The sequence below is a fragment of the Levilinea saccharolytica genome, assembly GCF_001306035.1.
Taxonomy (GTDB): Bacteria; Chloroflexota; Anaerolineae; order Anaerolineales; family Anaerolineaceae; genus Levilinea; species Levilinea saccharolytica.
The window spans coordinates 114,492-155,784 of sequence record NZ_LGCM01000035.1; the positions used below are offsets into that span (position 1 = coordinate 114,492).

General features: G+C 61.0%; 35 protein-coding genes (1 of these 35 running past the window's edge). 24 read left to right on the forward strand and 11 right to left on the reverse strand.

Going from position 1 to position 41,293, the window contains the following annotated elements; translation table 11 throughout:
• The 7 genes from ADN01_RS09760 to mnhG form a co-directional block, all read left to right on the forward strand.
• Positions 1-231 carry the 3' end of a site-2 protease family protein gene (locus tag ADN01_RS09760; protein WP_062419703.1) on the forward strand. 894 nt of this gene lie to the left of the window's left edge, so only the last 231 of its 1,125 coding nucleotides appear in the window; its start codon lies off the left edge, out of view; its stop codon occupies positions 229-231.
• Positions 232-383: 152 nt separating this feature from the next.
• Positions 384-3,269, forward strand: a complete 2,886-nt coding sequence (gene mbhE, locus ADN01_RS09765) for a hydrogen gas-evolving membrane-bound hydrogenase subunit E (RefSeq protein ID WP_062419704.1) — start codon at positions 384-386, stop codon at positions 3,267-3,269.
• A 3-nt stretch (positions 3,270-3,272) separates the two neighbouring features.
• On the forward strand, positions 3,273-3,605 hold the full coding sequence (locus ADN01_RS09770; protein ID WP_062419705.1) for a sodium:proton antiporter: 333 nt from the start codon (positions 3,273-3,275) through the stop codon (positions 3,603-3,605).
• A 5-nt stretch (positions 3,606-3,610) separates the two neighbouring features.
• Positions 3,611-5,098: a complex I subunit 5 family protein gene (locus tag ADN01_RS09775; RefSeq protein ID WP_062419706.1), complete on the forward strand. Its 1,488-nt coding sequence runs from the start codon at positions 3,611-3,613 to the stop codon at positions 5,096-5,098.
• Entirely contained in the window at positions 5,099-5,605 is a 507-nt protein-coding gene (locus ADN01_RS09780; protein ID WP_062419707.1) for a Na+/H+ antiporter subunit E, read from the forward strand.
• Entirely contained in the window at positions 5,602-5,880 is a 279-nt protein-coding gene (locus tag ADN01_RS09785; protein ID WP_062419708.1) for a monovalent cation/H+ antiporter complex subunit F, read from the forward strand. The genes ADN01_RS09780 and ADN01_RS09785 overlap by 4 nt, the downstream gene beginning before the upstream one ends.
• 15 nt (positions 5,881-5,895) lie before the next feature.
• Positions 5,896-6,249: a monovalent cation/H(+) antiporter subunit G gene (gene mnhG, locus ADN01_RS09790; protein ID WP_062419709.1), complete on the forward strand. Its 354-nt coding sequence runs from the start codon at positions 5,896-5,898 to the stop codon at positions 6,247-6,249.
• 147 nt (positions 6,250-6,396) lie between these two features.
• Here mnhG and ADN01_RS09795 read toward each other — a convergent pair whose 3' ends face one another.
• The 3 genes from ADN01_RS09795 to ADN01_RS09805 all read right to left on the reverse strand — a co-directional run bounded on the left by ADN01_RS09795 (position 6,397) and on the right by ADN01_RS09805 (position 11,082).
• Entirely contained in the window at positions 6,397-7,728 is a 1,332-nt protein-coding gene (locus ADN01_RS09795; protein ID WP_062419710.1) for a ferredoxin reductase family protein, read from the reverse strand.
• A 14-nt stretch (positions 7,729-7,742) separates the two neighbouring features.
• Complete coding sequence (locus ADN01_RS09800) at positions 7,743-10,457, reverse strand: cation-transporting P-type ATPase (protein WP_062419711.1); 2,715 nt, start codon at positions 10,455-10,457, stop codon at positions 7,743-7,745.
• A gap of 130 nt (positions 10,458-10,587) precedes the next feature.
• Positions 10,588-11,082, reverse strand: a complete 495-nt coding sequence (locus ADN01_RS09805; protein WP_062419712.1) for an Lrp/AsnC family transcriptional regulator — start codon at positions 11,080-11,082, stop codon at positions 10,588-10,590.
• Between the two features lie 383 nt (positions 11,083-11,465).
• On the opposite strand from ADN01_RS09805, the gene ADN01_RS09810 reads away from it, so the two are divergent.
• The 4 genes from ADN01_RS09810 (at position 11,466) to ADN01_RS09825 (ending at position 18,481) form a co-directional block, all read left to right on the forward strand.
• Positions 11,466-12,470: a carbohydrate ABC transporter permease gene (locus ADN01_RS09810; RefSeq protein WP_062418077.1), complete on the forward strand. Its 1,005-nt coding sequence runs from the start codon at positions 11,466-11,468 to the stop codon at positions 12,468-12,470.
• Positions 12,467-13,357 carry a sugar ABC transporter permease gene (locus ADN01_RS09815; protein WP_082142746.1) on the forward strand — a complete coding sequence of 297 codons (891 nt, stop codon included), beginning with the start codon at positions 12,467-12,469 and terminating at the stop codon, positions 13,355-13,357. The genes ADN01_RS09810 and ADN01_RS09815 overlap by 4 nt, the downstream gene beginning before the upstream one ends.
• A gap of 164 nt (positions 13,358-13,521) precedes the next feature.
• A complete protein-coding gene (locus ADN01_RS09820) occupies positions 13,522-16,614 on the forward strand; it encodes a glucodextranase DOMON-like domain-containing protein (RefSeq protein ID WP_062418078.1) in 3,093 nt (1,030 codons plus the stop codon).
• A 142-nt stretch (positions 16,615-16,756) separates the two neighbouring features.
• Positions 16,757-18,481: a nucleoside kinase gene (locus ADN01_RS09825; protein WP_062418085.1), complete on the forward strand. Its 1,725-nt coding sequence runs from the start codon at positions 16,757-16,759 to the stop codon at positions 18,479-18,481.
• 76 nt (positions 18,482-18,557) lie between these two features.
• Here ADN01_RS09825 and ADN01_RS09830 read toward each other — a convergent pair whose 3' ends face one another.
• The 3 genes from ADN01_RS09830 to ADN01_RS09840 form a co-directional block, all read right to left on the reverse strand.
• The gene (locus ADN01_RS09830; RefSeq protein WP_062418079.1) at positions 18,558-19,778 is read right to left on the reverse strand and encodes an aminotransferase-like domain-containing protein; all 1,221 of its coding nucleotides are present in this window, start codon (positions 19,776-19,778) and stop codon (positions 18,558-18,560) included.
• Between the two features lie 153 nt (positions 19,779-19,931).
• Positions 19,932-23,054 (reverse strand): glycine cleavage system aminomethyltransferase GcvT, encoded by a 3,123-nt coding sequence (gcvT, locus tag ADN01_RS09835; protein ID WP_062418080.1) that lies wholly within the window; start codon positions 23,052-23,054, stop codon positions 19,932-19,934.
• Between the two features lie 82 nt (positions 23,055-23,136).
• The gene (locus tag ADN01_RS09840) at positions 23,137-23,973 is read right to left on the reverse strand and encodes an alpha/beta hydrolase (RefSeq protein ID WP_062418081.1); all 837 of its coding nucleotides are present in this window, start codon (positions 23,971-23,973) and stop codon (positions 23,137-23,139) included.
• 200 nt (positions 23,974-24,173) lie between these two features.
• Between ADN01_RS09840 and ADN01_RS09845 the strand changes: the two genes are divergently transcribed.
• The 6 genes from ADN01_RS09845 (at position 24,174) to ADN01_RS09870 (ending at position 30,309) form a co-directional block, all read left to right on the forward strand.
• A complete protein-coding gene (locus ADN01_RS09845) occupies positions 24,174-24,833 on the forward strand; it encodes a class I SAM-dependent methyltransferase (protein WP_062418082.1) in 660 nt (219 codons plus the stop codon).
• Positions 24,834-24,912: 79 nt separating this feature from the next.
• On the forward strand, positions 24,913-26,022 hold the full coding sequence (locus ADN01_RS09850; protein WP_062418083.1) for an aminopeptidase: 1,110 nt from the start codon (positions 24,913-24,915) through the stop codon (positions 26,020-26,022).
• A 124-nt stretch (positions 26,023-26,146) separates the two neighbouring features.
• Entirely contained in the window at positions 26,147-28,561 is a 2,415-nt protein-coding gene (locus ADN01_RS09855; RefSeq protein WP_075071104.1) for a S8 family serine peptidase, read from the forward strand.
• Positions 28,562-28,652: 91 nt separating this feature from the next.
• Entirely contained in the window at positions 28,653-29,204 is a 552-nt protein-coding gene (locus tag ADN01_RS09860; RefSeq protein WP_062418086.1) for an RNA polymerase sigma factor, read from the forward strand.
• Between the two features lie 7 nt (positions 29,205-29,211).
• A complete protein-coding gene (locus tag ADN01_RS09865; RefSeq protein ID WP_082142749.1) occupies positions 29,212-30,066 on the forward strand; it encodes a DegV family protein in 855 nt (284 codons plus the stop codon).
• 3 nt (positions 30,067-30,069) lie between these two features.
• Entirely contained in the window at positions 30,070-30,309 is a 240-nt protein-coding gene (locus tag ADN01_RS09870; protein WP_062418088.1) for a hypothetical protein, read from the forward strand.
• A gap of 82 nt (positions 30,310-30,391) precedes the next feature.
• Here the strand turns inward: ADN01_RS09870 and ADN01_RS09875 are convergent, their stop codons facing one another.
• Together ADN01_RS09875 and ADN01_RS09880 are read right to left on the reverse strand one after the other, a co-directional pair.
• On the reverse strand, positions 30,392-30,649 hold the full coding sequence (locus tag ADN01_RS09875) for a glutaredoxin family protein (protein WP_062418089.1): 258 nt from the start codon (positions 30,647-30,649) through the stop codon (positions 30,392-30,394).
• The gene (locus tag ADN01_RS09880; RefSeq protein WP_062418090.1) at positions 30,642-31,010 is read right to left on the reverse strand and encodes a hypothetical protein; all 369 of its coding nucleotides are present in this window, start codon (positions 31,008-31,010) and stop codon (positions 30,642-30,644) included. Before ADN01_RS09880 ends, ADN01_RS09875 begins: the two co-directional genes overlap by 8 nt.
• A gap of 116 nt (positions 31,011-31,126) precedes the next feature.
• Here ADN01_RS09880 and ADN01_RS09885 point away from each other — a divergent pair, with 116 nt between their 5' ends.
• The 4 genes from ADN01_RS09885 to ADN01_RS09900 are packed head-to-tail and all read left to right on the forward strand — an operon-like array spanning position 31,127 to position 36,281.
• The gene (locus ADN01_RS09885) at positions 31,127-31,618 is read left to right on the forward strand and encodes a MarR family winged helix-turn-helix transcriptional regulator (RefSeq protein WP_062418091.1); all 492 of its coding nucleotides are present in this window, start codon (positions 31,127-31,129) and stop codon (positions 31,616-31,618) included.
• Positions 31,615-33,378: an ABC transporter ATP-binding protein gene (locus tag ADN01_RS09890; protein WP_062418092.1), complete on the forward strand. Its 1,764-nt coding sequence runs from the start codon at positions 31,615-31,617 to the stop codon at positions 33,376-33,378. Before ADN01_RS09885 ends, ADN01_RS09890 begins: the two co-directional genes overlap by 4 nt.
• Positions 33,375-35,198, forward strand: a complete 1,824-nt coding sequence (locus tag ADN01_RS09895) for an ABC transporter ATP-binding protein (protein ID WP_113918856.1) — start codon at positions 33,375-33,377, stop codon at positions 35,196-35,198. Before ADN01_RS09890 ends, ADN01_RS09895 begins: the two co-directional genes overlap by 4 nt.
• A 21-nt stretch (positions 35,199-35,219) precedes the next feature.
• A complete protein-coding gene (locus ADN01_RS09900; protein ID WP_062418093.1) occupies positions 35,220-36,281 on the forward strand; it encodes a CysS/YqeB C-terminal domain-containing protein in 1,062 nt (353 codons plus the stop codon).
• A gap of 54 nt (positions 36,282-36,335) precedes the next feature.
• Here ADN01_RS09900 and ADN01_RS09905 read toward each other — a convergent pair whose 3' ends face one another.
• Positions 36,336-36,767, reverse strand: a complete 432-nt coding sequence (locus ADN01_RS09905) for a DUF4870 domain-containing protein (protein ID WP_062418094.1) — start codon at positions 36,765-36,767, stop codon at positions 36,336-36,338.
• A gap of 143 nt (positions 36,768-36,910) precedes the next feature.
• Here ADN01_RS09905 and fmt point away from each other — a divergent pair, with 143 nt between their 5' ends.
• The 3 genes from fmt to ADN01_RS09920 are packed head-to-tail and all read left to right on the forward strand — an operon-like array spanning position 36,911 to position 40,307.
• A complete protein-coding gene (gene fmt / locus ADN01_RS09910) occupies positions 36,911-37,831 on the forward strand; it encodes a methionyl-tRNA formyltransferase (protein WP_062418095.1) in 921 nt (306 codons plus the stop codon).
• Positions 37,832-37,843: 12 nt separating this feature from the next.
• A complete protein-coding gene (locus ADN01_RS09915) occupies positions 37,844-38,899 on the forward strand; it encodes a ketopantoate reductase family protein (RefSeq protein WP_062418096.1) in 1,056 nt (351 codons plus the stop codon).
• 7 nt (positions 38,900-38,906) lie between these two features.
• A complete protein-coding gene (locus ADN01_RS09920; protein WP_062418097.1) occupies positions 38,907-40,307 on the forward strand; it encodes a glycoside hydrolase family 13 protein in 1,401 nt (466 codons plus the stop codon).
• Here ADN01_RS09920 and ADN01_RS09925 read toward each other — a convergent pair.
• Both ADN01_RS09925 and ADN01_RS09930 read right to left on the reverse strand, forming a co-directional pair.
• Entirely contained in the window at positions 40,304-40,711 is a 408-nt protein-coding gene (locus ADN01_RS09925; RefSeq protein WP_062418098.1) for a CBS domain-containing protein, read from the reverse strand. The two genes, ADN01_RS09920 and ADN01_RS09925, sit on opposite strands and share 4 nt — an antisense overlap.
• A gap of 9 nt (positions 40,712-40,720) precedes the next feature.
• Positions 40,721-41,083 carry a 4a-hydroxytetrahydrobiopterin dehydratase gene (locus ADN01_RS09930; protein ID WP_062418099.1) on the reverse strand — a complete coding sequence of 121 codons (363 nt, stop codon included), beginning with the start codon at positions 41,081-41,083 and terminating at the stop codon, positions 40,721-40,723.
• Positions 41,084-41,293 lie beyond the last annotated feature (210 nt).

Here is a 41,293-nt window from a genome sequence, read left to right on the forward strand (position 1 = left end):
GTACGCGTGCCGCGAGGCGCCTGGCCGGTCGTCACGGTGGGGCAGCTCATGTCGCCGCGAGAAAATCTGCTGGTGCTTTCGCCCCAGGCCGAACTGCTCAGCGCGCTGCAAAAAATGGATGAAAGCAGCCTGTCGCAGGCTCCGGTGATCGCCGAAAATCAGATATTGGGCTGGCTGTCGCGCGAACGCATCCAAAACTATCTGCGGCTGCGCACCGAACTGGGCATATGACCCTATAATAGAAGCAGCACATCACACCGCATTGGAATCAGCTGGGGTGGGTGCATACCACCCCAGCTGATTTTGAAATGGAGGATCGGTTTGAATCGGGCGGTCTGACCATCATCGCAACGCCGCCGTGATCTTTTAGGGAGGATTGGAATATGAATTTTTTGGCGTGGGTCTTCTTCGCGCCCCTCTTCTGTTTGCTCGCTGCCCTCGGGGTAAGCCTGTGGGCTCGTTCTGCGCGATCTTCTGTGCGCCTGGGTCTGCTGGTTTCCCTGGCGCCGCTGGCTGCTTTCCTCAGCGTGGCCGCTGTGCTGCCGCGCGTCACCGCCGGGAACCCGCTGCGCCTGAACCTGCCCTGGATGCCTTCGCTGGGGCTGGAAGCCGCCTTCTTCTTAGACGGCCTGGGGGCCTTATTCGCCCTGCTGATCAGCGGCATCGGCGTGCTGGTGGTGCTGTACGCCGGATATTACTTTGCAGACCACCCCGAAGACGCGCCGCGCTTTTTCAGCCTGCTGATGCTCTTCACAGCCGCCATGCTGGGTCTGGTGCTGGCCGGGGACGTGATCACCCTGTTCATCTTCTGGGAAGGCACCAGTGTGGTGTCCTTCCTGCTGGTGGGCTTTAAGCATAAGGATGAGGCCGCCCGCCGCGGGGCCTTGCGCGCCTTTTGGATCACCGGCGGGGGCGGTTTGGCGCTGCTGTTTGGCCTGCTGCTCTTAGCGGAAATGGCGGGCAGCACGCGTCTGAGCGTGATTCTGGCCTCTGGCCCCGTTCTGCGCGCCCACGCACACTACCCGCTGGCCCTGGTGCTCATCGCCCTGGGAGCCTTCACCAAAAGCGCCCAATTCCCCTTCCACTTCTGGCTGCCGGGGGCCATGAGCGCGCCCACCCCCGCCAGCGCCTTCCTCCACTCCGCCACCATGGTCAAAGCCGGTCTGTATCTGGTCGCCCGGCTGAACCCCGCTCTGGGCGGCACCGATCTGTGGTTCTGGCTGTTCAGCCTGACGGGTATGGTCACCCTGCTGGTGGGGGCCTGGTTGGGCCTGCGCCAGCGCGATCTGAAAGCCTTGCTGGCCTACTCCACCATCAGCCAACTCGGGGTACTGATGATGCTGCTGGGGCAGGATACCTCCATCGCCTTCAAAGGCTTCGTCATCGGCGTCACCGCCCACGCCCTGTATAAGAGCGCCCTGTTCCTCACCGCCGGGGCCGTGGATCTGGCCGCCGGGACCCGCGACCTGACCAAGCTGGGCGGCCTGTGGAAGACCCACCGCGGGCTGGGCCTGGCGGCTGGGGTCGCCGGGCTGAGCATGGCCGGTCTGCCGCCCCTGTTCGGTTTCCTGGCCAAAGAGACCCTGCTGGCCGCCGTCACCCACCCCAATATCCCGCCCGTCACCAGCCTGGTCTTCACCGCCAGCACCGTCATCGCCGGGGCCTTGATGCTGGCCCAGGCCGGGCGTTTTGTCGTTGACACCTTCTTCGGCGAACGGCCTGCCGCCCAACCCCCGGCGCGGCCTTTGGCACGGGCTGTGGCGGTGCTGTGCGCCGTGCCCGCCGGGCTTTCGCTGCTGCTCACCAGCCTGCCGGAGCCGGAGCCTATCGCCGCCTTTTTGGCCTCCGCGGCCAGCGCGGCCTACGGCGGGCCGGTGAAGGTCTCTTTGGCCCTGTGGACGGGCATCAACCCGCCCCTGGTGCTCAGCGTCATCGCCGTCAGCCTGGGGCTGTTCCTGTTTTACCGCCGCGCCCGTGTCATCGCGGATCAGGAATTTTTCTCCGCCTGGGCCGGCCGCCCCAACCTGGAAACCCCGGCCCGCGCCGCCTTGCGCCTGCTGGACCGCGCCGCCGCGGTTTCTCTGCGCACGCAGAGCGGCAAGCTGCGCCGTTACCTGGCGGTGATATTGGCCGCCTCCAGCCTGTTGGTGGCCTACGCCTTGCTGCGCCAGCCCATCGCATTTCAGTCCCTGGCCGTGCCCACCCCCGACCTGGCGGGCGGGCTGGGGGTGCTGCGCCTGTTTGCCTTGCTGTTGGTCGTGGGCGCCTCCGCCGCCAGCGTCTTTTTGCAGCGCGATCTGATGGCCGTCCTGGCGTTGGGTGCCTCTGGCCTCAGCGTGGCGGTCTTGTTCGCGCTGGAACCCGCGCCGGATGTGGCCCTGGTGCAGATTGTGGTGGATTTGCTGGTCACCACCATCCTCATCCTGGCCCTGCGCCGCATCCCCCGCCCCCTGCGCGAACAGGCCAACGACCGCCGCACCGCCTCTGGCTCTGTGCGCGACGCACTGCTGGCGGCCGCGGGCGGCCTGTGGATGGCCGCGGTCACCCTGATCAGCCTGACTTCACGCCCGCGCGTTTCAATCGTGACTCCTTTCTACGAGGCCAACGCCAAACCCCTCACCGGCGCGCGCGACGTGGTGGGGGCCATTGTGCTGGATTTCCGCGGGTTTGACACGCTGATTGAAATCACCGTGTTCGCCGTGGCCAGCCTGGGGGTTTACACCCTGCTGCGGCGAGGGCTGGGTCTGTACCGCGCTGCACATGAAATGCCCGCGGACGAAAAACCCCACCGCTCCTTCTTGATGGGCATCGGCGGGCAGCGGCCGTCGGCCCTGGTGCGGCTGCTGACCGATGCCATCCTGCCGCTCTCCATGGTCATCGCTGTGGTACACATGATGTACGGCCACGACCAGCCGGGCGACGGCTTCACCGCGGGGGTGATGGTGGCTCTGGCCACCGGCCTGTGGCACATCGTTTACGGCAACCGTGAGGCGCGCCGCCGCCTGCCCTGGCTGCACCCTACCCCCCTGGTGGCCGCGGGCTTGCTCACCGTACTGGTTTCCGCGTCCCTGGGTGCCTGGATCAGCGGGTCGTTTTTGAGCGCGGTGGATTTTGGCAAACTGTGGGGGCTGAGCCTGCCGCCCGGTTTTGCCCTCAGCACCGCTTTCTTTTTCGAAGTCGGCATCTTCCTGGTGGTCTTGGGCAGCGCAGCGCGCATGTTGGACACGCTGGCCTTTGGTGAAGAGGCCGCCCCCCGGCAAGGAGGTTAACCTATGGAACTGCTCACTGCGCTTGCCATCGGCCTGCTGTTCGCGTTTGGGCTGTATCAGTTTTTGCGCCGCAACCTGATTCGCTCCGCCGTCGGGCTGATCATCCTTTCCAACGCCATCAACCTGTTTCTCCTCTCCACCGGCGCCTACCGGGGGTTAGTCCCCGCCTATGTAGGCGACCCGCTGCAGCACAGCGACGCCCTGCCGCAGGCCCTGGTGCTCACCGCCGTGGTCATCAGCATGGGCGGTTTCGCCTTCATCACTGCCATGCTTTCGGGCATCGTCCACCGCTACCGCTCCGGCGACAGCGACGACGTCAGCCAGTTGAAAGGATAAGGCCCATGAACCAACCGCAATGGGTACTGTTACCCGTCATCATCCCCCTGGCTGGGGCTGCCGTGGGCTTGCTGCTGCGCCACCAGCGCCGCGTTCAGGCCTACGGTTCGCTGGGCGTCATCCTCACCGCCCTGGCCGCCAGCCTGTTCCTGCTGGGGCGCGTGTACACCTATGGGCCGCAGGTGGCCCAATTGGGCGGGTGGGCCGCCCCCTACGGCATCAGCCTGACGGCGGATCTAACCGCCGCGCTGTTTGTGGTCATGGCTCAGGCGGTGCTGTCCACCGGTTTCATCTACGCCCTGGGCTGCAACGACCGCTGTTCGCGTTTCCCCACCTTCTACCCCCTCTTCCTGACCCTCTCCACCGGCCTGACCGGCGTGTTCCTCACCGGCGACCTGTTTAACCTGTTCGTGTTTGCGGAGCTGCTGGTCATCTCCGGGGCAGCCCTCACCGCCATCTCGGATGACCCCCTGGGGCTGGAAGCGGCCTACAAGTATTTCCTCATCAGCCTGCTGGCCTCCCTGTTCCTGCTGGTGGCGGCGGGCAGCCTGTATGTCTCGTACGGCACCCTCAACCTGGCCGACCTTTCCGCGCGCATCGCCGCCGACCCCACCCGCCCGCTGACGGGCGTGGCCGCCGCCTGTTTGGTGGTGTTTTTCCTGGTGAAAAGCGCCGTAGCCCCCTTCCACTTCTGGCAGCCCGATTTTCACACCGTCTCCCCCACCGCCGTCAGCGCCATGCTGTCTTCCGTGGTGGTCAAGGTGGGCGTGTACGGCCTGCTGCGCATGACCACCCTGTGGTTTGTGCCCTTCGCCGCGGAACTGCGCGCTTTCCTCATCGTTGCCGGTCTGGTCGGCGTGATCTTCGGCGGGCTGACCGCGGTGGGCGCGCAGCATGCCAAGCGCATGCTGGCCTATTCCACCCTGGGGCAGATTGGTTTCATCCTGGTGGGCATCGGCTGGGGCACGCCCCTGGCGCTGACGGCCGCCCTGGTTTACATCATCAACCACAGTCTCATCAAATCTGCCCTGCTGATGATCGCTGGGGCCACAGCTAGCCGCGCGCCGGTCAAATCCGCCGCCTTCAGCGCCCTGCGCGGGGTGGGCAAATTCACCCCCCTGGGCGGCGCGCTGTTCCTGCTGGGCGGGCTGGCCCTGGCGGGCATCCCCCCCACCAACGGCTTTATCAGCAAACTGACCCTGCTGCGCAGCGGCCTGGCCCTGGGGGACGGTTGGACGCTGGCCGGGTTAGCCGCGGGCAGCCTGTTCTCGCTGGTGTACGTGGGCCGCGCCTACCGCAACATCTGGTGGCTGCCCGCCCAGGGTGAGATCAAGCCCAAAGCGGGGGGCGACCGCCTGTTGGCCCCGGCCGTCCTGGTGACCCTCTCACTGGTGCTCGGCATCTGGGCTGAACCGTTCGTCAACCTGTGCCTGCAGGCGGTGGCATGGATGCTCAACCCTGCCGCCTACATTGCTCTGGTTTTAGGAGGTTAAATGGGCAGCGTTTTGACCTTTTTCCTGCTGGCCGGCGTCTATCTGGCCCTCAGCGGCAGTCTGGTCACCAGCAACCTGATCGCCGCCGCCCTCATCGCACTGGGGATCATGCTGCTGCTGCGCATGGGCCAGCGCCCCGAGCGCATTCAAACCCTGCCCCGGGTGCTGTGGACCCTGCTGCGCTATCTGGGAATGCTCCTGGCGGATATGGTCAGCAGCGGCGTTCAGGTGGCGCGCATCGTGCTGGACCCCAAACTTCCCATCCAGCCCGCCATCTTAAAGATCCCCTGCGAGGAACAGTCCGATTTGATCTCCGCCCTCAGCGCCCATGCCATCACCCTCACCCCTGGGGAACTGGTGGTGGCCATTGACGAGCAGGGCGGCATGTACACCCACTGCCTGGATATGAGCCTGTCGGTGGCTCAGCGCGTTGAACTGCTGCGGCACCACCGCGCCATGCTCAAAACCATCCTCGGTGAAACCAATGAAACCAGGGAGGCGCCGTGATCGAAACCTGGGTGGAATGGACTCTGATCTTCTCGCTGGCCGTGCACATTGTCCTCACCGGCGTGTGTGTGTGGCGCGTGTGGCGCGGTCAAAATGTGATTGACCGCCTGATCGGCGCCGATCTGGTGGGGACTCTGGCGCTGGCGGTGCTGGTGCTGATTGCCCTGATCGAGCGCACCAGCATCTATTTTGACGTGGCCCTGGGGCTGGCCGCCCTGGGCTTCATGGCTTCGATCGTGCTGGCCAAATATCTAGCCGATCAGCGCGTTTTATAAGGTAAGGTGACAGCGATGGAAACCCTTTTCGGTCTGATTGTGATCCTTGCGGTGCTGATTGGCACAGCCTTCTCTGTCATCGGCGTGATCGGCTTCATCCGCCTGCCGGATGTCTATACCCGCCTGCACGCCACCGGCAAAGTCAGCGTGTTTGGGGTGGTGCTGCTGCTCCTGGCGGGGCTGTTCTGGACGCCGGTCTCCCCCGGCAAAGACATTGTCCTCATCGGGCTGCTCCTGTTGGCCGCGCCGGTGGCCTCACATGCCATTGCCTCGGCGGCTTACCGCCTAGGCATCCCCCCGCAGCAGCTCATGCGCAACGATCTGGCCGAGGTGGTGGAAAAAGAAAACGACCCCACCCCCCAGGGGTGAGGTCGTTTGGTCGGCCCGTAAACCAGCCCGCGCTTCAGGGCGCGCTTTGCACCAGGGCAAAAATCAGCGCCGCGATCACAATCACTACCCCCATGCCCACCGCTAACCAGGTCGTAAAACGCTGCCGCATCTCGCCCTCCTTTTAGGTTAAACCATGTCAAAGCGTTCGGAGTGGAAATCGCCCATCGGGACCTTGATCTGCACCAGGGCTTTTTCCACCGCGTCCATCATCGGTTTGGGCCCGCAGATGAACATCTCGTACATATTTTGGGCGCGCTCCGGGGGCAGATGGCGGGTCAATTTTTCCGCGTTGATGTAGCCTGTTTCGCCCTGCCAGTCCGCGGGGGGATCTTCTAAAAAGTGGATCACGCGCAGATCCAGACGCTGTTTTAAGGCCTCCAACTCCTCGCGAAAGGTCACGCTTTCCCAGTCGCGGTTGGCATACAGCAGCCACAGGGGCCGCCGGTCGCCGCGGTCAGCCAGGGTGGACAGCATGCTCATCATGGGGGTGATGCCAATCCCTCCGGCGATGAACACAAACCCGCGCGCATGGGGGTGGCGGTCCACGCTGAAGGATCCAAAGGCTCCATCCAGGTACACGCGCTGGCCGGGTTTCATGTCCTTCACCGTACTCGTAAAATCACCCAGGGCCTTGATGGTCATACTCAGGCGCTGGGGGTCTTCGGCGCTGGAAGAGATGGAGAAGGGGTGTTCTGCATCCGCAAAGGGCGAGCTGCCCGCCGTGATCCAGGCAAACTGCCCGGGCTGAAAACGAAAACCGCGGTGGCCGTCGGGGCGCATGACCAGGGTCCAGGCGCTGCCGCGTTCAGGCCGCACGGCTTCAATCACATACGGCCGCCGCAGCAGAAGGAGCGGCTTAATCACGCGCACCCACACCAGCAGCCCCACCCAGAACAGGCCGTACCCCACCCACAAGACCTGTTTGGCGGGGGTGTTGATGTAATAGCCCACCAAAACAGCGTGAACCAGCCCCAGCCCCACGGCCGCCGCCGCCAAAAAACCGTGCCAGATGCGCCATTGGGTGTATTCAATCTTCCACTGCTTGCGGAAAATGCTGATCAGCACCAGGGCGATCAGCGCCGCTGTGGCCGTCACCGCCGCGCGCGCCCGCCAGGGGGCGCTGAACACGTTCAACAGACCCAGGGTCTGCGGGTCAAACACAAACAGCAGCAGCGGGTGGGCCAAAATCAAGACAAAGGCCACCAGCGAAATTTGGCGGTGAAAGAAATAGACGATGTCGCTGCCGTAAGGCGCTTTTAAGAAGCGGAAGCGCGCCGTCAGGGCAAATTGCAAGGCCATCATCGCCAAACCGGCAAAACCCAACGCCACCGAGAAATCTCGGTAGAACGCCCGGCCGGGGGGGCGCTGCCCCACCAGCAAGATCAGCAAAGGCGCCAGGGTGAGCGCCAGATAGACCACCACCCAAAAAACTCCTTGCAGAATGCGTCGAGTTCTCATGTTCCTCCCCAATCTCAGCGCCCGCGCCGCCGCAGGGCTTTTTCCAATTCCACCCCGCCGTAAGCCAGCAGACTGACAGCTAAAATCTCGGCCCAGGCCAAAGCCGAAATCGGCGCAGTATCAAACAGGTGGTTCATCACCGGCAGATAGGTGAAGGCCGCCTGCAAAACCACCATCGCCCCCACGCCGATCCACACCCAGCGGTTGCTGAACACGCCGATGGCGAACATGGACTGGGTCAGCGAGCGGCAGTTGAACAGATAGAAGATCATGATCCAGGCCACAGCGTTAATGGCCACCGTGCGCGCCTCGGCCAGCGGGGCCTCACGCAGTATCTGCCATTCATACAGCCCAAACGCGCCCGCCATCACCAGCAGCCCCACAATGACCACCCGACCCAGCAGCACCGGGTTGAGGATGGAAGCGCGCGGGTCGCGCGGTTTGCGCAGCAGGATATCCGGCTCTTTGGGTTCCAGGGCCAGCACCAACCCCAGCACCCCGCCGATGGTCATGTTGATCCACAGCACCTGAATGGGCAGCACCGGCAGCGGCACGTTGAGGAAGGTGGCCAGCAGAATGATCAGCCCTAATCCCAAATTGGTGGGCAGCACCCAGGCGATGATCTTGGTCAAGTTGTCAAAGATGCCGCGTCCTTCCTCCACCGCGGCCTGAATGGTGGCGAAATTGTCATCCGTCAACACCATCTCAGCCGCCTCTTTGGCCACCTCGGTGCCGGTGATGCCCATGGCCACGCCGATATCCGCCTGCTTGAGGGCTGGGGCGTCGTTGACCCCGTCGCCGGTCATGGCCACCACGTTGCCGCGCGCCTGCAAAGCCTCCACCAAGCGCAGCTTCTGTTCCGGCGAAACCCGCGCGAACACATCCGTGCGCACTGCCGCCTCGATCAATTCCTCGTCGCTCAGCCGCGCCAACTGTTCCCCGGTCAGCACCTCAGCCTGCGGGCTGGGGATCATGCCGATCTGGTGGGCGATAGCGCGCGCGGTCAGGGCGTGGTCGCCGGTGATCATCTTCACGCGGATACCGGCCTGCTGACATTTGCGCACGGCCTCGGCCGTCTCCAGGCGCGGCGGGTCCATCATGCCCTGCAAGCCCAGGAAAGTCAGCCCCTGGGCGTCGCCTTCCCGCACCTGAGTCTGCTCAGCGGGCAGGTCGCGGCGGGCAAAGGCCAAAACGCGCAGCCCGCGGGCAGCCATTTCATCCACCGCGGTGTGAATGGCGTCCGCATCCAGGGGCGCGGGTTGTCCGGCCGCGTCCATCGCCTGCACACAGCGCTGCAAAACGGCCTCCACCCCGCCTTTGACGTACAGGCGCTGTCCCTCTGGGAAGGTGTGCAGCGTGCCCATGTATTGATTCTGCGAATCAAAGGGGATCACATCCACGCGCGGGTGGGCTGCCGCCAAGGCCGCCAGGTCTAACCCCGCCTTGCGCGCCGAAACCAGCAAAGCCGCCTCGGTGGGGTCGCCGTTGGCGTTCCAACGGCCGTCTTCCAGCACCAGCCCGGCGTCGTTGCACAGCGCCCCCGCGGTCAGCACCTCGCGCAGGGCGGCGTCATCGGCTAAAGACACCGCCTGATCCTGAACCTGAACTTTTCCCTGCGGGTCGTAACCCAATCCACTGAAGGTATAGCAGGCTCGCCCGCCGCCGCAGCGTTCCAGCGCGCCCAATGCCTGCTGCACGGTCATCTGGTTTTGGGTCAGCGTTCCAGTTTTGTCGGAGCAGATCACCGTGACGCTCCCCAGCGATTCCACCGCGGGCAGCTTGCGGATGATGGCCTGCCGCCGCGCCATGCGCGCCACCCCAATCGCCAGGGTGATGGTCAGCGCCGCGGGCAGCCCTTCGGGGATGGCCCCCACCGCCAGGGTGATGGCCGCCAGCATGGCCTCCACCGGCGGATGGCGGTACAGCCCCACGCTGATCAAGAAGGTCAGCGCTGCCAGGGCCAGGATGGCATACAGCAGCAGCTTGCTGAAGGCGGCGATGTTGCGGGTGAGCGGGGTTTCCAGGCTGGAAGCCTCGGAGATCAGGCGGGAGATGCGGCCAATTTCAGTGTTGTCTCCGGTGGCCACCACCACACCCAGACCCTGCCCGGCGGTGACGAAGGTGGCCGCGTAAGCCATGTTGCGCCGTTCCGCCAACATCAGCTCCTCGGGTAAATCATCCTCATGGTGTTTCAGCACCGGAACGGATTCACCCGTCAGCGCAGCTTCGGCCAGCTGCAAATCGCGCACGCGCAGCAGGCGCAGATCCGCAGGGATTTTATCGCCTGCCGCCAGCAGCACCATATCCCCCGGCACCAATTCTTCGGCGGGAATGCGGCGCTGTTCCCCCGCCCGCAGCACAATGGCTTCGGTGGACATGGCCTGCGTCAGGGCTTCAATCGCCCGTTCCGCGCGGGCTTCCTGCAGGTAACCGATCAGGGCGTTGATCAGCACCACCCCAAAAATGACCGCCCCGTCCACCACGCTTTTCAGCACCGCTGTCACCAACGCCGCGGCGATGAGGATGTACAGCAAGGGGTTGTTAAACTGCGCCAAAAAGCGCATCAGCGCGCTCTTACGCTGACGCGGGGTCAGCCGATTCGATCCAAAATGCTTGCTGCGCCGTTCCGCCTCAAAGCGGTCCAACCCGCGCTCTACGTTGCTGTCTAAAAGCCGTACCACTTCCGCAGCCGGAAGATGATGCCAATGTTTGCCCAGCAATGTTTGCATACCTGCCTCCCAATGGGATTTCTCGCCTGATGAAGTATACAAACCTCTCACAAAGCTTACAAATAAAAACCGGCCAGGGGTTATACAGGTTCGGCCGGTTCGTGGGTTTTAATGAAAAAGGGAGGGCTGCTTAGGAAATCGGCTCCGAGCGGCAGTTGGATTGAGGGATTTGCCAGTCATACACATTCTTAATCACCAGCGGCACAATCATGGTGGTGGTGCGCAGCACCCCGGTCACTTTGCCGATGGTTTCGGTGACGAAAAAGTGCAGCTCTTCGTTGGAACGCGCCACCACCTGAATGGATACGTCGGTTTCGCCCATCGAACAGGCCACATACGTCACCTGCTCATAGGTACTCAGGTGGCGCGCCACGGTCAGCACCTGCCCCGGCTCCACCACAATGAACACGTCCGCCGTCACCGTGTACCCCAGCGCGCGCGGGCTGGAAATGGCCGAAATGCGGATGAAACCCTGGCGCACCAGGCGTTCCTTGCGGTAGCGCACGGCGCGTTCGGTCAGCGTACCCAGGCGCGCGGCAATCTCGGCGCAGGACAGTTCGCCGTTTTCAACCAGCAAATCGGCGATTCGCTTATCAATCTCATCAATTTGCGGTGAACGCTGCATCGTCTAAGTTCCTTTCCGAATTTCCATGTTGATACCAGTATAGCACGATGAGCCAGACGCGTATATGCCAAAAGTGAGGGATTTTTGAATGTGTGCTCCCATTTTCTTGCCAGGGCAGGGGCGGGGGATGTACAAGTTGGTTTACAAATATTGTACAAAAACATTATACAAAGCCGCGCGTTGGTTTGACTTTGCCCCTCGCCCCGCGCATAATAGCCCTATACATGAACATTTTACAGGTAAACGTAAACAAACACTATTAGAGGAACCAAGAGGAGAAACAAGATCATGAAAAGCACCCGCAAGACCCTGATCGGAACGTTGATTGTATTGAGCCTGGTATTGGCAGCCTGCGCTCCCGAACAAACAAGGAGGAACACTCGATGATACCGAATGAAGTTCTCGTCAAGAGCCTGACCGAAGTTGGGACCACGGTGCTGTACGTCCTGATCGGAACGGCGATTCTGGAGGCGGTGCTGTACCTGGTGCTGATGCGCTGGTTAAAGTACCGCTATGCGCTGCCGTTTATGCTGCTGGCCCCGGCAATTGTGGGGTTGGCGACGCTGACCATCTACCCCTTGCTGTGGGAGCTGCGCCTGTCCTTCACCAATATGAGCCTGCGGGCCTTCAAAGACCCCCAGTTCATTGGGCTGACCAACTACGTGCGCGTGTTCACCGAACCCGTGCTGAAGCAGACGTACTTCTTCCCCTTACTGGGACGCACGGTCTTGTGGACCTTGATTAACGTCATGTTCCACGTGATCGGTGGTATGGTGCTGGCTCTCTTGCTGAACCGGCCCATGCGCGGAAAAGGCATTTACCGCATGTTCCTGATCATCCCCTGGGCCGTCCCGCAGGTGATCGCGGTTTTGGCCTGGCGCGGCGAATTTCACTATGAATTTGGCTTCATCAACATTATCCTGCGCCAACTGGGAATGACTCCGGTGCAGTGGCTCAGCGACCCCACCGCTAACTTCCTGGCGATGTGTATCACCAATATCTGGCTGGGCATTCCCTTCATGATGGTGATTTTGCTGGGCGGACTGCAAAGCATCGCGGGGGATTACTACGAGGCGGCGGAAATTGACGGCGCCAACGGCTGGCAGAAATTCTGGATGGTGACGGTTCCTCTGATGCGGCCGGTGACCACGCCGGTGATCATTTTGGGCACGGTGTGGACGTTTAACAACTTCAATATTCCCTTCTTCATCAACCAGAATGAATTGGAAAGCTCGGATATTCTGGTGACGGGGTTGTTCCGAGCAGCGTTCCAATATAACCGTTACGGCTTTTCGGCGGCCTTTGCTTTTGTAATATTCGGCATCCTGCTGGCATACAGCATTTTCTACCTTAAGACCACGGGTGGGCTGAAAGGAGCGACAGAATGACCCAGGCTACTGCTGTTTCGAAGAAACGCAAACGCTCGTTCTTTTACAGCGGGCGCGAGGACAGCCCCTTTAAACGGCTGATGATCCATGCGGCGCTGTGGTTTGCCTGCTTAATCGCCATTTACCCCATCCTGCGCATCATCAGCGTGTCGCTGCGGCCTGGCAATACCCTGCTGTCCACCGATCTGGCGTTGATCCCAGATGGGGCCACACTGGAATCGTACCGGATCATGCTGTTTGATAAGCCCTTCCTCTCCTGGCTGTGGAACAGTCTGATGATCACGGTGGCGACGGCGGTTATCGGCGTGATCCTGGCGGCGACCTCGGCTTATGCTTTCTCGCGCCACAAGTTCCCCGGCCGCGCGGTGGGGTTGGTGTTCCTGCTGACCACGCAGATCATTCCGGCGGCGATGATGATCGTGCCGATTTACATCCTGGCCATCCAGCTGGAACTGGTGGGCACCTACCGGGGGTTGGTGATCGCCTACGCGGTGACGGCGGTGCCTTTCAGCATCTGGATTCTGAAAGGCTACTACGACACCATTCCGATTGATTTGGAAGAAGCGGCGCGAATTGACGGCTGTTCGGAATTGGAAGCTTTCTGGCGAATTCTGCTGCCGCTTTCCACCCCGGCTCTGGCGATTGTGTTCCTCTTCAACTTCACCACGGCCTGGAACGATTACCTGTTGGCGCGGGTGATGCTGGGATCGCAGGAGAATTTGCTCACCTGGCCGTTGGGCTTGCAGCGTTTGCAGGGGCAATTCCTGACCCAGTGGGGGCAGTTCTCGGCCTCTTCAGTGATGGTGGCCATCCCGGTGATGCTGCTGTTCCTGTACACGTCCAAATGGCTGATCTCCGGTCTGACCCTGGGCAGCGTGAAGGGGTAGGCGAGCGGCTGTTGGATGGATGCGCTGTGAAAACCAAGTGTACCTGTTAACCTGTGCGGAGCCGCCTGTGAAAAGGCGGCTCTGCTTGCCTGCTGACGGCTATTCGGCGGTTTTGGGCTGCGAAGAACGGCGGTGAAGCAGGCTTCTGAAGAGAAGGAGTGTGGATGATGAAGAATCTATTTCGCTTATTTGCGGTGACGGTGCTGTTCAGCATGCTGCTTTCGGCTTGCGGCGGCGGGGCGGCTGTGCCCAGCCCGGCCCCCAGCCCAGCGCCAACCGAGGCGGCGGCCCCCACGGAGGCGGCTAAGCCCGACGAGGATGTACTGTATTTGAATCTGGTTTGGCACCAGCACCAGCCGCTGTATTACAAAGACACAGATGGGGTCTACACCCGCCCGTGGGTGCGGGCGCACGCCACCAAAGACTATTACGACATGACGGCGATGGTGGAGGCTTACCCCAACGTGCATGTCACCGTCAACCTGACGCCGGTGCTCCTGCGCCAGTTGGACGACTTTATCCAGAACGGGGCCAAAGATTACTACTGGGTGCTGGCCGAAAAGCCGGCGGCGGAACTGAGCGCGGAAGAGAAGGATTTCATCGTGCGGCGCTTTTTTGACGCCAATTGGGATCAGATGATCGCGCGCTTCCCGCGTTATCAGGAACTGCTGCAAAAGCGCGGCGGCACGGACGAGGCGGATTACGCCGCGGCGGTGGAAAACTTCAGCGAGCAGGATTTCCGCGACTTGCAGATCTGGTTTAACCTGGCGTGGTTTGACCCGGATTTCCTGGCCGAAGAGCCGCTGAAAGGCCTGGTGGAAAAGGGGCGGGATTTCAGCGAGGCGGATAAAGAGATTCTCTTTGCCCAGGTGCGCAAGGTGATGGCGGAGATTATCCCCCTGCACCGGCGGCTGCAGGACAGCGGGCAGATTGAAGTGATCACCACACCCTACGCCCACCCGATTTTGCCCCTGATTTACGACACCAATCTCGCGCTGGTGGGCAACCCGGCGGCCGAGATGCCGGCGCGCTTCTCGTGGCCGAATGACGCCATCGCCCACTTGCAGCGCAGTGTGGAAATTTATGAAAGCAATTTTGGCCGGGCGCCGCGCGGTTTGTGGCCGGGCGAAGGCTCGGTGGCGCAGGAAGTGGTTCCGCTGATCGCACGGGCGGGTTATCAGTGGATGGGCACGGGTGAACCGGTGCTGGCGCAGTCCTTGGGGCTGGGCAGCTTTACGCGCGATTCGAAGGAGACGGTGGTGGAGGCCGATACCCTTTACCGGCCCTACTACGTCAGCGGCCCGAAGGGCGAGCGCGCGGCGGTCTTCTTCCGCGACGGCAACCTTTCGGATAAGCTGGGGTTCGAATATTCCAAGCTGGACGGCGAAGCCGCAGCGGACAACTTTATGGAGCGGCTGGAAAATATCCGCGCGCGCTTGAAGGAACAGGGCGAGCCGGGGCCGCACGTGGTGAGCGTGATTTTGGACGGCGAGAACGCCTGGGAATACTACCCCAATGACGGCAAGGCTTTCCTGCACGGCATGTACCAGCGGCTGAACGAGAGCCAGACCATCCGCACGATTACCCCGTCGGAATACCTGGCGCTGTACCCGGAGCAGCGGGAAATTGAGAAACTTTTCCCCGGGGCGTGGTTCAGCCCCAATTACGACACCTGGATTGGAGAGAGCGAAGAGAAAGCTGCCTGGGATTACCTGGTGAAGACGCGCGAATTCCTGGCGAAATATGACGTGCAAAAGCGGCGCACCACCACGCCTGAAAAATTGGCGCGGGCGCTGGACTTTATGTATCTGGCGGAAGGCTCTGACTGGTTCTGGTGGTACGGCTCGGATCAGAATTCGGGCGTGGATGAATACTTTGATATGGGCTATCGGGCGCTGCTGGCCGAGGTGTACCGCTCGCTGGAAGAGCCTGTGCCCGCTTATGTGAATGTGCCCATTCTGCCGGCGCGCCCCGAAGAACCCGCCGCGGCCCTGAACGGAATCTCCACGCCGACGGTGGACGGGCAGGCCGCCGAAGGGGAATGGGCGCAAGCGGCGCAGTACCGCGCGGCAGGAAAAGAGCTGGATCTGACCCTGGATGCGAAAAATCTGTATCTACGCCTGGGGATGGAGGAAAAGTGGCCCGCGGACGGCAAGCTGGGCATTTATGTGAATGTGCCGCGGACGGCGGTGACGCAGCCTTTTGCGCGCGGTACGGAGACGACCGAGACGCCCTTTGTGTTGGGCATCAGCGCTTCACATCTGGTGGAATGGGATGGAAAGCAGGCGCAGATCTTCACCGCGAGTGAAACGGGGTGGGAACCGGCCGCAGCCAGCCCGGCGGTGTTTAAGTCCGGCGCGGACGGCATTGAAGCCGCGATTGAACTGGCTGCCCTGGGCGAGCTGCAGGCTGGGGATGATTTGCGCGTGGTGGCGCTGGTTTCGCCCGCGCAGGAGACGATGCCGCACAGCGGGCCAGCGCAGGTGGTCATCCCTGATTTGGGGAACGCCACCCTGGTGCTGGAGGTCAGCGACCCGGCGGGGGATGACCACGGCCCAGGCAGCTACACCTACCCCACCGACGGGGTGTTTGGCGCAGGGGCTTTTGATCTGAAGACCTTCAGCGTGGCGGTGGACGGCAGCACGATGGTGTTCAAGTTCACCTTCAACGGCCCCATCCCCAACCCGTGGGGTTCGCCCAATAACCTGGCGATCCAGACGCTGGATGTGTATGTGGATACCGATCCCGGCCAAGGTACGGGCGCGCGGCTGTTGATGCCGGGGCGCAACGCGGCCCTGGCGGCTGGCAGCGGTTGGGATATTGCCTTGTGGGCCGAGGGCTGGTACCCAGCGGTGGTGGCCGGAGACGCTTTGGGCGGAGAGCCCACGAAGCTGAATGTGGAGATGAAGATCATCGCTGACCCGGCCAACCAGACTGTGACCTTGCGGGTTCCTAAGGAAGTGTTTGGCGAAGGCGATCCGGCAGCCTGGGGGTACGCGGCGGCGGTGATGAGCCAGGAAGGTTTCCCCTCCACCGGCGTGTGGCGTATTCGTGATGTAACCAAGGAAGGCGGCCAATGGAAGATTGGAGGCGGCAGCGGAGCCACCAACGAAACGCGCATCCTGGACCTGATTTGGCCGGAAGGCGCTGCGCCCACCCAGGAAGAGATGCTGTCTGGCTTTAGCCCCAGCAGCGCGGCCGTGGGTGAACTGACGGCGGATGACTTTGCCCAACTGCCGCTGATCACCGTGCAGTAAGGGCTGTCCCAGGGATACCCATCCGAGAGGCCGCGCGGTTGGCGGCCTCTCTTTGTGATGAAAAACCCAGAGATGCAGCCGTGTTACAATTGGGGTACGTATTGGAAAAGATACCCTTTTGGAGAAAGCGGTAGATCACAAAATGAAATCATCAAAGAACATTACCCTGGTCAACCCTCGCGGAACCGTGGAAGTGCACTTGCCGGATGGGCGGGTGCTGAGCGGCCCGCGCAGCACGCCTGTGGGCGATTTTTTGGAAGAGATTACAGGAACGTTCCGGGCGGAAATTGTGGGCGCGGTGGTGAACGGTGAACTGCGCGAGCTGACCTTTCCTATTGATATGGACGCGAAAGTGACGCCGGTGACCATGTCGGACCCGGACGGCTCACGGATTTACCGGCGCTCGGTGACTTTTTTGCTGGCGGCGGCTTTTGAAGAGCTGTACCCTGAGCTGGATTTGCTGGTGGACCATTCCCTGGCGTCCGGTGGGCTGTACTGCCACCTGGAGGATGACCGGGAGCTCAGCGAAGAGCAGATCAAAAAGCTGGAACAGCGCATGCGGGAACTGGTGAAACAGGATTTGCCTTTCGAGCGTCGTAAAGTGCCCCTGCAAGAGGCTGTGGCGTATTTTCAGGCCAGGAAGCACCTGGACAAGGTAAAGCTGATGAAATACCGCCTGAAGGACAACCTGGTGTTGTACCGGCTGGGCGAATATCAAGATTATCACCACGGCTACATGGTGCCTTCCACCGGCTATCTCAAATGGTTTAAACTCAGCCTATTGGGGGATGGGTTTGCGCTGCGTTTTCCACGCCGGCACGCACCGGACGAACTGCAGCCCCTGCCCGAGTCGACGCGGCTGGTGGAGACCTTCCGGCAGTACGGCAATTGGCTGAAACGCCTGGGTGTGGAGAGCGTGGGGCAGCTGAACGACGCCATCACTGAGAACCGCATTGCTGAATTGATTTTGGTGTCGGAGGCGCTGCACGAACAGAAGATTGCCGAGATTGCGCGCAAGATCGTCAGCCGCCCAGAAGCGGTGCGGATTGTGCTGATCGCTGGGCCGTCTTCTTCGGGCAAGACCACGTTTTCCAAACGGCTGACCGTTCAACTATTGGCACAGGGCATTTCGCCGTTCCCCATTGAACTGGACAACTATTTTGTAGACCGTGAAAATACGCCTAAGGATGCACATGGGCAGTACGATTTTGAGTCGTTGGGCGCGGTGAACACGCGTTTGCTGGCAGAACAGCTTTCGGCTTTGATCGAAGGGCAGGAAGTGCAGCTGCCGTACTATAACTTCAAAGAAGGGCGCAGTGAGCCGGGGAAGGTGGTCAGCCTGACGAAAGACCAGCTGATCATTCTGGAAGGCATCCACGGGTTGAATCCCAACCTGATCCCCACCATTCCGGTGGAAAAGACCTTCCGGCTGTATGTTTCGGCGCTGACCCAATTGAACCTGGACCGGCACAACCGCATTTCCACCACCGATACCCGCCTGCTGCGCCGCACGGTACGCGATGCGCGCGAACGCGGATACAGCGCCTTTCAGACCATTCAGCGCTGGGAATCGGTGCGGCGGGGCGAGAAGAACCACATCTTCCCCTATCAGGATCAGGCGGATGAGATGTTTAACTCGGCGCTGGTGTATGAGGTGGCGGCGCTGAAACCGCTGGCAGAGCCTTTGCTGCGCCAGACGCCGCACGGTACGCCGGAATATGTGGAAGCCAAACGCCTTTTGGCTTTTCTGGAATGGTTCAGCCCGTTGAACACGGATTTGGTTCCGGATAATTCGATTTTGCGCGAATTTATCGGCGGCTCGATCTTGAAAGAATTCACCCTGTGGAAGAACGGGGATAACGACTGAACGGCGTAAACAAAAAATATAACAGGCGCAGCGAGCTGTAAAAGCCGAGCTGCGCCTGTTTTTTGGGGGGCTGGTTTTAGCCCTGCATGACCTTTTTAATGACGCGGCCCAGCCGCCCGATGCCTTCGTTGATCATTTCGGGGTTAGAGAAGGAGAAATTCAGCCGCATGGTGTTTTCTCCGCCGCCGTTGGGGAAGAAGGAGTGACCGGGGACAAAGGCAACTTTTTCTTTGACCGCTTCCTGCAAGACCTCGCTGCTGTTGAGATGTTCTGGAAGGGTGACCCACAGGAACAAACCACCCTGGGGGGTGGTCCAGCGCACGCCTTCGGGCATGTGCTCGGACAGCGAATCGAGCATAACGTCGCGGCGCTCGCGGTACACCTTGCGGATGAGCTTGGCATGTTCATCCAGGAAGCCGCCGTGCCCGACCTCATAGGCCACCATCTGGTTGAAGGTAGAGGTATTGAGATCGGCGCCTTGTTTGGCCTGCACCAGCTTGCGGATGACTTCGGAGGGGGCGATGACCCAGGCCAGGCGGATGCCGGGGGCCAGGATCTTAGAGAAGGTGCTGAGGTAGATGACGTTGCCGGAATAGCAGCCCTGTTCACCGCGGAACTGGCTGTCGATGACTTCGACGGCGGGCAGGGTCTCGCCTTCATAGCGGAGCTGCCCGTAGGGGTCATCTTCGATGATGGGCACGCCGTAGCGGTCGGCCAGCTCTACCAGACGAGTGCGGCGTTCCAGCGACATAGTGATGCCGGTGGGGTTCTGGAAGTTGGGCAGGGCGTAGATGAATTTCGGCCCAAAGCGCAGGGCGTGTTCCAACGACTCGGGCACCATGCCGTTGTCATCGAAAGACACCGAGACGTATTCGGCCCCATAGGCGTTCCAGGCCTGCAAAGCGCCCAGGTAGGTGGGAGATTCGACCAATATGCGGTCGCCGCGGTTGATAAAGACCTTGCCGAGCAGATCCAGGGCTTGCTGCGAGCCGCTGGTGATGAGGATGTTGTCCGCGTTGACGGTGATGCCGTAGCGGCTGGTGTGGCGGGCAATCATCTCGCGCAGGGGTAAGTAACCTTCGGTGGAGCCGTACTGCAGGGCGCCTGCGGAATTGTTGTTTAGGACCTTGATGCAGGCTTCTTTGAATTGTTCTACGGGAAAGACATCAGGAGCGGGCATCCCTCCGCCAAACGAGATGATGCCAGGCTGTTCCGCCAGCTTTAACAGTTCACGAATAGCCGAGCTTTTCATCCGCTGTGTGCGTTGAGCATAACGATGCTCCCAGGGTGTTTGCATGTGTTTCTCTCCTTGTATGGTTTGAAATTGCTGGGAAATCTCCCAGGCTTGCGTAGACCGATGCTCTCACCGTTTGTTCGTCCAAACTCCTTTGGCGAAGGAAATCCAGCGGGCGGTGTGTGGGTTTCAACACCGCCCGCTGGGGACGACCTGCTACAGTTTTGCGAAGCGGCTGACCACCACCGCGGGGGTGGGTAGGGCGACACGGTCGCCCGTGGTAAGGTCGGCAGGAGCTTTGCCCGCAGCCTTGGGCGCTCCCTGGAAAATGCCGATGGGGGTGTTTTCTTCAGCGGACTTGCGCTCGATGAAGGCCTGACCGGTGAGGTAGCCTTCCATGTCCACGGCGCAGCTGGTGACGTAGCCGATGACGCGGCCTTTGCGATCGACCACGGGGTCGCCGTTATGGGCCATGCGCACGCCCTTTTCGGTGAAGCGGAAGCGCACCACCACACCCGTGCGCTGCTTTTCGTGGGCGATGAAGGCTTCGCGGCCGATGAACCAGGGCTTTTGAATCTTGATATAAGAACCGAAGCCGCCTTCGCTGACGCTGAGGTTCTTTTCGCCGCCCATTTCGTGGCCGTAGAGGGGCAGTCCCGCTTCGGTGCGCAGCGAGTCGCGCGCGCCCAGGCCGCAGGGCTTGAGGCCCAAAGGTTCGCCGGCCTTCATCAGAGCGTCCCAGAACGCGGGGGCCTTATCGGGGTGGACGAAGAGCTCAAAAGCCATCTTTTCGCCGGTGTAACCGGTGCGGGAGACGACCAGATCGAACCCGCCGATGACGGCGTCGCACAGCTCGGTGCGCTTGAGCGCCATGACGCGCTTGCGGGTATCGGCATCACAGCCCAGGGAAAGGAGGATCTCGCGGGATTTGGGGCCTTGCAGGGCGATATCCACGCGCATATCGGCGCCTTCTTTGGGGTCGCGCAGATTGCGCAGGATGACGTGCTTGCCATAGGCGCGTGCCCAGGGGCGTTGGTTATCCACTTTGACGGTTCCGTTGAGAACCGCGTTGAACCAGGCCCAGTCCTTGTCGTCATTCGAGGCATTGACCACTACCAGATATTTATCCTGGCTGCGGCGGTAGACGAGGGTATCGTCAATGACGTTGGCATCCGGATCCAGAAAGTGTGTGTAGCAGGATTCGCCAACTTCCAGGAGGCTGATGTCGTTGGCGCACACCGAATCGAGGAAGAGGGCTGCATCGGGGCCTTCACACTGGTACACACCCATGTGGGAGACATCAAACAAACCAGCGGCCTGACGCGTGGCAAGGTGCTCTTCGACCACCGAGGTGTACCACACCGGCATTTCCCAACCAGCGAAGGGTATGATCTTGGCCCCTAGGGCACGGTGGGTTTCAAAGAGAGAGGTGCGGCGCAGGGGCGCTTCTTTCTCTTCCCAGACGAAGGCCGGTTTGGCAGGGCCGGAGCCGCCCTCAATCCCGATGTAATAGGGCTTATCGGCGCAGACGGGGTCGCCAGCCGCTTCGGTGAGGCCCTTGCCGGCTTCCAGCACCACGATGGGGCCGTGGATGCGGCGGCTGGGGTCTGCATCAAAGCGCACGTAACCGTCGGAGAGGGAGCGCAGCCAGGTGGCGGCCAGGTTGGCTTTGGCCTGTGGGGCGCTGAAGCGGAAGCGGTCGGGGGCTACACAGGTGAGCACGCCGTCCACCGCGCCCAGCGGGGTGACCAGGCGGGACTTGTGGCTTTCGCCGGGCTTGAGGCTTTCGACGTCGCTGGTGAAGGCAAAGGTAACAAAGTGGCGCACGCCGCTGCCGTAGATCTCATAGGCGACGGCGCTGTCTTTGCATTCGGGGGTGTCGTCCAGATAATAGAAATGGGGGTATCCGTGGCGGGCCGGTTCAAAATCAATGCCGGCTTTCTCGGCCAGGGCGCGGATGCGGGCTTTGACATCTTCGAGCAGGGCAAAATCCACCTTGGCGCGCACGGCGGGGCCTTTGCGGCTCTCGTAGGTGTAGGGCACGCAGCCGAGCAGCAGATCGGCCATCGCGTCGGCGACCGCGACCATGTCGGCTTCTTTGAGGCCGCGCTGGGTCATCCAGGGGGTGCCAAAGCGGATGCCGGAGGCGTTGAGAGCGGTCTTATCGCCGGGGATGGTGTTGCGGTTGAGGACGATGCCAGCCACGTCCAAAATGCGGGCGGCCTGGTCGCCGGTGAGGGCGGTGCCGTCGGGGCCGACGATGGTTTTGCAGTCAATGTTGGCCAGGTGGGTGTTGCTGCCGTTAAAGGGCACACGCAGACCGCGTTCGCGCAGGCGGTTGACCAGGGCGGCGCAGTTTTTCACCGTCTGATCCTGGGCCTGTTTGAATTCGGGCGACTGGGCAAATTTGAAGGTGGTGGCCAGGCCAGCGATAGCGTGAATGTGGGGCCCGCCCTGTTCGCCGGGGAAGACGGCGCGGTCAAATTTGCGCGCCAGGGCCAGATCGGTGGTGAGGATGCAGGCGCCGCGCGGACCGTAGAGGGTCTTGTGGGTGGTGAAGGTGATCACGTGGGCGAAGCCGACCGGGCTGGGGATGGTTTTGGCGGCGATGAGACCGGCGATGTGGGAGACATCCGCCAGCAGGTAAGCGCCGACGGAATCAGCGATGGCGCGGAAGCGGGCCCAATCAGGCACCCAGGGGTACGAGGAGTACCCGGCGATGATCATTTTGGGTTTGTGCTGCAAGGCCAGGGCAGCGACGGCGTCGTAATCAATCTGTTCGGTGACGGGATCCACATTGTAGTGGACGATGTTGTAGAGTTTACCCGTGCGGTTGACCGATGAACCGTGGGTCAGATGGCCGCCGTGGAGCAAATTCATGCCCATGACGGTATCGCCGACGTTGACCAGGGCGTGGTAGACGGCGTTGTTGGCCGGTGCGCCGGAGAGGGCCTGCACATTGACGTAGATTTGATCGGCAGAGAACTTTTCTGTGGCGAAGGCCTCGGCGCAGCGGCGGCGGGCGAGGGACTCGATGGCGTCGGCGTATTCAACACCTTTATAATAGCGCGGGTCGGCATTGCGGCGGAAATTGGAGAGGCGGGCCGGATAATCCAAAATCTCGCCTTCGGTCATCCAGCGGGTTTCCTCATCTGGGTAGCCTTCGGCATACAGGTTTTGAAAAGCTGACCCCAGCGATTCGCGCACGGCCATGGGGGCGGTGCTTTCACTGGGGATCAGGATCAGCTTACGGTATTGGCGCTCGGATTCCAGCTGGATCAGTTCGTGAACCTCTGGATCTACGTCGGCCAATGAACCACGGAAAAGAAAATCGGTCATTGACATTCTCCTTTGTCGAATCGGAAAATATACTCACACTTATTTTACTGTGTACGGCGAAAAATTGCGAACGATCTCCGGTCTAGGCTTTGGAGAGGTGGGCATTTAGCCAGGAAAGAACGGTGTCGAAGATCTCTTGCTTCTGCGGCTCGTTGTGCAGCTCGTGATAGAGGCCGGGCCATTCCACATAGGTGACCTGGTCTTTCAGGTTCTGCGCCAGGATGCGCGTGGCGGCGGGGCTGACCAGATGGTCTTCACTGCCTTGCATGAGCAGGAGGGGCAGATGGAGGCTGGTTTGGGTCTGCATCCAGGCACCTTTGCTGATCAGCTCGTTGCCCAGGCGGGTGGAGATGACCCCGTGGTTGAGCGGGTCGTGGTTGTAGGCTTCGATGACGGCACGGTCGTGGGAGAGATTCTCACGGTCGAGGCCGTTGGGCATGGTCATGGTGGGCAGCAGGCGGCTGAGGGTGCGGGCGAGGAAAAGCTTGCCGCTGGAGACGGGCTGGCCGGTGGCCAGACCGGGGCTGGTGACCACAGCGCCCTGCAGGGCGGGTTTGCGGCTAAAGAGGTAATAGAGGGTTAGCGCGCCGCCCAGGCTGTGGCCGTACACGAAGACGGGCAGGCCGGGGTATTGTTTGCGCGCTTCCTGCACGAAATGGTCAATATCGGCGGCCATGCGGTCATAGGAGGGGGCGTGCCCGCGCGGGCCGCCGCTTTTGCCGTGCCCGCGGTGGTCAAAGGTGAGGATTGCGTAACCGGCCTGGGTCAGAAATTCGGCCAGGTGGCGGTAACGGCTGCAATGTTCGCCCAGGCCGTGCACCAGGACGATGGCGGCGCGGGGTGCTGTTTCTGGTTCCCAGGTGAGGGTGAAAAAGGGGATGCCGTCATCCGACTGCCATGAACTTTCACGTTCGATCATGATTGGAGGCTCCTTGTAGAGGATACGTGCAGAAGAGGTGAGCTTTTTGGGTCAAGATTCCATTTTTAAGCCATTGATATGCCCCAAAACGCGAAGTTTAAGCAATAATAGTGTATATCGCCTTGGGGCTTTCGGCAAGTTGCCTTCGCATGAACCGCTATGTACATTCTTCCTGATTTTTTGGGAGACATGGAGGAAAAATGCCCAACTGGAACGAATTGTTTAAAGATGAGAAATTCCATTGGCGAGACCCGCACGATGGGCTGGTGGAGCTGACGCGCGAATGGGTGCGGGCTCAGCCGCGTATGCACGTTTTGGATTTGGGCTGCGGTGCGGGGCGCCATATGGTGTATCTGGAATCACAGGGGTTGGATGTAACTGGCTGCGATATCGCCCGAAACGGCCTGGTGGTGGCCCGCGACTGGCTGCTGCGCGAGAAACGCCCTGCACGTTTGATTCAGGTGGAGATGACGGCGCTGCCTTATCCCAAACACACCTTTGACGCGTTGATCAGCACCTATGTGATCCATCACAATTCGATGGATCGGATTCGCCGTACCCTGGCCGAGATGGAACGGGTGTTGAGACCGGGCGGGTGTGTGTTTATCGTTGTGGCTTCGCGGCGGGGTGAGCGCTTTGGCGAGGGGATGCGACTGGAGCCGGGGACGTATGTGCCGGAGCGCGGCGAAGACGCGGGCGTGCCGCACCATTTCTTCGGCTGCGCGGAGTTGGCGGCGGAGATGGAAAAGCACTTCATTGTGCGCCGGATGGTGTTGGAAGAGGAAATGCACCCGGCTGGACGCAGCTCCCATTGGGTGGTGCTGGCACAAAAACCGCTTCCGGGGGACGCTATGCGTTAGGCAGGATTGGTTCGGCAGAGTGCCTAAACCGTTGTACAATACGGTTATCCCGTTAATTCAGCAGGTCAAGGAGAGAAATATGCGTGACGAACGAATTGAAAAATTGGCTGATCTGATGGTCAATTATTCTGTGAAGATGAAGCCGGGAGATAAGGTGGTCATCCGCGGCAGCGCGGACGCGGAGCCTTTGCTGAAAGCGTTGTATGTGAAATCCCTGCAGGCGGGGGCTTTTCCGCTGCTCATGCCCAGCATCCCGGGGGCTGATTTGCTGTTTTACCAGCACGCCTCGGACGAACAGCTGACCTATATTCATCCGGTGATGAAAGAAGTGATTTCCACCTACGATGTGATGTTCAATGTGATCTGCGACCGCAACACCAAAGCCCTGTCGAACGTGGACCCCGCCAAGATGGTAAAGTACAGCCAGGCAGGCAGCGAAATCATGAAGATTTACATGGAGCGGGCGGCCAAAGGTGAGCTGCGCTGGTCGCTGACGCTGTTCCCCACCGAAGCCAACGCCCAAGAGGCGGAGATGAGCCTGGAGGAATACGAGAATTTCGTGTTCAACGCCTGCATGCCGGATATGAACGACCCGGTTGGCTACTGGACTCAGGTGGCGGCCCGCCAGGATAAGATTGTGGAATGGCTGAAGGGCAAGAAGCGCGTGCATGTGAAGGGCAAAGAGACCGACCTGCGCCTGAGCATTGAAGGGCGCACCTTCATCAACTGCTGCTGCAAGGAAAATGTGCCGGATGGAGAAGTCTTCACCGGCCCGGTGGAAGACAGCATGGAAGGGCATGTGTATTTCTCGTATCCGGCCATTTACGGCGGGCGCGAGGTGACGGGGGTGCGGCTGTGGTTTGAAAAGGGTAAGGTGGTTCGCGCCACCGCGGAGAAGAACGAGGCTTTCCTGCTGCAAACCCTGGATACGGATGCAGGTGCGCGCTATGTGGGCGAATTTGCCATCGGCACCAATGACGGAATCCAAAAATTCACCGGTGAAATTTTGTTTGATGAGAAGATCGGCGGCAGCTTCCACATGGCGCTGGGTGCGGGCTATCCCGAAACGGGCAGCGTAAACGAATCGTCCATCCATTGGGATATGATCTGCGACCTGCGCGACGGCGGCGAAATTTGGGTGGATGATGAACTGCTGTATCAAAACGGCAAGTTTGTGATTGATTTCTAAACACCGCAGGGGCATATTTTCCCAGAGGTGAGGTTTGAACGATCGCTGGGCTTCTTGGTACGAGCACGACGGCCGTAGAAGCCCAGCGGTTTATTGAAAAACAGAAAGGATCAAAATGGCGAACATGGCAGATAGTACCGAGAAAAAACCATCAGCAGCGGTTTTAGCGGGCTGCGGCCCCTGGGCGCTGCTGATTTTGGGCGCGGTGTGGGTGGTGACCAACGTCAGCCTGATTTTGGGCGGGACCTGGATTTTGGAACAAGGGGTGCTGGAAGGGTCCATGCCGCAGATGGATTGGCGCTGGGTCCCGGGGGCAGCCCTGGGCTTTGGGCTGTTTGTGCCGCTGGCGATTGCGGCGGGTTTTGTACGGCTGCCCATTTTGCGGGGGGTGTTTCGAACCTGGGCTTTGGCCGCGGGTCTGGTGATGGTGCTTTCGGTGGTGCGTTTGTTCGCGGTGACCAACTGGGTGGGGGCCAGCCTGGTGCAGGCTTTGATCGTATTCCTTTTTGATCTTGGCGTGTTTTTGTGGGGCAGGCGCCGCTTTCGCCGGTTGGAACAGGCGGGGTGGGCCAGGTTGGATTCCGGCTGGGGCTGGGCGGTCATCAGCGCGGCCCTGGTGGGGCTGGTATGGGCAGCCTACGGTGCGCTCGGTTCACCGGTGGATACCCTGTTGGGGATCCTCAACGGCTTGCTGTTGGGGGCGGCGGCTGCATTGAGCCTGCATGTGGGCGCGCTGGAGCCGCAAGGTGAGGTGAACTGGCGCAGCTTGTTGATGGAAGGGCTGTGCGCCTTCTTCACCCTCTTTATCCTGGCAGCCGGCAGCAGTATGGTCAGCTCTGGGACGCTGCTGCTGGCTGTGTTTTGGCCCTGGCTGGGTTGGGCGCTGGTTACGCTGGCCCGGACGGGCGCGGGCGAAGGGCAGGCGCGGCGGTGGTTTTCACCGGCGCTGCTGGCGGGTTTGGCCGCTGCCTGGATGCTGATCTTCATTGACGGCGATGAGTTGGGCCTGGTGTTCACCGGTGCGGAAGGAGATCTGGCAGGTTGGGCGGCTCGTACGGCCGGCATTGCGGCGGCGGCGGCCTTTACGGTGTCTCTGGCCTGGCTGGTGGCTTCGCATTGGGCGGGGGGGCTGCTGCGCCGGGCTGCCGTGGGGGCCGCAGCGGCGGGGTTGGGCGCGGTGATCCTGGCGGGGGTGTATGTGTGGACGGGGCAACCCGGATTTTACGGAGATCGGCTGTTCGTGATCCTGCGTGATCAGGCCGATTTAAGCGCGGAGGCAGCTATCCCTGAATGGCAGGCGCGGCGGGCGGCGGTGTATGCCCGGCTGACGGCGCATGCTGAACAAACCCAGCAGCCGCTGCGGCAGGCGTTGGACGGCTGGGGGGTGCAATACGAACCCTTTTATCTGGTGAACGGGCTGGAGGTGCGGGGTGGGCCGCTGCTGCGGCTGTGGCTGCAAGCACGGCCAGAGGTGGATCGGGTGTTAGACAGCCCGGTGCTGCGGCCCTTGCCAGAAGCGCAGCCTGAGCAATTGGGCGAAACCAGCAGCGCGCCGGCGGAGGTGCCGTGGAATTTGACTCTGATCCACGCGGATGCCGTGTGGGAGCTGGGCTACCGCGGCGCGGGCATTGTGGTGGGACAGTCGGATTCGGGGGTGCAGGTGGACCATCCTGAACTGGCCGACGGCTACCTGGGGCGAGAAAGCGGCGCAGATTACACCTGGTTTGACCCGTGGTACGGGCGGCCAGCCCCCGCGGATATCGGCGGACACGGCACGCACACCCTCGGCACAGTGTTGGGTAATCACGTGGGGGTGGCCCCAGACGCGGAATGGATCGCGTGCTCGAACCTGGCGCGTAATCTGGGCAGCCCAGCGCTGTACCTGCACTGTATGCAGTTCATGCTGGCGCCCTTCCCCCTGGGTGGGGACGCCTTTCACGCAGGGGATCCGGCGCGGGGAGCGGTGGTGTTGAATAACTCCTGGGGCTGCCCAACCGTGGAGGGCTGCGACCCAGAGGCATTATTACCGGCGGTGCGGGCGCTGCGCACAGCGGGGATTTTTGTGGTGGTTTCGGCGGGCAACAACGGTCAACTGGGCTGCGGCAGCGTGAAGGATCCCCCGGCGATCTATGCGGAGGTGTTTTCGGTGGGGGCGCTGAATTCTTCGGGCGATTTATCATCGTTCAGCAGTATTGGGCCGGTAACTGTGGACGGCAGCCAGCGAGTGAAGCCCGACATCGCTGCGCCGGGTGTGGAGGTGTTTTCGGCGACGCCCGGCAGCACCTATGATACCTTTAGCGGAACTTCGATGGCGGGGCCGCATGTGGCGGGTGTGGTGGCTTTGATGTGGTCGGCCAACCCGGCATTGATCGGCGAGATTGACCGCACGGAGCAAATTCTGCGGGATACGGCCCAGCCCTATACAGGCGATTGGCCGGCATGTGTGACCGAGCGCGAAAGCCCCAATAACGCGGTGGGTTACGGCGTGGTGGATGCGCTGGCGGCGGTGAAGGCGGCTTTGGCGGTGAATGCGCCGTGAGGCCGCGGGCTTGAACTGGCGGTAGGAAAGGTGTAACCTTTGGGCAGCAGCGGTGTTTTGATTGTTAGCCTGCTTGGAAAAAAGGTCTGCCGTGAGTGAGATCACCGAAGACACAACGTTAAGTGCGGCAGTACAGGGCGACTCGCAAGCGTTCAGCGAACTGTATGAACGCTATGTGGGGCGGATCTTTAACTATATCTATTACCGGACGGGCAGCGCGGTGGACGCAGAAGATTTAACCGCGCGGGTGTTTTACCGTGCCATGGGGCATATTCAGCGCTTTAAGGATATGGGCGTGCCGTTCTCGGCCTGGCTGTACCGGATTGCCCATAACCTGGTGGCCAACTGGCACCGCGATAACAGCCGCCGCCGCGAGATGCCTTTGGAAGAGCACACCCAACTGCCGGTGCGCGGGGAACACCCCGAACAGCGCCTGGTGCGGACGCAGGAGGTCGAAGGGCTGCTGCGCGTGCTGCGCAAACTTTCGCCAGAACGCCAGCAGTTGATCATCCTCAAGTTTGTGGAGCATTTGCCTAACGCGGAAATTGCGGTGATCATGGGCCGCAGTGAGGGCGCCATCAAGAGCCTGTACCACCGCACGCTGCTTTCACTGCGGGAAGAATTGGAAAAACGAGAAGAATAGGAAAAAGATGATGCTGCGAATTGTGACCGATGGGGCTGCGGATATGCCGGAAAGCTGGGGGGAGGAATTTGAGATTCACACGCTGCCGCTGCGCATTCGCTTCGGCGAAGAGACCTACGTGCAGGGGGTGGATGTGGATCAGAGCAATTTCTACCAGTTGGTGGAAGAAAAACGCATGATCCCCGGCACGTCTTTGCCTTCGCCGGAACAGGTGATGGAGTTTTACCGCTCGGTGGCTCGAAAGGGCGAAGAAATTCTGTCCATCCACGTGAGCAGCAAGATGTCGGGGACGTTTTCGGTGGTGGAGATGGCCGCCAAGGAATTGGCCGGTGAACTGCGGGTGTATCCCTTTGATTCTGCGGCTGGCTCGGCGGTGATGGGCTTGATGTGCCGGGAGGCGAGGATTTTGGCGCGCACGGGGGCATCTATCCAGAAGATTCTAGACCGGCTGGCGCAGATGCGCACGAGGCTGGCGCTGGCTTTTACCATGGACCGACTGGATTTTGCGCGCATGAACGGGCGCGTGAACGCCCTGCAGAGTGTGCTGTCCTCGGCGCTGGGGATCAAACCGATCGTCATTCTAAAAGATGGGCTGCTGCAAATGGGCGATAAGGTGCGCACCCGCCAGCGAGCCTTGCGGCATGTGATTCAAACGGTGAAAGAGCAGGTGGGCCGGCTGCCGGTGACGGTGGCGGTGGTGCACGCCGCTGATCCGCAGGCCGCGCAGGAATTGATCGCCCAGGTGCGGGCACAGTTAAACGTGCGCGAGCTGATCCAGACGGAACTTTCCATTCCGGTGGCGGCTAATTTGGGGCCGGGAACGGTGGGGATTGTGGCATTACCCATGCAGGAAAGGGGATAAAGGATGCGCGCAGGTTTGGACGAAGAGATGATGCGAAATCTGGAAGAACAATTGATGTTTACCCTCAGCCCGGTGGAGCCGCCGCGGCCTTTTGTGGATCATTTGCGGCGCAGACTGACCCAGGCGCCGGAGGTGGTTTTGGAACGGCGTACGGGCGAAGGTTCTGGTGTGTTCTTGTGGGTGCTGCTGGGCTTGGGACTGGGGATTGTGACAGTGTGGATGTGGCGCCGCAGCCGGCGCTAGACGGGATTCACCTCGCTCCTTAACAGCCGCGCAGCCGGGACTAAACCGGCTGATGCGGCTGTTTTAATCGGGTGGGAGAGGGCTACAGGTTGAGTTTGGCGGCCAACTGGGTGGTGCTGGGCTCGGTCAGGGTGCTGCCGTCGGGGAAAACGATGGTGGGCACGCTGCGGTAGCCGTTATTGACCTCCTTGACGAATCGAGCCGCCTCGGCGTTTTGGTCAATATCAATATAGGTGTAGGGGACCTGGCGCTCATCCAAAAAGGCGCGCGCGCGGCGCGTATCTCCGCACCAGTTGGTTCCATACAGGATGATTTGGGGGTCGTTTTGAGAATCAGGCATGAGGGTGAGGTTCTCCGGGGGAACAGGGGGTATTTTCGAGCAGGTGGGCGCATACCAAACGGGCTTCCTGGATCAGATCAATCTCATCGGGCAGGCGGTAATCGGCGTCTACGCGCAGCAGCAGGCGCTGAATGCCCGTCTGGATGCGCGCAGGCAGGTCGGCGCGGCTGGAAAGCAGGTGAAGATTGTCCATGACCGAGGGGGCGGCGGGCAGGCCCAGGCAGCTCAGATAGGAGCGGGCGGCTGCACCCGCGGCGCGGCGGGCGCATACGCGCGCACGCCCCTCATCACCGGCGCTGCGGGCGCTTTGGGCGTGTTGCAGCTCGGCTTCTACCTGGGGGCGGGCATCCGTGGGGTGCATGTGTTGATTTTACCCGAAATTTGTGCTGAGAGCGGCAAAGCTTGCACACCATCTTGCGAAATCACGGCTTGGCTTGTATAATCGAGCGGGTAAATACTTAGGAGAGCTAACCAATTATGACTCAAGCCGAAATTGCGCACCGCATGGTACGTTTGATCCCCATGCTTTTGCATTTCATGGCGGGTGAATTGCGCAGCACAGCTGCGGGGCGTACCCCGGCCCATTTTCGTTTGTTGATGCTGCTGCACGAAGGCCCGCACAATTTGAGCGAACTGGCGGAGCGCCAGTCGGTGAGCCTGGCGACCATGTCCAATTCGGTGGCCACGCTGGTGGAGCGCGGGTGGGTGACGCGCACGCCGGATGAAAATGACCGGCGCATGGTGCGGTTGGAGATCACCCCGGCGGGGGCTGCGGCTCTGCAAGCGGCGCACCAGGCGGTGGAGGGCCGTATGGCGCAGCTTTTGGCAGATTTTTCTGGCGGGGAGCTGGAGCGCCTGGATGAAGGCTTGACCCTGCTTCAGCGTTTGGTGGATCAACTTTGCAAAGAAGGATATCCCGGCCACTGCGCGGAGTGCGCGGCGGCGGATGAAAAGGAAGGCATTGTATGAAAGGAATTCGCCGGGCTTTACAGTATCTTCGGAAATACTCTTTGTCGGCCCTAGGGGCATTTTTGAGCCTGTTGGTGGTCAACGCGGCCAATTTGTACACGCCCCAACTGCTGCGGCAGGTGATTGACGACGGCATCACCTCGATGAACATGGGGCGAATCTGGGCTCTAGCGGGGCTTTTGGTGGCGGTGGCCGCGCTGCGCGGGGTGTTTAACTTCCTGCAGGGCTATCTTTCGGAGGTGACCTCGCAGGGGATTGCCTATGAGCTGCGCAACGCGATTTTTGACCGCTTGCAGCGCTTGAGCTTCAGCTACCATGACCAGTCGCAGACTGGCAAGCTGATGACGCGCATGACATCGGATGTGGAACTGGTGCGTATGTTTGTGGGCAACGGCTTGCTGCAGTTGGTTTCGGCGGTGCTGCTGCTGGTGGGCACGCTGGTTATCTTGTTCTCGATGAACGCACTGCTGACCGGCATTTTCCTGCTGATGATCCCGCCGATTCTGGTGGTGTTTTTCTTGTTTGTGCGCGGAATCATGCCGCTTTCCAAGTCGGTGCAGCAAAAGCTGGGCGAATTGAACGCGGTTTTGCAGGAAAACCTGGCAGGGATCCGCGTGGTGAAGGCGTTTGCCCGCGAGGATTACGAGCAGCAGCGCTTTGGGGTGCGCAACAGCGAGTATTTGGGTGAGAACCTGAAACTGATCCGCCTGTTTTCCAGCAGCTTCCCGCTGATCTTTTTCATCGCCAATCTGGGCGTGGTGGGGGTGGTTTGGGTGGGGGGCGGACAGGTGATTCGCGAAATGATGAGCCTGGGTGAATTGGTGGCCTTTGTGGGCTACCAGGGCTTCTTCTTGATGCCGGTATTCATGTTGGGTTTTATTGGCTCGGCCATGTCGCGCGCCGAAGCCAGCGCCCAACGCCTGTTTGAGGTGATGGACGCGGAATTGGAAGTGAAGAACAAACCTGGGGCGCAGGCGCTGGCCGCCATTCAGGGCAAGGTAAGCTTTGAAGGCGTCAGTTTCCGCTACGCGGGCAGCGAACAGGACGTGATATCGGATATCAGCTTTGAAGCGCAGCCCAATCAAACGGTGGCCATTTTGGGGCGCACAGGGTCGGGAAAATCTACCATCATCAATTTGATCCCGCGCTTTTACGACGTGACCCAGGGACGCGTGTGCATTGATGGGGTGGATGTGCGCGAGGTGACCCTGGAATCCCTACGTTCGCAGATTGGGATTGTCTTGCAGGAGACCACCTTATTCTCGGGAACGCTGCGCGAGAACATCGCCTATGGGCGGCCGGAAGCCAGCCTGGAAGAGGTGGAAGAAGCGGCGCGGGCGGCCCAGGTGGAAGATTTTGTGCGCGAACTGCCGGAAGGCTATGACACGCTGATTGGTGAGCGGGGTGTGGGGCTTTCGGGCGGGCAGAAACAGCGTGTAGCCATTGCAAGAGCGCTGCTGGTGAACCCGCGTATTTTGATTATGGATGACAGCACGTCTTCGGTGGATTCGGAGACGGAATATAAGATTCAGCGGGCGCTGGAACAGCTGCGCCAGGGACGCACCACTTTCGTCATCGCCCAGCGTATCAGCACCGTGCGTAATGCGGATTTGATCCTGCTGTTGGATCAGGGGCAGTTGATTGCCCAGGGAACCCATAAGGAATTGATGGATTGCTGCGAGATTTACGCCGAGTTGTTGGCGACACAATTTGGGGATCAGGCCGAATTGGAAGCGGCGCTGGAGGAGGCGGTACGATGATGCAGGGCGGCCCGATGCGGCAATTAGCGGAAACGAAGGAAGAAAAGGCGAAAAACAGCCGCCAGGTGGTGGGGCGGATGGTGGGGCTTTTGCGGCCCTATTGGGGCTGGATGGCGGCAGCCATGGGGCTGGTTTTGATCTCTGCGGCGGCGCAGGGGGCAGGGCCGGTCTTAATTGGCCGAGCAGTGGATACCCTGATCGTTGAGAAGGATTTGACGGGGCTGGCATGGACGATGGTGGCGCTGGCAGGGGTGTACTTCCTGAACATGGTTGCCTTCCGCTACCAGGTGTATTTTATGGCTCGTGCGGGCATGCAGCTGCTGACGGATTTGCGCCAGCGCGTGTTTGATAAGCTGCAGGGGCTTTCGCTGCAATATCTGGAGAGCAAAGCGGCGGGAGATTTGATGAGCCGGTTGGTGAACGATATTGACGCGCTCAATTCGTTCTTCAGCCAGGCGCTGGCGCAGATGATTGGGGCTTTGTTCTCCCTGGTCGGCATCGGCGTGGCTATGATGCTGCTAAATTGGCAATTAGGCCTGGCGGTTTTGGTGATGGTTCCGGTGCTGCTGTGGACCACGAAAGTCTTCACCCAATGGGCGCGGCGGGCCTTCCGGCGCACGCGCGAGACGCTGGGGGACGTTTCGGCGGATTTGCAGGAAGAGCTGAGCGCGGTGAAGGTGGCTCAGGCGTTTAACCGCACAGACCGAAATGTGCAGCGCTTTGCGGAACGCAACGCGGCCAATCGCGACGCCAACGTGAACGCCACGGCGGTGACCTCCGCTTTTTCTCCGGCGATGGACGTACTCAGCACGCTGGATCTGGCCCTGGTGGTGGCGATGGGTGGGGTACTGGCCATTCGCGGGGTGGTGACGCCGGGAACGGTGGTGGCTTTCATTCAATATGTGCAGAACTTCTTTCGGCCCATTCAAACCGTAGCACAGATGTGGACCACGGCGCAGTCAGCCCTGGCGGCGGCGGAACGTGTCTTTGATTTGCTGGATCTGCCGGTTACGGTGGAAGATGCGCCCGATGCAGTGGAACTTACGGATGTGCGCGGCGAGGTGGTGTTTGAGCACGTCTCCTTTGGCTATGACCGGGAGGAGATGGTTTTGCAGGATGTGTCTTTCCGTGTGGCGCCGGGGCAGACCTTTGCCATTGTGGGTCCGACGGGGGCGGGAAAAACCACCCTGGTGAGCCTGTTGGCGCGCTTTTATGACCCGGATGAGGGGCGGGTGCTGGTGGACGGTTTGGATGTGCGCCGGGCGGCTCAGCGCAGCCTGCGGCGCAAGATGGGGATTGTGACCCAGGAGCCGTTCTTGTTCTCTGGAACGGTGATGGATAATTTGCGTTACGGGCGCCTGGAGGCCAGCGATGAGGAAGTGATGGCGGCGGCCAAGGTGGCCAACGCAGATGAGTTCATCCGCAAGCTGCCCAACGGTTATCAGACCGAGGTGGGCGAACGCGGCAAGCTGCTGAGTCAGGGGCAGCGCCAATTGATATCCATCGCCCGGGCGGTGCTGGCCGACCCGCGCATTTTAATCCTGGATGAGGCCACCGCCAGCATTGACACACGCACCGAGGTGATGATTCAACAGGCGCTGAACCGGCTGCTGCAAGGCCGCACCAGTTTTGTGATCGCCCACCGTCTGTCCACCATCCGCAACGCGGACCAACTTCTGGTGATTCAAGATGGGGCATTGGTGGAGCAGGGCACGCATGAGGCGCTGCTGCGGGAGAACGGCCTGTACGCAGAGCTGTACCGGCGGCAATTTGGGTCGGTGGGCGAGCCGGCGGCGCTGCAGACGGTGACGGGTGACTGAGCTGCACACAAAAGGTGAAGCATGGATGCATTAAAGCCGGGGAAGGTGGCGTTGTTGGGGTCGGGCGAGACCACGCACAGCGGCGGGCAGATCTTTGAGGCTCTGGCGCAGGGTCATCCGCGGCCTGTGCGGGTGAGTGTGTTGGAGACCCCGGCGGGGTATGAATTGAACTCTGACCGGGTGGCGGGGCGGGTGGCGGATTTTATCCGTCAGCGGCTGCAAAATTACCAGCCGGAGGTGACGGTGGTGCCTGCGCGCAAACGGGGAACCCCGCAAAGCCCCGAAAACCCCAGCGTGAATGAGGTGCTGCTGCACAGCCATCTGATTTACATGGGAGCCGGTTCTCCCAGCTATGCCGTGCGTCAGCTGCGGGGCAGTCTGGCCTGGGATTGGGTGCAGGCGCGCCACCGTCTGGGGGCAGATGTGGTGCTTACCAGCGCGGCCACCCTGGCGGTCAGCGCGTTTAGCCTGCCGGTGTATGAAATTTACAAGGTGGGCGAAGATCCGCATTGGAAGCGCGGGCTGGATTTCTTTCAGCCTTTTGGCCTGAACCTGGTGGTGGTGCCGCATTGGAACAACCGCGACGGCGGGGATGAGCTGGACACTTCGCACTGCTTTATGGGGGCGGAGCGGTTTGCAGCCCTGAAAACCCGACTGCCAACAGACTGCACCATTTTGGGGGTGGATGAGCGTACGGCGGTCATTTTGGATCTGAGCGCGGGGACGGCCCAGGTGATGGGCGCGGGCGGGGTGACTTTGGCTCGGGGCGGAGCCGAACAGCGCTTTGAAAACGGCAGCCGTTGGCCGTTAACGCTCCTGGGGTCGTTTCAACCGTTGAGGGATGGGGAGACCGGGCTGCGTGCGGGAAGCTGGGAGCGGGCGCTGCGTGCGCTGGAAGAAGATCGCACGGCGGCGGGGCAGGTGCGGCAAGCGCCAGAGGAGGTGCTGCGCCTGGCCGCAGAGCGCCAACAGGCCCGCGAGCGGCGCGATTGGGCTGAGGCTGACCGGCTGCGCGGCGAGATTCAAGGCATGGGCTGGCAGGTGATGGACACGCCAGAAGGACCGCGTCTGGAGGCGTTGTAAAAAACAGAGCGCCCATGCTTGCGGGCGCTCTGGCTCAGGACGAGAGGATGGAGATTAGCCGGTGTAGGTGCTGCGCACCCATTGGCCGATTTGCCAGTACTGGAAATCTTCCCCGTTGTTGCATTTGACCGCGCCGACGATGCCGTAGATGATGGCGACCAGCGGCAGCAGGCTGATGACGATGGCAATGGGGATCAGGCAGATGCCTACCAGCACAGCCGAAAGCACGCCGGTGATGGTCCACGTGATGCCGGTGAGGATGCCGCCGCCGATCCACAGCACGCCTTGCATGATGAGGGATTGCAGGGATTGGTAGGCCACGTAGCGGGAGCGGTCTTTGTAGACCAGGTAGATGATCAGGGCGGCTACCGGCCCCAAAAAGCCGGTGAACAGGTTGGCCAACACAGACAGGTGGGAGAGCATGGCCCAGGTGCGCTCTTCCGAGGGGGAAAGGGGCGCAGGGGCAGGGTTTGGGCTGACAGTCATTTCAAAAGCTCCTTGATGGTTCCAAAAAAAGTGAGCAGTCCTAGCAAGCAGGGCAGGTGCGGTTGGGGCTTCACCCCCCAAGCCCATTGTACACCAATCTCCCCAGGCGTCAATTCTACCCGATTTGTGTTAAAATGGATCCGATGTCAGAACACACGTTACGAGTCGTTTTTATGGGGTCGCCCGACTTTGCCCTTCCATCCCTGGAGCGGTTGGCGGCCCATTATCCTGTGGTGGGGGTGGTGACACAGCCAGACCGGCCCGCCGGCCGCGGGCGCACGCTGACCCCGCCGCCGATTAAGCTGCTGGCGGACGAATTGGGGCTGCCGACCATTCAACCGGAAAAGCTGCGCATGCCCGAAGCCCAGGAACAACTGAGCGCCTGGGCGCCGGATTTGATCGTGGTGACGGCTTATGGGCAGATTTTGCGCCAAAATGTGCTGGATTTGCCGCGTTTCGGCGTGATCAACGTACATGCCTCGCTGCTGCCGCGCTGGCGCGGGGCGGCGCCCATTCAGGCGGCCTTGCTGCACGGCGACCGCGAAACGGGTGTAACCATCATGAAGCTGGACGCGGGGATAGACACCGGCCCCACCCTGGCGCGGCGGGTCACGGCTATTTCGGAAGACGACAACGCCGCCACCCTGAGCACGCGCCTGGCGCAGATGGGGGCGGATTTGCTGGTGGAGTGCCTGCCGGAATATCTGGAGGGCCGCCTGAAGGCTGTGCCGCAGCCCGAAGAAGGGGCCACTTACGCGGGCATGATCAAAAAAGAGGAAGGCCAACTGGATTTCAGCCAAAGCGCCGAAGCGTTGGTGCGGCGGGTGCGCGCTTTTACCCCCTGGCCGGGGGCGTTTACCTTTGTGGAAGGGGGACTGCTGAAGGTACTGCGGGCGCATGCTGCCGCGGGAAAGGGGGAGCCCGGCCAACGGGTGAGCGCGGGCGGAAAACCCGCTTTTGGCACGGCGCAGGGGCTGTTGGTGTTGGATGAGGTGCAGCCCGCGGGCAAGAAACCCATGTTGGGGGATGTTTTCTTACGCGGTACCCGGCATTGGGAAAACTGAGAAGCGGAACCGATGAACATGCAATCTTCAGCGAACCTACGTTTTTTGTGTTTGGGCACGGGAGCCATTGGAACCTATATCGGCGGAAGCCTGGCAGCGGCGGGGCAACCCGTCGTTTTTGTGGATCGGCCAGAGATGGCCGCGCTGCTGAAAGAAAATGGGCTGCATATCCGCCGCAAGGATGACAGCCTGACGGTGACAGACCCGGATGTGGTCAGCTCAATGGAAGAAGCCCTGACGCACGGGCCTTTCGATGTGGGTATTCTGGCGGTGAAGTCTTACGACACCGCCGGGCTGTTGGAGATGCTGGCGCCTTACAGCCTGGCGCTGCCGCCGATATTGTGCCTGCAAAACGGGGTGGATAACGAACCGGCTTTGCAGCAGGTTTTGGGGGCCGAGCGCGTGATCCGCGGCACGGTGACCACGGCGGTGGGGCGGCTGGAGGCCGGTTCGGTGGTGGTGGAAAAGCTGCGCGGTATGGGGGTGGCCAACGAACACCTGCTGGCGTCCAATTTGGTGGCGGTGCTCAACACAGCCGGACTGCGCGCCCAGGCGTTTTCCTCCGGCGCGGCGATGAAATGGTCGAAGATGTTCACCAATTTGGTGACCAACGCCTCCTCGGCCATTTTGGGCATGCCCCCGGCGGAGATTCTGGCGGATGCGGCGCTGTACCGGCTGGAGCTGGCCCAACTGCGCGAGGCGCTGAGCGTGATGCGCGCTTTGGGGCACGCTGTGGTGGATTTGCCGGGCACACCGGTGCGCGCCCTGGCGTTCATCGTGCGCCGCTTTCCGGCGGCTTTCAGCCAGCCGCTGCTGCGCCAGGCTCTGGGCCGCGGTCGGGGGGGTAAAATGCCTTCCTTTTACCTGGATCTGGAAAGCGGGCGCGGCAAAAGCGAAGTCGGCTTCTTAAACGGAGCGGTGGTGCGCTATGGAGCCGAGGTGGGGGTGAAAGCGCCGGTGAACCAGGCTTTGACGGAGATTTTAACGGATTTGACGGAAGGCCGTTTGGCGCGAGAAGATTTTCTGCGCCGCCCGGCGGCATTGATTAATCGTATCTATGGAAGGTAAAGGGTTTATGTCGGTTCCTGATTGGGTTTTTGATGCTGTTTTTTACCAGATTTTTCCTGACCGCTTCGCTAACGGAGATCTCCACAACGACCCGCCCAACCTTCAGGCGTGGAATTCACAGCCTGAGCTGCACAGCTTCTACGGGGGCGATTTGCAGGGGATCATTGAAAAGTTGGATCATCTGACGGAACTGGGAGTCAACGCCCTGTATTTGAACCCCATTTTCCTGGCACCTTCGCCGCACCGGTACAATACCACCGATTACTTCACCATTGACGACAAATTGGGGACGATGGCGGATTTTCGAGCGCTGCTGGAGGCGGCCCATGCGCGCGGCATCCGCGTGATTCTGGATGGGGTGTTTAACCACACTGGGCGCGGATTCTTCGCCTTTGCGGATATCCTGGAAAATCAGGAGCACAGCCCGTATCAGGATTGGTACCACATTCACCATTTTCCGGTGGATGCCTACAACCCCGGCGAGCTGAAGGATTACGTGGGGTGGTGGGGAATTAAAAGCCTGCCTAAGCTGAACACCGACACGCCAGCGGTGCGGGCATATCTGCTGCGGGTGGCGCGGTACTGGATGGAGCAGGGGGCAGACGGATGGCGTTTGGATGTGCCCAATGAGATTGACGACGACGCTTTCTGGGCGGAGTTCCGCCAGGTGGTGCGCGAGACCAACGCTCAGGCGTATCTGCTGGGCGAAATTTGGGAGGCCTCACCGCGCTGGGTGAGCGAGGGACATTTTGACGGCCTGATGAATTACCCGCTGCGCGAGGGTGTGATTGCGCTGCTGAACGGTGAAATTCAGGTGTCGCAGTTCCGCACGCGCATGGAAGACTTGCTGGCGCAGTATTCACTGGAGCAGGCCTTGGCCATGTATAACCCCCTGGGCACGCACGACACGGCGCGAATTTACACCGTGCTGAACGGGCAGATTGCGCTGCTGCGGCTGGCCTATTTGATCCAGTTTGCGTTTCCGGGAGCCCCCGCCATTTATTACGGGGATGAGATTGGCCTGGCGGGCGGCAAAGACCCCGACTGCCGCCGTACCTTTCCCTGGGATCCGCAGCGCTGGAAAATGGAAATTTTCGAATGGGTGCAGCAATTGACCGCGGCGCGCAAAGAAATGACGGCGCTGCGCCGGGGTGAATTTGCCAGCCTGTTTGTGGATGACGCCGGTGGGGTGTATGCCTTCAGCCGCCAGAGCCAGGATGACCTGGCGGTGGCGGTGATCCACGCCCGCGCCGAGGTGCAGGAAATTCTCCTGCCGCTCAAGGGGGCCTGGAAGCCGGGCCAAAAGGTGCGGGATTGGATGAGCGGGACTGAGATGCAGGTGGAGGCAGACGGGCTGCGGCTGAGTTTGCAGCCGTACCAGGGCATGCTGCTGCACGCTGCGGATTAGGGGTTACCCTCCCAACCGATCTCTTCCGCGGCCACGAATAAATCCGTTGTGGATATAATCCCAACCAGCTGGTTGTTTTCGTCCACCACTGGCATGTGATTGATATGCGCGGCCTGCATGCGGCGCGAACATTCGGTGAGGCTCCAATCGGCCTGGGCGGTGAGCACCGGCGCGGTCATGATCTCACGCACGGCCACTTCGGCGGGCTGGCGCTCGGCGGCCAGGATTTTATTACGGATGTCGGTGCTGGTGAGGATGCCGTAGCGGGATTCGCTGTCGTTGAGGACCACCACCAGGCTGTGAATACGGCGGCGGCGCATGAGGGTCAGGGCGTAGTTGACGCAGCTGTCTGGATCAATCACGATCACCGGGCTGCTCATCCAATCTTTGACTTGATGGGCCATTTCAACCTCCTAAACAAAATGCGGACGCAGGAATTCGCGGTACAGGTCATCGCAGCGCGCGGCGAGGATGAAATCGTTGCGGTGCAGACCGCCCAGGGTATGAGTCCACCAGCGCACGGTGACTTGCGCCCATTCCAGCACCAACACGGGGTGATGGTGGTTTTCTTCGGCCAGATGGGCCACCTGGTGGACGAATTTCAGCCCCTGTAGATAGGTTTTGAAGGGAAAGCGGCGTTGAAGCTGGGGGATGCCTTCGATTTCGATGTGATCCCAACGGGGGAGTTGGGGGAGCAGGGCGGCGACCTCGGCGGGGGTGAGGCCCACGGCTCCGCGGCGGCAAGGGGTGCAGGTTTCCTGACTGAGGGGATTCATACTTTAATTATATCGAAATTGTCAAATTTAGCCGAGAAATAGTTAACCTAAGTTGCTACCTTGATAGGTAGTGAAATAAAAGGTCCATGCGAACTGAGGTAAAGTAAAGGTGCTCAAGCCAAAACGATACCGGAGAAGCGCATGGACACCCAAATTGTACTCGTGTTTTGTCTTTGTGATGACCTGTTGAAGGGACTGCATCATATCGAG

Excerpts from the sequence above, each read along its gene's own strand:
- ADN01_RS09855 (WP_075071104.1), top strand. The coding sequence starts at position 26,147 with ATGGCAGATAGTACCGAGAAAAAACCATCAGCAGCGGTTTTAGCGGGC.
- ADN01_RS09865 (WP_082142749.1), top strand. The coding sequence starts at position 29,212 with ATGATGCTGCGAATTGTGACCGATGGGGCTGCGGATATGCCGGAAAGC.
- ADN01_RS09815 (WP_082142746.1), top strand. The coding sequence starts at position 12,467 with ATGACCCAGGCTACTGCTGTTTCGAAGAAACGCAAACGCTCGTTCTTT.
- ADN01_RS09930 (WP_062418099.1), bottom strand. The coding sequence starts at position 41,083 with ATGAATCCCCTCAGTCAGGAAACCTGCACCCCTTGCCGCCGCGGAGCC.
- ADN01_RS09915 (WP_062418096.1), top strand. The coding sequence starts at position 37,844 with ATGAACATGCAATCTTCAGCGAACCTACGTTTTTTGTGTTTGGGCACG.
- ADN01_RS09770 (WP_062419705.1), top strand. The coding sequence starts at position 3,273 with ATGGAACTGCTCACTGCGCTTGCCATCGGCCTGCTGTTCGCGTTTGGG.
- ADN01_RS09805 (WP_062419712.1), bottom strand. The coding sequence starts at position 11,082 with ATGCAGCGTTCACCGCAAATTGATGAGATTGATAAGCGAATCGCCGAT.
- ADN01_RS09780 (WP_062419707.1), top strand. The coding sequence starts at position 5,099 with ATGGGCAGCGTTTTGACCTTTTTCCTGCTGGCCGGCGTCTATCTGGCC.
- ADN01_RS09920 (WP_062418097.1), top strand. The coding sequence starts at position 38,907 with ATGTCGGTTCCTGATTGGGTTTTTGATGCTGTTTTTTACCAGATTTTT.
- ADN01_RS09900 (WP_062418093.1), top strand. The coding sequence starts at position 35,220 with ATGGATGCATTAAAGCCGGGGAAGGTGGCGTTGTTGGGGTCGGGCGAG.
- ADN01_RS09870 (WP_062418088.1), top strand. The coding sequence starts at position 30,070 with ATGCGCGCAGGTTTGGACGAAGAGATGATGCGAAATCTGGAAGAACAA.
- ADN01_RS09895 (WP_113918856.1), top strand. The coding sequence starts at position 33,375 with ATGATGCAGGGCGGCCCGATGCGGCAATTAGCGGAAACGAAGGAAGAA.
- ADN01_RS09905 (WP_062418094.1), bottom strand. The coding sequence starts at position 36,767 with ATGACTGTCAGCCCAAACCCTGCCCCTGCGCCCCTTTCCCCCTCGGAA.
- ADN01_RS09880 (WP_062418090.1), bottom strand. The coding sequence starts at position 31,010 with ATGCACCCCACGGATGCCCGCCCCCAGGTAGAAGCCGAGCTGCAACAC.
- ADN01_RS09775 (WP_062419706.1), top strand. The coding sequence starts at position 3,611 with ATGAACCAACCGCAATGGGTACTGTTACCCGTCATCATCCCCCTGGCT.
- ADN01_RS09810 (WP_062418077.1), top strand. The coding sequence starts at position 11,466 with ATGATACCGAATGAAGTTCTCGTCAAGAGCCTGACCGAAGTTGGGACC.
- ADN01_RS09845 (WP_062418082.1), top strand. The coding sequence starts at position 24,174 with ATGCCCAACTGGAACGAATTGTTTAAAGATGAGAAATTCCATTGGCGA.
- fmt (WP_062418095.1), top strand. The coding sequence starts at position 36,911 with ATGTCAGAACACACGTTACGAGTCGTTTTTATGGGGTCGCCCGACTTT.
- ADN01_RS09850 (WP_062418083.1), top strand. The coding sequence starts at position 24,913 with ATGCGTGACGAACGAATTGAAAAATTGGCTGATCTGATGGTCAATTAT.
- ADN01_RS09840 (WP_062418081.1), bottom strand. The coding sequence starts at position 23,973 with ATGATCGAACGTGAAAGTTCATGGCAGTCGGATGACGGCATCCCCTTT.
- ADN01_RS09820 (WP_062418078.1), top strand. The coding sequence starts at position 13,522 with ATGATGAAGAATCTATTTCGCTTATTTGCGGTGACGGTGCTGTTCAGC.
- ADN01_RS09825 (WP_062418085.1), top strand. The coding sequence starts at position 16,757 with ATGAAATCATCAAAGAACATTACCCTGGTCAACCCTCGCGGAACCGTG.
- gcvT (WP_062418080.1), bottom strand. The coding sequence starts at position 23,054 with ATGACCGATTTTCTTTTCCGTGGTTCATTGGCCGACGTAGATCCAGAG.
- ADN01_RS09795 (WP_062419710.1), bottom strand. The coding sequence starts at position 7,728 with ATGAGAACTCGACGCATTCTGCAAGGAGTTTTTTGGGTGGTGGTCTAT.
- ADN01_RS09925 (WP_062418098.1), bottom strand. The coding sequence starts at position 40,711 with ATGGCCCATCAAGTCAAAGATTGGATGAGCAGCCCGGTGATCGTGATT.
- ADN01_RS09890 (WP_062418092.1), top strand. The coding sequence starts at position 31,615 with ATGAAAGGAATTCGCCGGGCTTTACAGTATCTTCGGAAATACTCTTTG.
- ADN01_RS09885 (WP_062418091.1), top strand. The coding sequence starts at position 31,127 with ATGACTCAAGCCGAAATTGCGCACCGCATGGTACGTTTGATCCCCATG.
- ADN01_RS09800 (WP_062419711.1), bottom strand. The coding sequence starts at position 10,457 with ATGCAAACATTGCTGGGCAAACATTGGCATCATCTTCCGGCTGCGGAA.
- ADN01_RS09875 (WP_062418089.1), bottom strand. The coding sequence starts at position 30,649 with ATGCCTGATTCTCAAAACGACCCCCAAATCATCCTGTATGGAACCAAC.
- ADN01_RS09830 (WP_062418079.1), bottom strand. The coding sequence starts at position 19,778 with ATGCAAACACCCTGGGAGCATCGTTATGCTCAACGCACACAGCGGATG.
- mnhG (WP_062419709.1), top strand. The coding sequence starts at position 5,896 with ATGGAAACCCTTTTCGGTCTGATTGTGATCCTTGCGGTGCTGATTGGC.
- mbhE (WP_062419704.1), top strand. The coding sequence starts at position 384 with ATGAATTTTTTGGCGTGGGTCTTCTTCGCGCCCCTCTTCTGTTTGCTC.